This window comes from Spirosoma fluminis (genome assembly GCF_054778895.1).
On the sequence record NZ_BAAGZD010000004.1, the window covers coordinates 748187 to 805661 of the forward strand.

56 protein-coding genes (2 of these 56 cut by a window edge) are annotated in these 57475 nt (G+C 49.5%); 18 read left to right on the forward strand and 38 right to left on the reverse strand.

Going from position 1 to position 57475, the window contains the following annotated elements:
- From ACYVBJ_RS08755 to ACYVBJ_RS08770, 4 genes are all read right to left on the reverse strand, one after another.
- Nucleotides 1-130: the 5' end (the start) of an ABC transporter permease gene (locus ACYVBJ_RS08755; RefSeq protein WP_460981908.1), read on the reverse strand. It extends 2300 nt beyond the left edge of the window; only the first 130 of its 2430 coding nucleotides appear in the window; it begins with the start codon at nucleotides 128-130; its stop codon lies beyond the left edge, outside the window.
- A 498-nt stretch (nucleotides 131-628) separates the two neighbouring features.
- Complete coding sequence (locus ACYVBJ_RS08760) at nucleotides 629-1180, reverse strand: KdsC family phosphatase (RefSeq protein ID WP_460981909.1); 552 nt, start codon at nucleotides 1178-1180, stop codon at nucleotides 629-631.
- A 57-nt stretch (nucleotides 1181-1237) separates the two neighbouring features.
- A complete protein-coding gene (gene porQ, locus ACYVBJ_RS08765; RefSeq protein ID WP_460981910.1) occupies nucleotides 1238-2302 on the reverse strand; it encodes a type IX secretion system protein PorQ in 1065 nt (354 codons plus the stop codon).
- Nucleotides 2303-2387: 85 nt separating this feature from the next.
- Nucleotides 2388-3116, reverse strand: coding sequence for a hypothetical protein (locus tag ACYVBJ_RS08770; protein WP_460981911.1), 729 nt, complete (start codon nucleotides 3114-3116; stop codon nucleotides 2388-2390).
- Nucleotides 3117-3226: 110 nt separating this feature from the next.
- Here ACYVBJ_RS08770 and ACYVBJ_RS08775 point away from each other — a divergent pair, with 110 nt between their 5' ends.
- On the forward strand, nucleotides 3227-4813 hold the full coding sequence (locus ACYVBJ_RS08775; protein WP_460981912.1) for an acyl-CoA carboxylase subunit beta: 1587 nt from the start codon (nucleotides 3227-3229) through the stop codon (nucleotides 4811-4813).
- 134 nt (nucleotides 4814-4947) lie between these two features.
- Here the strand turns inward: ACYVBJ_RS08775 and ACYVBJ_RS08780 are convergent, their stop codons facing one another.
- Nucleotides 4948-6195, reverse strand: a complete 1248-nt coding sequence (locus tag ACYVBJ_RS08780) for an aspartate aminotransferase family protein (RefSeq protein ID WP_460981913.1) — start codon at nucleotides 6193-6195, stop codon at nucleotides 4948-4950.
- A 46-nt stretch (nucleotides 6196-6241) separates the two neighbouring features.
- Between ACYVBJ_RS08780 and ACYVBJ_RS08785 the strand changes: the two genes are divergently transcribed.
- The 5 genes from ACYVBJ_RS08785 (at nucleotide 6242) to ACYVBJ_RS08805 (ending at nucleotide 11791) form a co-directional block, all read left to right on the forward strand.
- Nucleotides 6242-7441, forward strand: coding sequence for a hypothetical protein (locus tag ACYVBJ_RS08785; RefSeq protein ID WP_460981914.1), 1200 nt, complete (start codon nucleotides 6242-6244; stop codon nucleotides 7439-7441).
- Nucleotides 7442-7455: 14 nt separating this feature from the next.
- Nucleotides 7456-8343, forward strand: coding sequence for a hypothetical protein (locus tag ACYVBJ_RS08790; RefSeq protein WP_460981915.1), 888 nt, complete (start codon nucleotides 7456-7458; stop codon nucleotides 8341-8343).
- Between the two features lie 78 nt (nucleotides 8344-8421).
- Nucleotides 8422-8547, forward strand: a complete 126-nt coding sequence (locus tag ACYVBJ_RS08795; RefSeq protein WP_460981916.1) for a hypothetical protein — start codon at nucleotides 8422-8424, stop codon at nucleotides 8545-8547.
- Nucleotides 8544-10226, forward strand: coding sequence for a sodium:solute symporter family protein (locus ACYVBJ_RS08800; protein ID WP_460981917.1), 1683 nt, complete (start codon nucleotides 8544-8546; stop codon nucleotides 10224-10226). Before ACYVBJ_RS08795 ends, ACYVBJ_RS08800 begins: the two co-directional genes overlap by 4 nt.
- 290 nt (nucleotides 10227-10516) lie before the next feature.
- Nucleotides 10517-11791: a hypothetical protein gene (locus ACYVBJ_RS08805; RefSeq protein WP_460981918.1), complete on the forward strand. Its 1275-nt coding sequence runs from the start codon at nucleotides 10517-10519 to the stop codon at nucleotides 11789-11791.
- 95 nt (nucleotides 11792-11886) lie between these two features.
- On the opposite strand, the gene ACYVBJ_RS08810 is transcribed toward ACYVBJ_RS08805, so the two are convergent.
- Nucleotides 11887-12789: a DUF2911 domain-containing protein gene (locus ACYVBJ_RS08810; protein WP_460981919.1), complete on the reverse strand. Its 903-nt coding sequence runs from the start codon at nucleotides 12787-12789 to the stop codon at nucleotides 11887-11889.
- A 62-nt stretch (nucleotides 12790-12851) separates the two neighbouring features.
- Between ACYVBJ_RS08810 and ACYVBJ_RS08815 the strand changes: the two genes are divergently transcribed.
- The 3 genes from ACYVBJ_RS08815 (at nucleotide 12852) to ACYVBJ_RS08825 (ending at nucleotide 14901) form a co-directional block, all read left to right on the forward strand.
- Nucleotides 12852-13400: an NUDIX hydrolase gene (locus tag ACYVBJ_RS08815; protein ID WP_460981920.1), complete on the forward strand. Its 549-nt coding sequence runs from the start codon at nucleotides 12852-12854 to the stop codon at nucleotides 13398-13400.
- An 84-nt stretch (nucleotides 13401-13484) separates the two neighbouring features.
- Nucleotides 13485-13910: a hypothetical protein gene (locus tag ACYVBJ_RS08820; RefSeq protein ID WP_460981921.1), complete on the forward strand. Its 426-nt coding sequence runs from the start codon at nucleotides 13485-13487 to the stop codon at nucleotides 13908-13910.
- Nucleotides 13911-14124: 214 nt separating this feature from the next.
- Nucleotides 14125-14901 carry a tyrosine-protein phosphatase gene (locus tag ACYVBJ_RS08825; protein WP_460981922.1) on the forward strand — a complete coding sequence of 259 codons (777 nt, stop codon included), beginning with the start codon at nucleotides 14125-14127 and terminating at the stop codon, nucleotides 14899-14901.
- Between the two features lie 35 nt (nucleotides 14902-14936).
- Here the strand turns inward: ACYVBJ_RS08825 and ACYVBJ_RS08830 are convergent, their stop codons facing one another.
- The 26 genes from ACYVBJ_RS08830 to ACYVBJ_RS08955 all read right to left on the reverse strand — a co-directional run bounded on the left by ACYVBJ_RS08830 (nucleotide 14937) and on the right by ACYVBJ_RS08955 (nucleotide 42773).
- A complete protein-coding gene (locus tag ACYVBJ_RS08830) occupies nucleotides 14937-16205 on the reverse strand; it encodes a WcaI family glycosyltransferase (RefSeq protein WP_460981923.1) in 1269 nt (422 codons plus the stop codon).
- A gap of 67 nt (nucleotides 16206-16272) precedes the next feature.
- Nucleotides 16273-16500: a VanZ family protein gene (locus ACYVBJ_RS08835; protein ID WP_460981924.1), complete on the reverse strand. Its 228-nt coding sequence runs from the start codon at nucleotides 16498-16500 to the stop codon at nucleotides 16273-16275.
- 152 nt (nucleotides 16501-16652) lie between these two features.
- Nucleotides 16653-17504 carry a glycosyltransferase family 2 protein gene (locus ACYVBJ_RS08840; protein ID WP_460981925.1) on the reverse strand — a complete coding sequence of 284 codons (852 nt, stop codon included), beginning with the start codon at nucleotides 17502-17504 and terminating at the stop codon, nucleotides 16653-16655.
- Nucleotides 17505-17516: 12 nt separating this feature from the next.
- Nucleotides 17517-18095, reverse strand: coding sequence for an LbetaH domain-containing protein (locus tag ACYVBJ_RS08845; protein ID WP_460981926.1), 579 nt, complete (start codon nucleotides 18093-18095; stop codon nucleotides 17517-17519).
- Between the two features lie 45 nt (nucleotides 18096-18140).
- Nucleotides 18141-18686, reverse strand: a complete 546-nt coding sequence (locus tag ACYVBJ_RS08850) for a glycosyltransferase family 4 protein (protein WP_460981927.1) — start codon at nucleotides 18684-18686, stop codon at nucleotides 18141-18143.
- A gap of 654 nt (nucleotides 18687-19340) precedes the next feature.
- On the reverse strand, nucleotides 19341-20495 hold the full coding sequence (locus ACYVBJ_RS08855; protein ID WP_460981928.1) for a glycosyltransferase: 1155 nt from the start codon (nucleotides 20493-20495) through the stop codon (nucleotides 19341-19343).
- A 65-nt stretch (nucleotides 20496-20560) separates the two neighbouring features.
- Nucleotides 20561-21721: a glycosyltransferase family 4 protein gene (locus tag ACYVBJ_RS08860; protein WP_460981929.1), complete on the reverse strand. Its 1161-nt coding sequence runs from the start codon at nucleotides 21719-21721 to the stop codon at nucleotides 20561-20563.
- Nucleotides 21718-23181, reverse strand: a complete 1464-nt coding sequence (locus ACYVBJ_RS08865) for an O-antigen polymerase (protein WP_460981930.1) — start codon at nucleotides 23179-23181, stop codon at nucleotides 21718-21720. The genes ACYVBJ_RS08860 and ACYVBJ_RS08865 overlap by 4 nt, the downstream gene beginning before the upstream one ends.
- Nucleotides 23182-23202: 21 nt before the next feature.
- A complete protein-coding gene (locus ACYVBJ_RS08870; protein ID WP_460981931.1) occupies nucleotides 23203-24594 on the reverse strand; it encodes a lipopolysaccharide biosynthesis protein in 1392 nt (463 codons plus the stop codon).
- A gap of 115 nt (nucleotides 24595-24709) precedes the next feature.
- Entirely contained in the window at nucleotides 24710-25378 is a 669-nt protein-coding gene (locus ACYVBJ_RS08875) for a sugar transferase (protein ID WP_460981932.1), read from the reverse strand.
- 65 nt (nucleotides 25379-25443) lie between these two features.
- Nucleotides 25444-27774, reverse strand: coding sequence for a GumC family protein (locus ACYVBJ_RS08880; protein ID WP_460981933.1), 2331 nt, complete (start codon nucleotides 27772-27774; stop codon nucleotides 25444-25446).
- Nucleotides 27775-27785: 11 nt separating this feature from the next.
- Complete coding sequence (locus tag ACYVBJ_RS08885; protein ID WP_460981934.1) at nucleotides 27786-28586, reverse strand: polysaccharide biosynthesis/export family protein; 801 nt, start codon at nucleotides 28584-28586, stop codon at nucleotides 27786-27788.
- 671 nt (nucleotides 28587-29257) lie between these two features.
- Complete coding sequence (locus ACYVBJ_RS08890) at nucleotides 29258-29860, reverse strand: IS630 family transposase (protein ID WP_460981935.1); 603 nt, start codon at nucleotides 29858-29860, stop codon at nucleotides 29258-29260.
- A gap of 29 nt (nucleotides 29861-29889) precedes the next feature.
- Nucleotides 29890-30357, reverse strand: a complete 468-nt coding sequence (locus tag ACYVBJ_RS08895) for a helix-turn-helix domain-containing protein (RefSeq protein WP_460981936.1) — start codon at nucleotides 30355-30357, stop codon at nucleotides 29890-29892.
- A 79-nt stretch (nucleotides 30358-30436) separates the two neighbouring features.
- Nucleotides 30437-31123 carry a transposase gene (locus tag ACYVBJ_RS08900; RefSeq protein WP_460982131.1) on the reverse strand — a complete coding sequence of 229 codons (687 nt, stop codon included), beginning with the start codon at nucleotides 31121-31123 and terminating at the stop codon, nucleotides 30437-30439.
- Nucleotides 31111-31575, reverse strand: coding sequence for a helix-turn-helix domain-containing protein (locus ACYVBJ_RS08905; protein WP_460981937.1), 465 nt, complete (start codon nucleotides 31573-31575; stop codon nucleotides 31111-31113). Before ACYVBJ_RS08905 ends, ACYVBJ_RS08900 begins: the two co-directional genes overlap by 13 nt.
- Before the next feature lie 675 nt (nucleotides 31576-32250).
- Nucleotides 32251-35487, reverse strand: coding sequence for a histidine kinase dimerization/phosphoacceptor domain -containing protein (locus ACYVBJ_RS08910; RefSeq protein ID WP_460981938.1), 3237 nt, complete (start codon nucleotides 35485-35487; stop codon nucleotides 32251-32253).
- A gap of 28 nt (nucleotides 35488-35515) precedes the next feature.
- Nucleotides 35516-36028, reverse strand: a complete 513-nt coding sequence (locus tag ACYVBJ_RS08915; protein WP_460981939.1) for a YybH family protein — start codon at nucleotides 36026-36028, stop codon at nucleotides 35516-35518.
- 18 nt (nucleotides 36029-36046) lie between these two features.
- The gene (locus tag ACYVBJ_RS08920) at nucleotides 36047-36451 is read right to left on the reverse strand and encodes a hypothetical protein (protein ID WP_460981940.1); all 405 of its coding nucleotides are present in this window, start codon (nucleotides 36449-36451) and stop codon (nucleotides 36047-36049) included.
- Nucleotides 36452-36534: 83 nt separating this feature from the next.
- Nucleotides 36535-37071, reverse strand: a complete 537-nt coding sequence (locus ACYVBJ_RS08925) for a GNAT family N-acetyltransferase (protein ID WP_460981941.1) — start codon at nucleotides 37069-37071, stop codon at nucleotides 36535-36537.
- A gap of 29 nt (nucleotides 37072-37100) precedes the next feature.
- Nucleotides 37101-38345 (reverse strand): DUF1624 domain-containing protein, encoded by a 1245-nt coding sequence (locus ACYVBJ_RS08930; RefSeq protein WP_460981942.1) that lies wholly within the window; start codon nucleotides 38343-38345, stop codon nucleotides 37101-37103.
- A gap of 109 nt (nucleotides 38346-38454) precedes the next feature.
- Nucleotides 38455-38958 (reverse strand): RidA family protein, encoded by a 504-nt coding sequence (locus ACYVBJ_RS08935; protein WP_460981943.1) that lies wholly within the window; start codon nucleotides 38956-38958, stop codon nucleotides 38455-38457.
- Between the two features lie 99 nt (nucleotides 38959-39057).
- Complete coding sequence (locus tag ACYVBJ_RS08940) at nucleotides 39058-40152, reverse strand: DUF4440 domain-containing protein (RefSeq protein ID WP_460981944.1); 1095 nt, start codon at nucleotides 40150-40152, stop codon at nucleotides 39058-39060.
- Nucleotides 40153-40238: 86 nt separating this feature from the next.
- On the reverse strand, nucleotides 40239-40781 hold the full coding sequence (locus ACYVBJ_RS08945) for a nuclear transport factor 2 family protein (RefSeq protein WP_460981945.1): 543 nt from the start codon (nucleotides 40779-40781) through the stop codon (nucleotides 40239-40241).
- A 74-nt stretch (nucleotides 40782-40855) separates the two neighbouring features.
- On the reverse strand, nucleotides 40856-41797 hold the full coding sequence (locus ACYVBJ_RS08950; RefSeq protein ID WP_460981946.1) for an NAD-dependent epimerase/dehydratase family protein: 942 nt from the start codon (nucleotides 41795-41797) through the stop codon (nucleotides 40856-40858).
- Between the two features lie 238 nt (nucleotides 41798-42035).
- Nucleotides 42036-42773 (reverse strand): LytR/AlgR family response regulator transcription factor, encoded by a 738-nt coding sequence (locus ACYVBJ_RS08955; protein ID WP_460981947.1) that lies wholly within the window; start codon nucleotides 42771-42773, stop codon nucleotides 42036-42038.
- 394 nt (nucleotides 42774-43167) lie between these two features.
- On the opposite strand from ACYVBJ_RS08955, the gene ACYVBJ_RS08960 reads away from it, so the two are divergent.
- Entirely contained in the window at nucleotides 43168-43407 is a 240-nt protein-coding gene (locus ACYVBJ_RS08960; RefSeq protein WP_460981948.1) for a transposase, read from the forward strand.
- A 24-nt stretch (nucleotides 43408-43431) separates the two neighbouring features.
- Nucleotides 43432-43920, forward strand: coding sequence for an IS5 family transposase (locus ACYVBJ_RS08965; RefSeq protein WP_460982132.1), 489 nt, complete (start codon nucleotides 43432-43434; stop codon nucleotides 43918-43920).
- Between the two features lie 335 nt (nucleotides 43921-44255).
- Here ACYVBJ_RS08965 and ACYVBJ_RS08970 read toward each other — a convergent pair whose 3' ends face one another.
- The 4 genes from ACYVBJ_RS08970 to ACYVBJ_RS08985 form a co-directional block, all read right to left on the reverse strand.
- Entirely contained in the window at nucleotides 44256-45137 is an 882-nt protein-coding gene (locus ACYVBJ_RS08970) for a bifunctional 5,10-methylenetetrahydrofolate dehydrogenase/5,10-methenyltetrahydrofolate cyclohydrolase (RefSeq protein ID WP_460981949.1), read from the reverse strand.
- A gap of 94 nt (nucleotides 45138-45231) precedes the next feature.
- A complete protein-coding gene (locus ACYVBJ_RS08975) occupies nucleotides 45232-46362 on the reverse strand; it encodes an AAA family ATPase (protein WP_460981950.1) in 1131 nt (376 codons plus the stop codon).
- 99 nt (nucleotides 46363-46461) lie between these two features.
- Nucleotides 46462-47148 carry an RNA ligase family protein gene (locus ACYVBJ_RS08980; RefSeq protein ID WP_460981951.1) on the reverse strand — a complete coding sequence of 229 codons (687 nt, stop codon included), beginning with the start codon at nucleotides 47146-47148 and terminating at the stop codon, nucleotides 46462-46464.
- 159 nt (nucleotides 47149-47307) lie between these two features.
- A complete protein-coding gene (locus ACYVBJ_RS08985) occupies nucleotides 47308-47823 on the reverse strand; it encodes a DUF4385 domain-containing protein (protein ID WP_460981952.1) in 516 nt (171 codons plus the stop codon).
- A 184-nt stretch (nucleotides 47824-48007) separates the two neighbouring features.
- Between ACYVBJ_RS08985 and ACYVBJ_RS08990 the strand changes: the two genes are divergently transcribed.
- Nucleotides 48008-48721, forward strand: coding sequence for a hypothetical protein (locus ACYVBJ_RS08990; protein WP_460981953.1), 714 nt, complete (start codon nucleotides 48008-48010; stop codon nucleotides 48719-48721).
- 47 nt (nucleotides 48722-48768) lie between these two features.
- On the opposite strand, the gene ACYVBJ_RS08995 is transcribed toward ACYVBJ_RS08990, so the two are convergent.
- The gene (locus ACYVBJ_RS08995; protein ID WP_460981954.1) at nucleotides 48769-49398 is read right to left on the reverse strand and encodes a pyridoxamine 5'-phosphate oxidase family protein; all 630 of its coding nucleotides are present in this window, start codon (nucleotides 49396-49398) and stop codon (nucleotides 48769-48771) included.
- Between the two features lie 107 nt (nucleotides 49399-49505).
- Between ACYVBJ_RS08995 and ACYVBJ_RS09000 the strand changes: the two genes are divergently transcribed.
- From ACYVBJ_RS09000 to ACYVBJ_RS09015, 4 genes are all read left to right on the forward strand, one after another.
- Nucleotides 49506-50264 carry an SOS response-associated peptidase gene (locus ACYVBJ_RS09000; protein ID WP_460981955.1) on the forward strand — a complete coding sequence of 253 codons (759 nt, stop codon included), beginning with the start codon at nucleotides 49506-49508 and terminating at the stop codon, nucleotides 50262-50264.
- Between the two features lie 152 nt (nucleotides 50265-50416).
- On the forward strand, nucleotides 50417-53086 hold the full coding sequence (locus tag ACYVBJ_RS09005; RefSeq protein WP_460981956.1) for a TonB-dependent receptor: 2670 nt from the start codon (nucleotides 50417-50419) through the stop codon (nucleotides 53084-53086).
- 575 nt (nucleotides 53087-53661) lie between these two features.
- The gene (locus ACYVBJ_RS09010; protein WP_460981957.1) at nucleotides 53662-54816 is read left to right on the forward strand and encodes a zinc-dependent alcohol dehydrogenase; all 1155 of its coding nucleotides are present in this window, start codon (nucleotides 53662-53664) and stop codon (nucleotides 54814-54816) included.
- A 12-nt stretch (nucleotides 54817-54828) separates the two neighbouring features.
- Nucleotides 54829-55398, forward strand: coding sequence for a hypothetical protein (locus ACYVBJ_RS09015; RefSeq protein ID WP_460981958.1), 570 nt, complete (start codon nucleotides 54829-54831; stop codon nucleotides 55396-55398).
- 86 nt (nucleotides 55399-55484) lie between these two features.
- Here ACYVBJ_RS09015 and ACYVBJ_RS09020 read toward each other — a convergent pair whose 3' ends face one another.
- Nucleotides 55485-56405: an ROK family protein gene (locus tag ACYVBJ_RS09020; RefSeq protein ID WP_460981959.1), complete on the reverse strand. Its 921-nt coding sequence runs from the start codon at nucleotides 56403-56405 to the stop codon at nucleotides 55485-55487.
- A gap of 126 nt (nucleotides 56406-56531) precedes the next feature.
- On the opposite strand from ACYVBJ_RS09020, the gene ACYVBJ_RS09025 reads away from it, so the two are divergent.
- Together ACYVBJ_RS09025 and ACYVBJ_RS09030 are read left to right on the forward strand one after the other, a co-directional pair.
- The gene (locus ACYVBJ_RS09025; RefSeq protein ID WP_460981960.1) at nucleotides 56532-57014 is read left to right on the forward strand and encodes a redoxin domain-containing protein; all 483 of its coding nucleotides are present in this window, start codon (nucleotides 56532-56534) and stop codon (nucleotides 57012-57014) included.
- A 53-nt stretch (nucleotides 57015-57067) separates the two neighbouring features.
- Nucleotides 57068-57475, forward strand: partial view of an SAM-dependent methyltransferase gene (locus ACYVBJ_RS09030; protein WP_460981961.1) — the 5' portion only. 345 nt of this gene lie beyond the right edge of the window; the window shows 408 of its 753 coding nt (coding positions 1-408); it begins with the start codon at nucleotides 57068-57070; the stop codon falls past the right edge of the window.

The window sequence follows — 57475 nt, forward strand, 5'->3', positions numbered from 1 at the left end:
CAGAAATAACGTACTGAATAATAATCAGATAAGCCGCCATGCTGGATGCCAGTCCAAAAATCATGATGAATGAAATGCTTTTATGTTTGAGCAGGTTTCGCCAGGCGATTTTGACGTAATTACTTATCATGATTGCCACGAGTCAGGGACAGGAACTGACGACAAACAAATCTATAACTTATTTTTTAGTTGAAAAACTAATTGATTAGTTAATTGGCAGCGTCAAATATTTTCAGACGTGGGCTGTGATGGGTCGTATGCGTTACGTTTCAACGCATGTTGAGATGAAATCCAGGTCAGGCCCGAAGCTGAACAATGTTGAGCCATATCTAAACAACCAGACAATACGTCGGTCGTACGTTGAGGCAGGGGTTGAGAAATCAGCGGAACCAGCCGCTGACGTTATTTGATGCGGCTGCAGTCAGTAATGAGATCTTCTACTGCGTTTTAACCCCGTTGAGAAACCTAAAGATGCGCTTCTCTTTGAGCGACCTGACGCGATCCGGAGGTTATGAAAACGGTCAGTAGAGCGGGGGGCAATTGTTAGGACTGTAGCAAACTTACCCTTATGTGCTGACGAACAATAAGGGCCTTATCGTTCGTCAGCGGCTGCTGCCCAGCGTATTCTTTACCCCGGATGGCCTTCGTTCGGTGGGGTGGACGTAACGGGCTGATCGGTTAGTGCCTGTTTCGCGTCGATGATAAATTCAGCCAGTTCCCGGAAGCATCCCTGCCCGCCATTGGCCTCGCAGCAGTAATCGACCACCGCTTTGTTGTAGCGCGTTGCGTCGGCGGGACAGGCCGAAAAGCCGACCGCCTGTAAAATCTCCAGGTCGTTTACGTCGTCGCCAATAAATGCCACCTCAGAAGCGTCCAGCCCTTTACGGGTCAGGATTCCCTTCAGCAGTGAAAGTTTATCACTGGCACCCAGGTGCAGTTCCGTGATCTTCAGTTTCGCGGCTCTCGTCACCACCGAAGGCGATGTTTCGCCCGTAACGATCCCGGTTTCAATGCCGAACATCTCGCGCAGCCGGACTACGCCCATACCATCCCGGATGTTGAAACGCTTGAAAATTTCCCCTGATTCGCCGTAATACACACCCGCGTCGGTCAGAACGCCGTCGCAATCGGTTAAGACTAATTTTATGCGGGCGGCCTTTGCCCGAAGAACTGGATTCATAGTCAGATAATTAAGCTGCGAACGTAACGGGTCCGCAAACGATTTCGAACCACAAAGCTAGTGGATCAACTTGTCTAAATCGATGCGCAGCGACAACTGACTGGTTCCCGCGGTTGGAACAGCCGAGAATCGACCATACGTTAACTGGAATCCTTTTGCCTGCACCGACGCCCCGAATGAAATACCGGCGGCCCCGCCAAACGTCGTCAGTCGACCTTCCTGCCGCTTCTGATGATTATAGCCGACCAGCAGATGCACATTACGGCTGATGAGCAACTCCGCGCCAACGTTGATATGCCGGGCTATCTTCTCGGCGATGCCCACCGACTGCGGTACGGGATTGCCGTTGAGGTCATACCGGACGTTAAGACTGGGATCGTTGTAACTTATATCGAAGCGTTGCAGGTGATGGGCGGTCAGGGTGAGTCGAATGGGTGCGTGCTGTGGTTTCAACGTAACGCCAGCCTGCAAGTCGAAGGGAAGGTCAGCATCAGCCGGTCCATAATTTTTGAACAGGTAGCCCACATTTTTAGCGACCAGGCCGAACGTCAGACCATGTTTGGGGTGCCGCCAGACACCACCAAAATCGGCCAGCAGCCCAAAGGCCGAATACGTTTCAATCGCTGACCCAACGGCTTTCACCGTAACGCCGAGCGTAAAATTGCCTTCCGTGCGGGCGTGGGTCAGACTTAAGGCGTAATCATTGGCGGTGAACGTACCGAGCGAAATACCGGCTGGGTCGGTCAGCGTAAACTGCCCGTAGCTGAGGTACTGCAGCCCCACAGCCCATTTGTCGCCCGATTGAATCGGTAATCCGTATTGGAGAGTGTAATATTTGGCCGCTGCCAGATAAGGCATCAGGCTGATGGCCAACTGATTGTTACGAATTGAATCCGCCAGGGCGGGGTTGTTCAGATGATACGCACCATCCGGCTGAATGGCAGTGGCGACCTGTCCGCCCAGGGCGGCTACCCGGGCGTGCGTAGGAAGGTCCAGAAACGAAAATACCCGCTGCCCGCCCAGCGGTTGAGCCATAACTGCCGTGGCAGACAGCAGTGCGAAGAGCAATAAAAGGGAACGGACTATCAAGCGGAATGGGCGCAGTTCAACGCAAAGAAACACCAATTTTACGTGGCACCGACACACCGGCCTCACAAACCTCAAAGAGCGAAGCAGATCCAAAGGAAATCGGAACGAATACCGTTGGTTACAGCGCAAACCCCAGTTTAACCCCGGCTGATACGTTGGGAGCTACCCGCAATCCATTCGCATTAAAGCGATTGAACATACCGGTAAAGCTTTCCGTATAACCCGGTTCGGACCAGTTGCCACTGTTGTCCTGGTTAACCAATCGAACACCAAGACCCGCGTATACGTCCCATAAGACCCGCGCCCGACCTTGCTGTGGCGTGGTCGTCCAGCCAAATTGCCGCCCAAATTTGATACTGAGACTTAAGCTGTTTCGTCGAATAAGCGTCTGGTATTGAGGGCGTACCTCAGCGGGCAGTGTCGGGTTTCGACCCGGTAAATCACTCCAGTTGTGCCAGACGTTGAGCAGTTTGGTATACGCTTCGAACGCGAAATAATTGCCCAGCGGGTAGGTGGTATAAATTCGAATGTTCTTTGAGAGGTTTGTACGGTACCGACCCGTGTAGACACGCCATTCGGCTTTGATGCGCCAGGTGCCCGCATGCTGGAACGAAAAGCCTGGGTTGTTCCAGCTGGGACGTCCGTATCCAAACTCCGCCTGAACCGACGTGCGCTGACCCGTTCGTATCTCTGCTGCACCAGACCAGGTTGGGTCAGCATCCAGCAAAGCCAATGGAACTACTTTCAGAATAAGGCGGGCTGGTCGTTGGTAGGTTAGGGTGGAATCCTGCGCCAGTACAGACGTAGCAGACAGACAAAGGCAGAAAAGAAAGAATAAACGCATCATAACGGCGCTTCGGTAAATGTTAGTCCGAAACAATATACAAACCAGTCGAACCCGTTTGAATCATAAAGAAAAATTAACTTTGCCAGCACTGGTCTCAACAAACGAATCTTATGCAACCGGAAACCCGTCCCGATACGTCCCATACAAACTTAGACAAACCGTCGAAACCCGAACTACTGGCCCAAAAAAATGCCGAAGCTGAACTGGGAGGTGGCCAGAAACGCATCGATGCGCAACATGCCAAAGGTAAGCTTACCGCCCGCGAACGCATCGCCTTGCTGGTCGATGAGGAATCGTTTGAAGAAATTGGCAAGTTTGTCATGCACCGCACCCGCGATTTTGGCTTGGACAAAGAACATTACCTGGGGGATGGTGTAGTAACCGGGTATGGTACGGTTGAGGGACGGCTGGTGTACGTATTTGCTCAGGATTTCACCGTTTTTGGCGGGGCCTTATCCGAAACTCATGCCGAGAAAATCTGCAAGGTGATGGATCTGGCCATGCAGAACGGCGCACCAATCATCGGCCTGAATGACTCGGGCGGGGCCCGAATACAGGAGGGGGTCTTGTCGCTGGCGGGCTATGCCGATATTTTTTACCGCAACACCCGGGCGTCGGGCGTTATTCCGCAGTTGTCGGCCATCATGGGCCCCTGTGCGGGGGGCGCCGTTTACAGCCCGGCTATCACTGACTTTATTTTTATGGTCGAGAACACGAGCTATATGTTCGTGACCGGACCGAACGTAGTGAAAACCGTTACGCACGAAACCGTTACGGCCGAAGAACTGGGCGGAGCCAGTACACACAGCACGAAGTCGGGCGTAACGCACTTTGCCTGCGAGAACGAACTGGCCTGTATTCAGCACCTCAAGCAGTTGTTGAGTTATATCCCGCAGAACTGCGAAGAGGATGCGCCGATGCTGCCATACGAGCCGACGGATGAGGCCCGCCCAGCGTTAAACAACCTTATTCCCGACAACCCGAACCAGCCGTACGACATGCGGGAGGTGATCGAAGAACTCGTGGATGCAAACTCGTTTCTGGAGGTACACAAGAACTTCGCCGAGAACATCGTCGTTGGTTTCGCCCGGATTGGCGGACGTAGCGTCGGGGTGGTGGGCAACCAGCCAGCGGTGCTGGCGGGGGTACTCGACATCCACGCGAGTACGAAAGCCGCCCGGTTTGTGCGTTTCTGCGACAGTTTTAACGTACCGTTGTTAGTGCTGGAAGACGTACCGGGTTTCTTACCGGGGACTGATCAGGAGTGGAACGGCATCATTACGAATGGGGCCAAGCTGCTGTACGCCTTCTGTGAGGCCACCGTTCCCCGCGTTACGGTCATCACCCGCAAAGCCTACGGTGGGGCTTACGACGTAATGAACTCCAAGCACATTGGCGCTGATATGAACTACGCCTGGCCGTCGGCCGAGATTGCCGTGATGGGCGCGAGCGGAGCTGCCGAAATTATTTTCAAACGGGAAATAGCGGAAGCCGAAGATCCGCAGGCGAAACTACAGGAAAAGGTGCAGGAGTATACCGAGAAGTTTGCGAACCCGTACCGGGCGGCCCATCGGGGCTATATCGACGAAGTAATCAGGCCCGACCAGACCCGGAAGAAGCTGATCCGGGCCTTTACGATGCTGGAGAACAAAGTAGCCACTATGCCCCGCAAAAAACACGGCAATATTCCCCTATAACGTACACGATGACAAACCAGACTCCCAAAAGGCCAGGCAGTTTGCTGAAAACCGTAGTGATCGGCTTGCTGATCATCTTCGGCATAGCCGTGCTTGTTGGCTTAGCCTCAACGCTGTTCGCGTAAATAAATGACCTAAACCTCTTGGCCGTTAACCACGCGCTCAATGGCCTCCAGGATTACGGCGCAGGCTTCATGGATCTGCTCGTCCGTAATGATCAGTGGTGGGGCTATGCGCATGGAGTTGTTACAAAACAGGAACCAGTCGGTAATGACGCCCGGTCTGGATAGACCGGCCGGGCTGTTCTCGATGGCTCGGTCGATAATGGGTTTCAGGACGTCGAACGATTCGAATTCTACCGCCAGCATTAATCCTTTGCCGCGTACTTCGTTAATGGCTGGGTGGTGCAGCAGTTGTTTGAACAACTGCCCTTTGGCTTCTGCTTTTTCGTGCAGTTTCTCGTTCTGTATGACCTGTAGGGTTGCCAGCGAAGCCGCACACGATACCGGATGCCCGCCGAACGTAGTGATATGACCCAGAACCGGGTTGTTCCGAAATACGCTCATTATAGCGGCCGAACTGATAAAGGCCCCAATCGGCATGCCTCCACCCATGCCTTTTGCGCACAGTACTACGTCGGGAACAACGCCGAAACCTTCGAACGCCCAGAACGTTCCCGTCCGGCCAAATCCGGTTTGGATCTCGTCAAAAATCAAGAGGGCTCCAACGTCCGTACAGCGCTGCCGAACGGCTTGTAAATAGGCCGCATCCGGCACCCGAACCCCTGCTTCGCCACCAATCACCTCCATCACGACGGCGGCCGTCTGGCTGGTGATCTGGCGAATGTCATCCTCGTTCTGAAAGCGAATCTGGCGGACACCCGGTAGGAGGGGACGGTAGTTCCGTTTGAAATTCTCATCGCCGGAGAGCGATAGAGCGCCCTGCGTTGAGCCATGGTAGGCGTTGACACAACTGACAATTTCGGTGCGGCCCGTATAGCGTTTCGCCAGTTTCATGGCTCCCTCAACGGCTTCAGTACCCGAGTTGGTAAAATATACTGTATTCAGACGGTCCGGCAGCGTTTGCGCCAGGGCGTGGGCCAGTTGCGTCTGGGGTGTCTGCACGTATTCACCGTATACCATCAGGTGCAGGTATTTGTCGAGCTGGTTCTGGATGGCTTCAAGAACTTTGGGATGCCGGTGGCCGACATTGCTGACCCCAATGCCCGAAATCAGGTCCATATACTGCCTGGGCGAGTCTGTCGAATCGACCGTCGAATAAATATACACGCCTTCGGCCCGGTCGATTTCCAACGCTAACGGGAAATCAGAGGTCTGGGCTACGTGCTGAAAAAATAACTGCCGGTGGGTCACCGTTTGCATAATGAAAAAATCAATATTGCTCCTTGAATTCCTTACCCTTTCAACCATGAAAACACTTCTTTTCGTTCTCTTACTTGGCCCAGTGTTTGCATGGGCACAGTTCGTGAAAATTACTCCAGAAGATACCCAACGCCGACAGTCGTATCTGCTGATGCGCGACGGTACGGTGGTTCGGGGGCAGATCCTGCGTCAGGACAGTACCCTTATCAGCGTCAGAAAACGGGGTGGCAACATGTCGTTCGTTGAAGCGGATCAGGTTGTCAGGATTTCGGCGGATCGGCCCGCACTACCCTCCAACGCCGTTGAGGCCCGATCGACCGCTCCCTACAAGGTGTTCGTGTTTCGGGATGGTTCGCAGGTGGAGGGAACGTTCGTGAAGCGCGATAGTACTATGATCACGGTGCGGAAGCGGAACGGTCAGTTCACGTATTTCGAGCCGGAACTGTTAGTACGTACCGATTCGGTATTGGTTGAAACACAAAGAGACACTAGCAGGCGGTTTCCAACCCAGTTCTCGCCCTGGCTGCTGACCGGAGTTACCGCTTACAATCCGGAGAAGGGGCGGTTTTATTACCGAAATACCTGGTTGCTGCTCAACGAGTTTAATTATGGGATTACAAGGCACTGGAGTGTAGGGGCTAGTTTTGTGTCGCCTGTTCCGGGTGTTCTGTTCAATGAACTATATTCGTCAGCAGCTGAGTACCTGATCAATACCTCACGTTTGTTTTCAAAAATAAGCGTACCTATTAGCGAACAGTTCCAGCTGGGGGTTAACGTGACTTACCAGGCCCGTGGGGCTCTCAATGTATTTGGAACAAGCGATCTCTGGACGTTGCAGGGACTCGCTTCGATTGGGACCAGTCAGCACCAGGTAACGGTGGGTTATGGGCAGACGCTGCCATCAAAGCAGACGTACACCTACTCGACGCCCCTCTGGTCATCTTCCGTGCCTCAGGTGTACACGTACACCCTTCCAACGTATCACTTTCTGACGATCGGGCTGATTCAGAAAGTGTCGCCGGGGCTAACGCTGGTTAGTGATAATAAAATTGCGCTCGGGCGACGGTACTATGCCTACGATGATGCGCGGGTGACGGTCTCGTTTGCCTGTCGCATTGACCGACGGCGGCATGCGTTTGATTTAGGCCTGTATTCGCTGGTTTACGAGAAACCGTACTTCAACGGCAGCAGGCCCATACGGATGTTTCCGTACGTGGGTTATAATCTGCTCATCGGACGTAACTAACTGCCCCTGCATTCATGAAATACCTGTTTCTGGGGCTTACCCTTTTGCTTGTGCCGTTACGTACGCTGGCGCAGGACGAGTATTATCCAAAAAACAAGACATCTGAATCCGTAAAGCCTACCTACGTAATAACCCTGAAAGACGGTACCCAGCTCCGGGGCGAACTGATACGACAGGATAGTTCGGAAGCCATTATCCGGACCCGTAATCTGGGCGAAATCCGGCTGAAGGCGGATCAGATTGTCCGGCTCGAGCAGATCGGTGCCCGCGCAGAAGGGGAGAGTTTCCCGAATCTGTTTCCGCAAACGATGCGGATCGCCCCAACGGCGTATTCGGCCGAAAAAGGAAAATTGTATTACCGAAACTACTTTCTTTATGTCAGCCAGTTGGAATATGGTATCAGCGACAATTGGAGCGTCGGCACTACGTTCTATTCATTCCTGCCCGCCAATCTGTTTAGCCTGAATACGAAAGTGTCGCTGCCTGTGGGCAACCGGGTCCGATTGGGGGTGAACGCTCAGTATGCCGCTGTTCGATTCAATGGCTTTCTGGAAGGGATTGGCTATCTTCAGGGGATTGTAACAGCTGGCGACCGGCAAAACAATACGACCTATGGCTTAGGCTGGAGCATCTCGAACGGTGAGGTCTCCCGCAATTTTGTGGGTACGTTCGGGCTGGTTCGTAAGGTCGGCCCAAAGCTGACGTTCATATCCGAAAACTTCGTGCTCTTTGGCAATGGTCAGGTAAACTTCGCGGGCCTATTGTCGGGAGGCATTCGCTTCGATCGCCGACGCCACGCGTTTGATCTGGCCGCTTACATTCCCATTATTATTGAGTCTGGGATAGAAACGCCCATTTTTTTTATGCCTTTTGCCAGTTATCACCTGCGTATCTCAAACTAGTACGTTCTGTCGTTAAGACAGAGGGATACCTGAATTTCCCGTATTTTCGCCGGTAGATACCTGACAACCCACTCTTTCATGCCCGAAGATCCAACTGATTTGCCTCCGTTTGCCCGTTCCTGGAACCAGTTATATGCCATCGTCCTTGGCAGCTTAGTGGCCGAGATCGTGTTGTTTTACGCTCTAATGCGCTGGTTGTCATGAGCAGTCTGGATTGGGGCGTGTTGGCCATTACGTTGCTGGGCGTAGTTGTCTACGGCATTGTGAAAAGCCGGGGCAATCGGAGTATGGACGACTACCTGCTGGCCGGGCAGTCGCTGCCGTGGTATCACGTCGGCCTGTCCGTAATGGCTACGCAGGCCAGTGCCGTTACGTTTCTGTCGGCACCAGGACAGGGATTTGCCGATGGGATGCGGTTCGTTCAGTTTTATTTTGGCCTGCCGCTGGCGATGGTTGTGCTGTCGGTGACCTTCGTGCCTATTTTTCATAAGCTCAAAGTATTTACTGCCTACGAATTTCTCGAAAACCGGTTTGATGCCCGCGTGCGAACGCTCACCGCCGGGCTGTTTCTGCTCCAGCGGGGCTTGTCGACGGGCTTGTCCATCTACGCGCCGGCCATTATTCTGTCGACGATACTGGGCTGGAATATATACTGGACGAATCTGATCATGGGCGGAATCGTGCTGATCTATACAGTTACGGGGGGCGCCAAAGCCATATCGTACACGCACCTCCAGCAGATGGCCATTGTTACGTTCGCCATGGCCCTGGCGGGGTATCTTACGGTCCGGCTGCTGCCCGAGGATGTGGGCTTTGTCGACGCCCTGCATGTAGCCGGTAAAGCCGGTCGGATGAACCTGATCGACCTTAAATTCGACCCCGACAGCCGCTACAACCTGTGGTCGGGACTAATCGGCGGATTTTTTCTGCAACTGTCGTATTTCGGTACCGATCAATCGCAGGTAGGGCGGTACCTGACCGGCGAGTCGATCGGGCAGAGCCGGCTGGGGCTGCTGATGAACGGGTTGCTGAAAGTGCCCATGCAGTTCCTGATTCTGCTGGTGGGCGTACTGGTATTCGTATTTTATCAGTTTAATCCGTCGCCAACCTTCTTCAATAAACAGGAAACCGACCGACTGAAACAAAGTCCCTACGCGGGGGCCTATCAGCTGGCGGAGATCAAGCACCAGAATCTGACAACGCAGCGCCAGCGCGCCGTTGCCGATATGCAGGTAGCGCTGAACCGGGACGATGAAGCCGGGCAGGAGTCAGCGGCTACGGTGCTTCGCGAAACCGACACGGCCCTGAAAGCCGTAAAAGCGGATGTAACGCAACTGATCAAGCAGAATAACCCGGCTGCCGACACCAACGATGTGAATTACGTATTCCTGCGGTTCGTACTCGATTACCTGCCGCACGGACTGGTCGGGCTACTGATCGCCGTGATCTTCAGCGCTTCGATGGGTTCGATTGCTGCGGCCTACAACTCCCTGGCCTCAACCACAGTCGTGGATGTGTACAAGCGCCTGGGCGATGGCAATGCCGACGACGCACACTACCTCAAAGCCTCCCGCTGGGCCACAATCGGGTGGGGGATATTCTGCATTGTCGTGGCTCAGTTCGCCAATCAGCTGGGTAGTATGATCGAAGCGGTGAACATCCTGGGCTCGTTGTTTTATGGCGTCATTCTGGGCGTATTTGTGATTGCGTTTTACATCAAATCCATCGGCGGACGGGCCACATTCTGGGCCACGATTATCGGGGAAGCTTTCGTGGTGCTCAGCTGGTACCTGGACCTGACCGCTTTTTTATGGCTGAACGTAATCGGCTGCCTGCTCGTAGTGGGTATTGCCTGGGCCCTGCAACGGTTTTTAGGCAGATAAACTACTGGTAATTAGTTGATTATTGTTGGAGGGTTATTAATTGCCAGGCAGCGCTTCTTTCCAGCAATTAAAAACATAAAAAACTAGATTAATCGCATAAATAATTGCAACTAAAGCGCTTAAAGAATCTGTTATATCACAAGAAATCCCCTCTTTATTTTCGTATTTTTACAGCGATCGACTTCGTTCGAATTCTTTCGTGTATCGAACGTAACCAGGGCGACTCGTACCACTCCACTTCCTTCAATATAGTTTAGTAATTCGGCCTTTTATACGCGTAACCTGTACCCATGAACGAAATGATTCGGAATCTCCTGACTGGAGAACGGATTGCAGAGGAATTATTTGTCCCAACTAACTACACACAAGAACAGGCCGAAGCAGCGAACGACGCTTTCGACAGCGCGGTGAAGCAATTTCTCCGCGATTGGATAGAAAACGGAACAACGGTTGATCCCAGCCGAAGTTTCGATACGGGCAGCTGCACGGAAACCTTCATTGAGCAGGGTGCGCTGCGTAGCTTCTTCAAGCATTACGAAGATGCCTTTGAGCAATTGCTCCGGGAGGAAGCCATTGCGCGGCACCTTCTTCGCCCGATCGAACAGGTTTATTTCCTGAATGATGCTTATGAGCCCATGCTGGCTAGGTTTGAGCAGCGGATTTATAATCTGGCTGCCCACCGGGAGCATCGCGAAGTCCCGTTCCGGTATACATCCGCCAGTCGGCAGGGTGATCACGGCGACACGATCGTATTTACCGAACATCCGGACTGGCAGGGCCGGGAAGACATCGGTATGTATTTTGGTACGCGCCGGTCTGACACCACGGCCTTAAATATTCTGGCCGACCAGTTGCATCAGGAAGCAGCCTACGCAGGCAGCCTGCCCATTCATGTTATGGTGGACGGGTACATGGAAGATGCCTTACGGGCCGTTCGGACGAGCGCCGAACGGTTGCAGCAGGAAGGTCATGAATTACCGCATTGTTTTATCATTCAGCGACGGCATGCCGCTGACGATCGCCATCTGGGGGGCGCTTTGCTGATCATGAATCCGCAGCAACCTGCCTTACCCCAGCGGGTTATATTCTGCGATACACTGAACCCATCGGGTCAGCCGCCCTGGTGGGAGCGGTTCCAGCATAAACTGGACGCTGTTTTTCCGCAGCCTGAGGGCCAGCAGCCCGCGTCGGCGATGCTGGAAGATGGAAGCGTAAAGCTTCAGCGTCTTCACGACGGGGTACCGGTACGTCATCAGGATATTGATTGTGCGTTTTACACCGCTTCTATTGGGCGGGCGTTGATTCAACTGGCCAAAGTCGATCCGGATCTGCTCATCTATGGTCCTATTGAGGAGATTGTCGGGCAAATGACGAGCCGTATGGTCGACTACTACGAATGTGCTCATCAGCCTAAAGCGCCGACGCTGGTTCGGGAGGTCAACGTAACCCGGCGCTGGAATACGGGCCGACAAGCCATCCGGAACATCCGGCAGCGGATCGCCCATGAGCAGGCCGTCGACGGTTTACTTGTTGAGATACATCTCGACCAGCGACTGGCAGGGTAAACTGTCTCAATCGGTTAAAGTCGTTTTAAATTAACAAAGCCCGGTTTTTCATTGAGAAACCGGGCTTTGCTGTTATAGGTAGTCTGAATAAGCTTTTAAGCCTTCTTCTTGCCTTTGCCAGCTTTCATCGCCGGAAGAGCAGGAGCTTTTGCCGTGTAATCGGCAATGCTTTTCTCAATGCCATCTTTGAAAAACGCGAAGGAAGGGTCGTTGGACGATTGGCCCATCGTCAGGGCTTTCTGCGCGATCGGCAAAGCATCGGTAAACTTACCCATCTGACCCAGGATCTGCGATTTTACGTATAGATTCCGGAACGTTTCTTTCATCGTAATTGACTTCTCAATCCAGCTCAAAGCCTGATCGAGGTTACGTCCTTTCGACAGATTGTAGCTGGCGGCTGCCTGCAGAACGGCCGGATCTTCGGGCTTCTCGGCAACGGCTTTATCAACGCTGGCGGCTGCAATCGCGCTGGTATTCACCCGCAGATCCGCGCTTGCCTTTGCGTTCGCCCACATAATATTCAGTTTGGCAGTGCTGTCGGTCAGGTCACTGAACCCAATCGTAAAGGTTTCGATCTTTTCGTTGCCCGACATCGATTTGATCTTCACCCGCAGTGCATCCTCTTCCTGTTTGTACGACTGCTCCGTAACGGCCTTGTTCTTGCTGAAAATCAATGTCCACTCATCCTGGGCAGGAATGGAAAGAATGGCATACGTACCAGCCGGTAACGACTGACCGTTCACCATCAGGTCGGTCGAGCTGGTGAAGGCCGTTGCCGAGTTCGCGCCGGTGCGCCATACTTTACCGTTGGGTACAAACGCATCGGTGAACGGTGAACGACCTTTCAGACTTGGCCGCGAATAAGTTACGGTGAAATCAGTGCTGCCCACCGTTTGTATGATTGTAGCACCAGGGCTAGGGGAGGGGAGTTTAATCTGTGCGGTAGCTAGTTGGGCGGTTAAGCACAACGTAGCAACACTCAGTGATAACTTACGCATAATTGTCTATAGAGTTTTTAAAACGTGACGAAATTGCGGCTTTTTACGCACAAACCCAAGTTATGCACCGTGAACCTTTGCTCGCTTTACTGCGGGAACACTTAGTCAACAGCCGATATGTTGTCGATGCCCACGAACAGGACATGACCAGAGCTACCCTTAATTTTGTGGTCCAGCATCCTGATTGTTTCGAGCGATCACTGCTGATCGGACACGTAACGGGCTCAGCCTGGATTGTAAGCCCCGACCGACAGCGGGTCGTTTTAATTCATCACCGCAAGCTCGATCGATGGTTTCAGCCGGGAGGCCATGCCGATGGTGACCCGGACGTAGCAGCTGTTGCCCTTCGCGAAGCGCAGGAAGAAACGGGGCTGACGTCAATACGCCTGGTGTCTCCTCAAATTTTCGATGTCGACATCCATCCGATTCCTGCTCGTGCTGATGTTCCCGGGCACTTGCACTATGACATCCGGTTTCTGTTTGAGGCAGACGAAACGGAGGCATTTGGTGAATCCGAAGAAATCAGGAATATTCAATGGGTAACGATATTAAATGCCAATCAGATTACTAGTTCTGAGTCAATTTATCGTATGATACGTAAAATTTTGTAAAAACTATAAATATAGTAGCTTCTTGACTAGTTTTTAATGTAGGACAAAGCTCTATTTTTGTCAGACAACAAAACCACAGAAGCTATGAAAATCCATGTCATAGTAGTAGCTGGTCTGAGCCTTCTGACGATGGCTGGTTCAGCTTTTGCGCAGGATACTCCCAATCCCGAAGAAACAAAACTGCGGAACGATCCGACGTATTCGACGAGCAACTATAAGCACCCAAATAAAGCTGCAACAGCCCGTCGCTGGCAAGGCAGTTCAGGAGTAACCGTCGGTCGGCCCGTGCCCAGCACTGAGCCCCTGGCAAACTACAAGCGGCAAGTGCCCGGCCAGCCAACAGGGAATGGTATTGTGGTGAATCACACGCCCTCGACAGATGTAGCGGATCGTAACTACAAAATGCAGCGCCCACTTCGGCCCGCTGCTACGTCGACAAACCCTGATATTGAAACCAAGCGTCGGGAGCAGCGTTCTATCAAAGACAAATCGAGTGTAGCGGCTGATTGATAGCAATTGCGGAGTTGACAGGGAAAGCCATCTGGTAATCGGGTAGCTTTTTTTGTTTGCCAGGTTTTATTAGTCGATATAGAAAAACAGTCTGCTTTGTAGACTTTACTGGCGGGAAACAGTCTGAATTCATCGTCTTTACGAACTGAGCTTAATGTTGGCCGCTGGACAAATTCACCGGCTGGTAACGACTAACTTCGTATCTTTGTCATAGATGCTTACGAAAAGCTTTTGGCAACGTTTTCTTCCACAACGTAAGGCGCACGAAATCAGTCAGGATGTTTGTTTCTGGCAGGTTGATATACACTCTCACCTGATTCCTGACTTAGATGATGGGGTTAAAAATCTGGATGAAACCCTAACGTGTCTGCAACAACTAGCAGATTGGGGTATTCGTAAAGTGATTACCACCCCCCACGTCAGCCGTGACTGGTATCCCAATTCGAGTACTGTCATGCGGGAGGGAATTCTGGCTGTGCAGAACCTCATCACCGAACACCAACTTCCACTTACCATTGAGGTAGCTGCTGAATACCTGCTCGATGACTTTTTCATGGAGTCGCTGGAGCAGGGAGATGTCCTGTCGTTTGGCGATCAGCGTTACCTGCTTGTTGAAACGGGCTGGTCATCCCCGCCCATGCGCCTGAGCGACATGCTCTTTCGCATCCAGACGCGTGGTTATACGCCCGTGCTGGCTCATCCGGAGCGTTACAAGTATTATCATACGGATAAAGCCGCGCTATTGCAGCTTCGTGAAGCCGGCTGCCTGTTCCAACTCAACTGGATGTCGCTTTGTGGGCGGTATGGTTCGCAGGTAGAGAAGCAGGCCCGTTATTTATTGCAACAGCAGTGTATAGACTTTATCGGTAGCGACTTACACCGTCCGGGTGATTTGAAGACAATGGCCCGATTATTTAATGATAAGGATTTGAAGCTGTTGAACGACCAACCGTTACTGAATTCCTCGTTAGTTGAAGCGTCCAAATTATAGACTAAGCACGACGCTTCGGCGCAGACGCGACCGTATCACACTGCACTCTTTTCGTGCAACGCGCTAGCAAGAGGTTGGCCCGTAAGTCGATATAGTTCGTTCACGAATTTGCGTAAGGTTGTTTCTTTATCCAGATTCCGCTCGGCGTAGTTTCGGGCATTCCGTTGATACGTCGACAAGTCTAAAGAAAGAGCGTCTTGAATTGCCCACTCTAACGCTTCCACAGACTCTGGCTCAATCAGAATACCCATTTGGTGTTTATGTACTACATCGTATAACGTAGTGCCTGGAATAGCTGAAACTAAGGCACAACCTCCGGCCGCCAGAATTCCCGTTAGTTTGGAAGGAAGAACCAGGTCTGACGCTGACTTCTTTTGTAAAACGAGATGGATATCCGCCGTAGCCAATAAGGCAGACAACTTTTCGTAAGGTTGCAACGGATGAAATGTTACGTTGTTGAGGCCATACTCCCGCACTAGTGCTTCCAATTTTGGCTTGCCGCCACCCGATCCAAAAATCATGAATTTGATTTCTGGCCGCGAGATGAATGATCGGGCCGCTTCAATGATTATTTCCAGCCCTTGTTTTTCGCCTAAACTACCCGAGTACAAAATAACCTGATCTGACTTTTGTAAACCTAGTTCCTGCCGTAACGACTTCGACTTCGGTTGCGGCCTAACGTACTGCCCATCGACCCAGTTTGGGAATAGCACACATTCCGATTGGATCACCTTTTTCTGCGCTACCTTCCGAACCATACCCTCACTGATGGTCGATACCACCGTACACCGCTTCAGAATGAAAGCTTCCACCTTAAACATGATGTCCAGAAACCGCTTGTTTTTCAACATACCCAGTTCTTTTGCCATGTCGATCTGTAAATCCTGGATATGACACCAGAGCGGCACTTTGCGGATTGTGCTGTACAAAACAGGCAGCAGACCCAAATGAAATGGGGGAGACAGACAGATGACAACATCGTAACGGACACCAAGGAAGACGGGTAACCAATAAAACAGACTGCTGAGTACAAACGAAAACTCATGCAATATACGCTTGCTCGAAGTAACCTGGCCAGGTACGTAAAATGGGCACCGATGCACTTGAACCCCCTCAATTGTTTCGGTATGCCACCACTTTCCTTTGTAAGATGTGTGAATTTCCCATTCCGGATAATATGGCATTGTCGTGATTACGTCCACTTCCTGCGCCTGTTGAGCCAACCAGGCACCCATTTCGCCGGTATATTTGCCAATACCTGTAAGCTCTGGCGAATAATTTATGCCGTAGATCAATATTCTCATACTCAATGCTTCTGAGCCTCTACAAAAATTTGTAAAGTACTGTTTTGCTTATAATCCGTTTAGTCAATCACACCAAAACCATACCACTACCGGCACCTAGGGCGCCCCAACATACATCACCCCAGTCAAAATGCCGAAGTGGTAGAATAAGTTGGCCTAATTCGGCAACAAGCGCAATGAGAACAGAAAATGCCCAAACTATTAGCCACCAATACCACTCAGGTGATTTACGTAATAGTGCGATACCACCGAGTATACCAAGCAATGCAAAAGGGACCGCTGTACGGGTGTTCATATTAGCCCTGCTATCTGTTCAATAGCCTAACCAGTTCGGTAAATAACCATATTTACTTAATTCGGGCTGAGGTAGCCAACTGAAAAAAAAAACAGCGGCTATTACAACCGCTATACAGAGGCTAAGTAATATTAACCGCACATCCCTTCGATTTAGATTGAAGCAACTGAGTTCCTATCTTTTTCACGTTGAGATGTCAGTAACTCTCTTGTTTTTATCACAATAAAGTACTCATACACTGCCTGAAGAGTAGCATTAGTCAGTCCGGCGTAGCCATCTAGGAAAGATCGGCGCCAAAGAACCAGATACAGCCATTTAATTATCGGACGGCCCGGAATCTTATAAAAAAGCCCTTTCTGATGGTACCGGCGCTCACTAAAATCTGAGCTGAACAAAGCCTTCTTCAACGAAAAATGGATGTCATTTTTATGCTCTTCAATCCACCGTTGAGCCTCCATGGTCGAATACGTATTATGCTTGCTTAACCAGTGATGGAGACCTTTGGAAAAAGGATAGTGTTCAAAATAGCCGTCTACGTCTTCAACAATGCCATCAACTTCGAGTACTTCATTAACCTCACGGTGGTAATGGGCTTTACCCCGGCGAACGAGACGAATATAAAATGGTGTCATCTGCGAATGTTGTAGCCAGGTATCGCCAAAATAGTCTCTGCGTCGTATCCGAAAGCCGTTTACTGAGTCGGGAACCTGACCTATCTTTCGCTTCAACTCTACAACAAGCTGCTGGGGCACCCGTTCATCAGCATCCAGAATCAATACCCAGGGATATAAAAAATGTAATGTATTTAAAGCCGCATTACGTTGTGAGGCATACCCATCAAAACGACGTAACGTAACAGTGGCTCCTACGCTTTTAGCAAGCACGACGGTCTGATCGTCGCTAAACGAATCAAACACATGGATGTCATCACACCAAGACACTGATTCCAGACAACCTGGTAAATCTCCCTCCTCATTCTTTGTTAATATTAATACTGAAATCATATTGAATGGGCTTCATGGGTGAGATGCTAGTAAAGGAGTATCGTAAGCTCTCCTTTTTAATGGCTTACAGGGGTGACCAGCACACACCATCCAGGCAGGCATATCTTTAGTCACTACAGATCGAGCCCCAATTACGCAGCCATTATCGATTGTCACGCCCGGATGAACAAAAGCTTCGGCGGCAACCCAGGCAAGATCACCAATATGGATCGGTTTTGTAATCAACGGAAAACCAGATTTTGTATAATCATGAGTACCGGCGCACAGATGTGCTCCCTGCGAAACTACCGCCCTATACCCAATTGTTATTACTGCCTGAGAATATAAGATAACGCCATTTGCCACGCCACATTCATCACCCAATACAAGGTTCCATGGAGCCCATATTTTAACGTTTGGATAAACATGCGTACTCCGCCCGACCTTAGCCCCAAAACAACGTAAAACAAGCGCGCGCCACGCATGAAATGGCTTTGGTGTGAAACGAAACATTAACGTATATACAACGCTCCAGAACACTCTGAGAAAACGGTTCCTTAGTGAAAAGGATGGACCTATATACGTATTCTGGTTATATACTGGACTTACCATATTGCTTAAAATTTATGAATCACCATTTATTTTAAATAAGTCGTGTTACCTGACTACCGCATTTATAGCAGATAAAGCGCCTTGGGCAAAATGGCTTAAACCCCATTTTTTAATGTGCTCCTGGCCATTATTTCCTAAAGTTCTAGAAAGCGCAGGATTAGTTAAAAACTTTTTTAGTAACTGATACAACTGACAAAAATATGTCGAATTAAACATATTGCCGTTTATATCGTGTAAAGTCAAATCAGGCAGGCTACCAACATGTTCAAATACGATAATGGGAGTTCCACAAGCCATTGCTTCATTAACGACTAGTCCCCTCTCTTCGCAAAGACTTAGAAGTATAAAAGCCTCACAGCGAGAAAGAAACAAAGGGGTTTGGTCGATTTGTTGGAAAGGATAAAATACAATATGAGGTCCTGTAAGCTGCTGATCGACCGTAGCAAGTTCATCAATAACCAATAGCCCCGTTGACATAGCTATGTTACGTAACTTCTCTTCGTAAGGACCTTCGCCTACTATTACTAAACCGACATCAAGGTTGGAGACAGTGCTCGCTAATTTTGCGTATGCTTCAATCAATACAGACAAGTTCTTTTAGGAACAAATCTTCCTAAATTAAGAAAGTATCGCTCAGATAAAATTTTACTAGGTAATTGGCTGGCAAAGTTGATCCAGTAAGCATCAAGATAGGCTACATCTATAGCATAATACTCACTATATACATTGAAGGATTTTTGACCATAGGCTTGTACGTATTCAACCTGAGGTATTCTACTAATTGAAGAAGTGTTGAAAAAGCGTACGAGAATGCACTTTAATAGTTTACCACCAACGTTCGCTTTCTCAGTTCCACGACAGGATTCATTCATTAAAATTGTTTTGCAATCGGTGAACTTCGCTCTAAGCAAATAGAACAGATTAAGCATAGGAGAATAGCTGGGTAGAAAAGAAACATTGAGGGTGTCAACCTTCGAAACTTCTACAACCTTAAAAGCAACTTCACAAGGTTGCAAGAACTCTACAAAAAAATTCTTATATAAAAGAATTATCTCAATACCGCTAATAGTCACTACATCGAAATTGTCATTACTATTTATTAATAAAAAACAAATAGTAATAACTTGTTATTTTTAGGTGTTAGCTCATCTCTTCGCAATCGAATTCTCACAATATGATAAGGACAAATTCTAAAAAAGGAACACATACTTTCATTTTTAAATATTCTTCAGACTTTCTCAAAAATTACTCTACTAATAAATTATAATCTTTAATATGCGAAGAAATGATATTCATGTACAATTTCCGAGAAGCATCTGGATTGAATTTGTCGAGTATATACTGCTTTGCATTATTTGACATCTCTAAAAGATTCGTATGATTAAGTAAAAACCATTCAATGGAATCAACGATGTCTTCTATACTTAAATTTATTATTATACCGGCTCCATAATTAGCTAATTCTGACATATTACATTCTTTAGTCAATATAACAGGTAGCCCGCAAGCCATAGCTTCTAATGCAGCATTAGGTAATCCTTCACTTTGTGATGGTAAAATAAACATATCAGCAGCAGCAAAGTGTTTATCTTTGTCATGACCAGTTACTAATCCGGAAAATTTTACTATAGTTTGTAATTGATTATTATAAATAATATTTTCTATTTTTGTTTTGTAATTGTTATCAGAAAATTCACCAGCTACAACAAGTATAAAATTTCTTTTATTATTAGGTAAATGTAAGATAGCCTCTAGTAATAAGTGCAAACCTTTTTTAGGGTGGATTCGTCCTAAATATAGTAAAGTTGGCATACTCAAAGAAAGGCCTAGATGTTGTTTGGCTAACACTTTATTATATAATGTAGCTTGTATCTCTACCCCATTAGGAATTACTCTTATTTTTGCCTCTTCATTTACATATAATTTAACATGTTGAGCCTCATCTTCGCTGTTTACGATTACGCCGGTAGCTTTATTTAAATTAGACTTCAAGTAGGCGTTGAAGCCAAACCACTTTTTTAATACGTTTCTTTTAACAATATATGGCTCAAGCATTCCGCATATTCTCAGATATACAGGTTTACCTGTAATCCATGCTAGTCTCAGAGCTAATCCATCGACTGGCCCCCAAATGCCAGTGGAGAAAATTACATCACTCTCTTTTATTAATAAATGTAACTCTTTAACAACACGAAAAAAATTTAACAACAGATTAGTAACATTAAAGTAATAATAGTTTACCTTTTCGTTTAATAAAACATTGTCTGATTCATTTCGTAAGCATGCTACGGTTATTTCCAAACATGGATTGCTTGTTAATAAATCTGTTATCCTAGCAATTTCGTTTGTGGGTCCACCAGATCTTGAAGACATGCTCTCTACTAGAAATAAAATTTTCATTTTGTATATTTCAATTCAGATGGATTGTTAATTAAAATATGAATATGCCTAAATTGGAATATGTCTTATCTTTTCATTTTTTCGGACAATTGAAATACTAAATTTTTTGCAGCAACGTCCCAACTGCCTATATTTTGAGCAGTTTTATGAGCTTCATATGCCATTGATTTTAATAATAAGGGATTATCCGCTAAAATTTGTAACTTTTCTAGTATCACATCTGAATTAAGTGGTTCAACAATGTACCCTTCTACACCATCTTTAATTAAATCATCACCTCCTGAATGAGTTGTAGTTATTAAAGGAACCCCATGCACTAATGCTTCTCCCTGCACTAAAGCGAGACCTTCTTCTATAGTTGGTAGAACAAAAACACTAGCACGCTTGTATTGATACTCTAGAGAGTCATCTTTAAGAGGTCCTGTGAAAACCACATTTGGAGGTATATTTATATTCTCCAAACCAGTAACTCGTGTCTTAGGGCCAACTATTATGAATTCTTTTTTGGGATGTTTGAGATTGCGAAATGCTTCAATAGCGTATCTTAAACCTTTTCTATAATGTAGTTGTCCTACGTATAACACTCGAAACGTAGAATCATTATTCTCATTGTGGAAATCAAATCCTTTAATATTCGGAAATCCAAAATTCACTTTTATTAACTTGTCAGGAGCAAACCCTTTCTGTATGAAAGAATCTCTCACAAACGTAGAGGGACAAAGAATAAAATCAGCTTGTTCATAAGCTAATAGTCGTAATTCATGATCGGGAATAACATCGTCAACAATACCTGATCTAAGTCGTTCATGTTCTTCTTTCATTAAATAATAATGATTATCTACATGGCTATTAACTTCTTCTAATACACAAAGCGTAGGTAATGACCTCTGCTTTAGTAAATTAGCTGTCCTATATCCCTGTGTTCTAAAATATAAAAATACATCAGACTCTTTTGCCCACTTATAAGAAGCTTTGTCTAAGCTATAATTAGATAATTTATTAACATGTGAATTGATTATGTCTGGTAGGCCAAGCATTAGGCCTGCTACATACAAGGTTTGAAAAAAATCATGCCTTTTAAGCTTGTCGCCTATACTTGGAATTGGAGAACGTGGACTTAGCCTACTAAAGCCTGAAACAAAAGCATGTAGGTTCCCTGCTCTGTTTAATGCTTCTGCATAAGGATAATGATGAGCTCTATTCGGAGCCGTGTAAGTAATTTTCATCTTTTGATAAAATTGACAAGTCTAGCTATGGAGATAAATAATAATATGGGATAAAAGAATGTTACTAAAGCAAAAAAGGAACGATATCCCCAAAACATTAAAAAAACGCCTACTCCTAATACGCCAATAGTTAATGGGATTTGTTTAGTTGAGTGAAGAATAATTCCATCGAAATATAAAAGGAATAATACGTATGTAAAGGCATAAATTATAATGCCAAAAATCCCAGCTGATAAGAAAGCTTCACCAACCACTGAATAAGTTAAACTTGTAGTGCCCATTGTCAATGGGCCATCTGAAATAAATGCTGACATCGAAGAAATGTCTTTGGCTCCATCTAATAAGGGCTTTTCAGGCCAGAAATAACGTGGAATAGGATTTAAAATTATTGCAAAATAATCATTAAACCCTTCAAAAGGATATTTATCCGGATGACTAGTAGTTATTAAACAAAAGAGATACATATTATTATCTCTATGAGTCTTAGTAGGGTCAAAAGAAGTTGCGGATTCAAGACCTTGAGACTTTGCTGCTTTAGTTGGGTCTGAAATAACATCTAAAAGTCCCCCTCTAAAGCGCACCTGTACTTCCATAATACCAATCACTATAAAAAATAATAATATTGCTATACCCCAGAATTTTAAGCCTTTATCATAATTATAATAGAAAAGAAAAAAAATCATTGGAGAAGCAACAAAGATCATTATACCCCTTGAGCCACTTAAAAAAAAGCTAAATATAACCAGTATACCACAGATAAGACAAAGTAGTTTTAACGCATAAGCTCTTTTACTTAATGTAATAAATGCCACAGTTGAAAATAATGGCGTTAGCTGCCACAACCACTCAAACGGCAACATTAAAGAGCTAATCCCACCAGCTGATTCACGTGCAACAAGACCAGTACCTGCATTCTCTGTGCGGCCAGCAATTATCGATTTCCATAAAGCTTCTGACGAGCCATGAAAAAGATAAAATATAAAAAGAGGTAACAAAAAAGAGATCATAGTTAACCATACATAGTCTGATGGTCTGATGTCTATTTTTTTTAGAAAGGTTAAATCTCTTGCAAATGTTGGTGTAAACTTATACCAGCATATATAGTAAAAAAAATTTAAAAATATCTGAAAAACACTGATCCAATAAAAAGCATGTAGTTTACTGGCAGCCGTGCTATATACGTATGCGTCATATCCTGGTAACACAGCCTCTAGATATAGAAACCATATAGGCGCTACATTTATGGCACATATGCAACTGAATATTAATGGAAACTGACGAATTGCTATTACGTAGGCTATTGGAAATAAAGAAATAATAATAGCAGCACTACCACAAATTATTACAGCTTGTTCTGATTCAGGGAAGAATACAAAGCAAAATAAATAGAAAGTTGATGCCAATAACTGTAATAAAGTATTGTATTTAGCTAGTTCTCTTAAATATAATATATTAACCATTTTTATGAATTAATTTTATATCTACTTACTAAGAGCTTTATTAGTTGTGTTGCTCAATAGCTTCGCCTTGAGCAGTGTATATGCTAATTTTGTGTCAACGTATATGCCATTCGTAAAGCTCTTCCAATTATCGTTAGTGAGTTGAAATGATTTATTTAATACATAAGGTATCATGAAAAGATCTACAATAAGTGTAGAAATCGCAGCGCCATACAAGCCGATACTTGATGATAGAATACTGCAAGTAACTACGGATAGTAGACAAGCACCTAGATAAAGACTTGCCAGTCCTTCATGGCGATTGCAGGCCATGTGTACAACACTACTAGTATACCAAAGTGCATTAAATGGGATCGGTAACAAAAATACTAGTAATAAAGCTTGTGGTAGTTCAATGGCTGCGCCGGTCCATAAATTGTATATGGTTTGTCCGAATATGGCTAGTATAAGAACTCCAATGTAAGACAAGACAATTGATGCGAAAACGCCCGTTCGATGTAATCGTGCTGCTTTCGAGAGGTTACCTTCACCGATGAGAATATTTATCTCTGGCCAGATAACTTGGTTAATCAATTCAAGCATCTGGTTAGCTGATCTTACAAGTGTTCTGACCGTACTAAATGTAGCTACTGCAACAGGGCCAAGAATGCCTTGCACTACGAACAGGTTTCCCTGAAATATTAAGGCATGACCAAGGGGGATAGCCTGAAATGCCATTCCTTTTCTAAACAAAAACCTCGCACTCGTAAAATCAGTGTCTTTGCTTGAAAACTTAATACTGGGTAAAGCTCTTACGCTAATTATCTGTAAGGCAAAACTATGTACTATAGTTGAAGCCAGTATTCCCAATGCGAGTATGTCAAACCTGGTTGTGAGCCTTAGGATAATAAACGTTACTAGCAATTCGAGCCAGGGCCTGAAGCTTGAGAGCGCTATGTAATAATGAGCCTTTCTACCGGCACGCAGCCTTCCGCCGAACAGTTCGTTTGAGAAGGATATGAATACGGATATTGTTAAGTAGATAACTGTAAGCGATAACTCGTTACGTCTTGACTGAGCAATGTCTAGATAGGCGCTAATGGGAACAATGTATACAGTTACGCCTATCAGTACGGTCCCAATCAGGCTGATGATAGCAGTTAATAACAGACTAGTAGAAAAAACTTCTCGTGCCTTCTTTAGTTCGCCAGAGGCATGGGCCATGGCTAATTCGTTGGCACCGACGCTGCCGAAACCTAAGCTTGCCAGTTGGAGCCAGGCGGGCAACGAATAGATAACCATCCATCGACCAAATTCTTCAACGGATAAGCTATGCAGGAACAAGGGTATTTGTAGTACCCGGAATATAACAACAGATAGTTTCCCCCAGGCGCTCGCAAACGTGTTTCTCAGCAATATTTTCTTGAGCTCCATGGCTTATGGCGTTACTGGGATTGACAAAGTCAATGCGCTTGTTATGTAGTTTTAGACAGGTTTCGGGTAAGGTCAGGCTGCATTACCAATCGATTCGGCTAGGTGACTGTACTTTTTACCAGACATTCATATTTCCCTTAACCATAGATTTGATGGTTAACCAGCAGATCCACAAATCCAGCATCAGATTTTTTTTTCGATTATAGAAGCGATCGTACTTAACCCGATGCTGCATTTTCATCAGACCCGATGTTTCGCCCCGGCAGCCCCGTACCTGAGCCAGACCTGTAATGCCCGGTTTAACCCGGTAGCGCTTTCGGTAGTCAGGCATTACATTCCAAAACTGGGCACTGTGCTGAAGGGCATGGGGACGTGGCCCGACAACGCTCATATCACCAATCAGGACGTTGAGGAATTGTGGCATTTCGTCAAGATTGGTCCGGCGTAAGAAACGGCCAATCGGCGTTACGCGATTGTCGTTTTGAGTAGCTTGTCTAAACTTTGCTCTGGGATCGTGGACCATAGTTCGAAATTTCAAACAATGAAAACTACTACCCCGGTAACCGGTACGTTTTTGAATGTAAAAAATGGGTCCTGGTGAGCCTATCCGAATCAATAGCCCAACTACTGGTATCAGCCAGGGCAATACAAGGAGCGTGATCACCAGGGCAAAACTGATATCAAACAGCCTTTTACCGATGTTTCTATAAGCGGAATTAGAGTGCCGGGTCCGTGGCTCTGCGTAGACATACAAGGGTTTGTAGTGCGAGTCAAGACTTAGCATAGAAAAATGAAATTCACGTTTAGATAGAAGGCTGTGAATAGTTGTGACACGGCTGAAACAGTACGTTAGGCCTTACCGCTCCCCAGGCGACGTTTTCTGGTCGGTTCTTCGTAGTAATCGCTATAGCTATAGTAGTATGATTCGCCTTCACCAACTCCGTTTAAAATAATACTTAATTTCTGGAAGCGCTGCTCTTTGTATAGCGTGTCGACCATTTTAATGTAAGTCTTCGGTGTGTGGTCGTGACGTACCATATACATCGTTGCATCCGCAAAAGGCGCTATCAATTGCGAATCTGTTACCAGCCCGACGGGAGGTGAGTCAACCAAAACGTAGTCGAAGCGGGCTTTGAGCTCCTCGAATAACTGCGCTAACCGGTCAGAACTTAACAGTTCAGAGGGGTTAGGGGGCAGAGGCCCGGCGGTAATGATAAAGTAATTTTCAGTACCCAGAACTGGCTGTATCAATTCGTCGATGGTCGACTCGCCAATAAGGTAGTTACTTATACCCACCCGGTTTTCTATATGCAGGCTCTTATGCAGTTTGGGCTTGCGCAAATCCATTTCCAGAATCACCGTTCTGCGGCCGACCAGCGCTAAACTGGCTCCCAAGTTCAAGGAAATAAACGATTTTCCTTCGCCACTGATACTGGACGTGAACAGGAGTACCTGACTTTTGTGCGGATCACTTCGTAAGAATTGCAGGTTGGTGCGTAACGCCCGGATCTGTTCGCCTATAACGGAATGCATTCGTGACTTGAATATTAAGCTCTCGCCAGCATCTTTTTTATTTTCAACCACTTCGCCTATAATCGGTATTTGTGTGACGGCTTCTACATCTTTCCGGCGTAAGATTCGGTTGTTGAGCGAATCCTTCACCATAATCAATCCAGCCGGAACAAGCATACCAATCATTCCAAACAGCAGAAAAATCGTGCTTTTCACGGGCCGGATCGGCAAATTGTCGGTGAAGGCAGCATCAATGACACGACTGTCTGAAATAGTTGAGGCAGCAGACAGCGCGGTTTCTTCCCGTTTTTGCAGCAGATACGTATATAACCCGTTTTTAATGGACTGCTGGCGGGTAATGTTCAGTAAGGCGCGTTCCTTACCCGGAACCGTACGTATCATACCTTCCATTCGCTTGTTGTTGGCGACTAGGTGGTTCCGGCTGCTGGTGAGCTGCTGGCGTATGGTCTGTATATTCTCGTTGATGCCTTCCTTAATCGTTTTGATCTGGCTATCCAGCGATTGAAGCAGTGGACTATTAACCGCCATCGTCCGTGAGGCTTCTTCCCGCTTCAACTCAAGCTCCGACACCTTGGTGAGCAAACCCGTAAGAACCGGATCACTCAATCCTAATGTAGCAGGGGTAATACTTTTCTCGTTCGATTGATTCTGTATGTAGCGCTCAATTTCGCCTAATCCACCCAGACGCATGTTAATCTCGTTTAACTGAGTGTCATTTCCCTGAACAGAAGCCAAAAACGTTTCGGCCTGGATGCTCAGGTCGGTTATACCCTGTGTCGATTTGTAAAGCTCTACTTCCTTTTCAACGGTCGAAAGTTCGCCGGATATTAACCCCAGCCGTTCTTCAATAAAACTAAGCGTGTTGTTCGCTTCCTTATTCTTATCGACAATCGCTTCCCGGTTATATTCGTTCACAAGCTGGTTCAGCACTAATTCACCTTTATCCGGAACCGCTTCTTCTAGGCTTAACGTAAGAACAGTGGCCTGCTTGGTGACTGGCTCGACCTTTAATCGCTTCAGATAATCTTTCACCGCGAGAGACCTCGGAAATACTTCCGCCAGCATATGAGGCATACCAGCATTGAGTGGCTTTCGCACAAAAATCCGGAGTCGACCGTATGGGGTTTGAATGCTTTGGTTTACGGGGTAATCTTTGCCATTCAACTGTATTGTCTTAGTATCTACAAAAGCAAGCTCAAGTTTATCCGTGTATAGTTGTGAGTTGGCCTTTTCGACGAGTATACGAATCGGCGACTCACTAAAGATTTCTTTATCGTACGTAGCAGTTGGCTGGTAGTAGCGGACATCGAGTCCCAAACTAGTAACCACTCGGGTCATCAAGGTATGGGACTTCAATATCTCGATTTCATTCTCAATGATCTTGCTGGTACTGAATAGATTAAGCTCCTTTAGTATACTTGCTTCAGGTGAGGCCCCTTCTTTTTTATCATCTTTAATCAAAAGGGAAGTCTGCACTCTATAAACAGGCACCTGGTATAATATGTATACGTAGGCAGCCCCTACGGCTAGTATCATTGACAGCACAAACCAGGGCCAGCTTCGGACATACCGCATCAAGGTAGCCCTAAAATTGAGCTGTTGATTTCCATCGTAGAGTTGATATGGGATATATGTATTTGGGACCATGAGATTTTGCCTTACTGGCGGACCAAAATTATAGTTAATATAGATAAAGCGCTGAGCATAATCGGCAGGATTTGATACGTACGGTCGGCGTTGGCAATACGTGCCTTGCCAGGCTCGACGTAGACAACATCGTTTGGGTGAAGATAATAATACGGCGACCTAAATACATCCCGTTTAGTCAGATCCACCCGGTTAAATGTACGTTGCCCGTTTTCTTCACGTATGATTAATATATTATTACGTTTTCCCTGGATGGTAATGTCCCCAGCCAGGCCCAGGGCCGCTGGAAGAGTAATCTGTTCGGTTGGAATCAAAAACAGGGACGGGCGGGCGACTTCGCCCTGTACCGCAATATGAAAACTTAAGTTTCGGACGTTTACGGTCGGCTCTTTCAGGTAATTGAGTAGCTTCTGCTTGATGGCGGCCGATGCCTGACTGCTCGTTAAACCTTGTACCGGTTGTTTGCCGACTAACGGCAACTCGATTTGACCATCCTCGCTGACCAGATAACCTGGCAGATACGGTATGGGCGTTGTTGGACTTTGAACGCCTGATGGTCCCGATGCGGCCGAAATCACGGCATACGGGTTAAAGAACGACGTAGCTTCCGGGCTCAGGCTACTTACCTGCACCGACAATACGTCTCCCACTTTAATAGTAGGAACGTAACGGGCAGCTAATGCTATGGTATCGTTATTAGAGCCGTTTTTCTGATAAAGAGTAAGCTCTCTACTGGATATACAGCCCGACAGGCACACGCATAACCCGATAAAGTAAAGCCCTGCTTGAGTATATAATCTTAGTAAATTCATAAACGTGTTTTCAATAGAATAACAGGGCTGGCTTTGTCAGTAAATTTAACTATGTTGGTGGGGTAGATAATTGACAAGAAATGCCTTAGATATCACGGAGGGATGCCAAGCGGCTCCCTAGGCCTGACTTCTCTTGCCGAGTTGATTTATCGTCTCAGTTACCCTGAACCAAACACACAGCAAGTCAGGCTAACTGAGCAGCTTTAACAGTAAATCAACGTTAGAATCACTCCATCAACCTGCCAGTATACTTTTAGCGAAGTACAGATGGAGAGCTATCTGTCTGAGTTTATAGTAAACAAAATGGCATAGATTGTCGGGTTAATTTGGTTTCTGACATTTTGGCGATTCAAACTTAGTGAAAAATCCCTAAGAAATAGGCAGATGGGCGAAGTCTAGCCGGCTGAAGTTTATAGAAAGTTACTAGCATACGGCGCACGCTCACCTCAGCGAATAGACGTTGATTCAGGTATTGCCATGCAAAGCCGTTACGCAGCTTCACCGCGGTTGACTGATGAGTTTTACTTGAAGACTACTTTCGGTTCCCGAAAGATAGGAATACTCCGCTAGTGTTTAATTAAGAACGCTGCATGCTACTTAAAACGTAAAGACTAGTGGTCTGTAACCTTAATGGGTAGAATCAATTGTTGTACTATTCTCCGGATTGATCTTCACGAAATGCCGCTTGAGTTTCCTCCGAGCCTGTGGCGTGTCAAACAGCCAGTTGATTTTACCACTTGTCGATTCCGTTCGTCGACCCAAGCCAGTACCTCTTTTTCCAACGTTGCCAAGTCCCCAATGCGCCGGTCGAGACACTGTTTGGCGAGAGCGGCAAACTCGATCTCAGCCATGTTGAGCCACGACGCGTGGGTAGGCGTATAATGAAAAACGAACCGATTGGCTAGCTCCCGAGCCGTCACTGCATCAAAGCGTTCGTAAAAACTGCCCGCCTGGTGGGTATTCAGGTTATCTTGCAGCACATGAATCTGTTGTGCATGCAGGTAATACTGGGCGCGTAGATGGTGCATAAATTCGGCATAATCCCGCTTAGTGCGTTGCTGGCGCACCTGGACATAACCTTGACCCGAATCTAAATCATAAGCTAAGAGCACCACCGCTGTTCCCTTTCTCACATATTCATTATCCTGTTTAGCGATTTGACTCGGCTGAGGAGGCAGAGGAGCTAACACGTCGGCCAGTAACTGGCAAGGTCGTTCATCGAAGCACAGGCGCGGATTTTGTAGATCAGCGGGTTGAGCATAAAAGTCCAGCACCGCTTCCATCTTGGCCAACTATTGACTGTCTACTTTGGCGATACACCACTGCTGCTTGAGCCAAGGCTTAAGGGCGTTTTTTTAAGTTGCTCACCCACGGCCTGGTGGGAAATCGACTCCACCAGACGCAGTTCCACTAAGCGGTCGGCCAGCAACCGTAGTATCCACCGACTCCGACCTTGTGGGGCTTCACTACAGGCTAAGGCGGTCAGATGAGCTTGAGTGGCTTTATCGAACTTACTGGGCTGACCGGGGCGGGGTTTTTCATTCAGAGCCACCGTCAAGCCTTCGTCCAAATAACGGTTGCGAATGTTGTAGACCATCGCTGGGCTGAGGGAGACGAGTTGGGCCAATGCCGAGGGCGTGTTGCCCTGGTGCAGAGCCAGTAAGACTTGAACCCGTTTGAGGGCGCTTACAGAGTGTTTTCCTTTAAGCAGTTGTTGAAGTTGAGTCACCTCCTCATTATGTGGGCGAAACGAACAAGCGGGACGAGCCATGATAGAAATTGAAGAATAGTATTATTCCGTAAACATAACTCTACCCACTAAGGTTACAGACCACTAGTACTCTTCCAATTTAATGCTTACAGGAATCTGACCTGTTAGCTGGGTTGACTCGCTCATACCACCGTTTGAGTTTGTCGACGGCCCTTGTTACCGTAAAACTCCAATGCACTTTGACGGCGCGTTGATTACAGGCAGTAGCCCATAAAGCCGTCTGTCGACTTAACTCTTTTAAACTGCCAATGCGCCGATTCAGACACTGACGAGCCAGCGCGGAAAACTCAATCTTAGCCATGTTCAACCACGAACCATGCTCAAGGGTAAAGTGAAACGCCAGTCTGCGACTCAACGCCCGGGCTTGAGTAGCCGGTAAGTGTTCGTAGAAGGAGCCGTACTTGTGAGTGTTCAAGTTATCTTGTACTACTTCGATCAACTCGGCATCAGCGTACTGGGTATGAACTAACTTCTGAATGAACTGGGTGTAATCTGCTTTGGTACGCCGTTCTCGTACCTGAACGTAGCGTTGCCCGCTGTCTAAATCATAGGCCAGTAAGACCACGGCGGTTCCCTTTCTGATATACTCCTTATCTTCTTTGACTACCTGACCTGGTTTAGCGGGTAGGCAGGCCACCATATCATCCAGCAGTTGGCAAGGCCGCTCATCGAAACACAACCCTACCCGCCCCGCTTGAGGAACCTGCTCATAAACGGCCAGCACATCTTCCATTTTGGCCAAATACTCCCCATCTATTTGCCCAATGCACCACTGCTTTTTGAGCCACGGCTTGAGCCTGCTTTTTTTAAGGCTAACCGCACCGACTCATCGTCAATATGAACGTCGAGTCTCACTAATCGCTCATTAATCAAAGCGGCTGTCCATCGGGTGCGCCCATCAGGAGCCTGACTACAGGCGATTTGGGTAATCTGAGCTTCCACCTGTTGAGTTACTTTGCGGGGTTGACCAGGGCGGACCTTTTCAGCAATGGCTCGTTGAAGCCCTTCTTGTCGGTAACGTTTCTTCAGGTTAAAGATAGTCGCTACACTGATGTCGAGCGATTCGCTGATTTGATCAGGATGTTTGCCCTGATGCAGAAACTGCAAAGCTCGGGCTCGGGTTAGTTTGCGGGCGGAGTCTTTTCCAGTCCAGACTAACTGCTTCAAAATGGTTAAATCCCTGTCTGTTAAGACGAATGGTGTTGCGATACGGCTCATACCGCAAACTAACCATTTAGCTAAGTACTAAGTTGGAAGAGTACTAAGGTCTGCTGTAAAACAGCCAGTCCTAAGTCCTGATTACGTTTTGCTGAAGAGCCGTCCATGCCTGTGACTAATCGCAATAAGTCATAAGTAAGTCCTAATTTTAAAGAGAATAAGCTGAAAAACAGCAGGTCGGTGCAAGTTCTTAAACAAAATGGTTCAGGGCAATCGTCTTGCCGTTGTTGGATAAATTGACTAAATAAACCCAGATAGGCTTTTCAAATAAGAGACGTAGTTTGTCGAATCGTTTTGATCTAATCTCGTCGCCGAGCGCCATTGTCGCTCAATCTTTAAATCGATAATCAACAGTTTCATACATCAAATTAACCAACTGCAACAAGTCTACTATTAAATTTTCAACCGACTGCATCTTAGCCTGAAAACATTCGGAGGGCTTCGTGAACGATTTTTATAGCTTCTTTTTATAGCATAATTTATTCACAATGAGTAAATTATGTGCCCGATTTGGCCATTTAAATGGTTCTTTTATTGATTAAAAATGGCCAAAAGGAGGAAACGGTACGGTAATCAACAGGTTCGTTGCATAGTAAAAACGACCTCTATCGAAAGCCGGAAATTAGTTGTCAGATAAGCAAACGGTGAAAGATGAGGTTCTGATTTCGAATGGACTTAGACAATGGCTGGCCGTTTGAAGAGGAGTTTAACCAATGTCCCATTTTGGTTTTCGTAGGTCAGCATACCATCGAGCTGGCGGGTAAGTAGTTCTACCAACTGAGTGCCGAAGCCTGTTTCATTGACTGCTTCCACAGGCTGCTTACCTATACCATTGTCGGCTACCATCAACAGCAATGAATCGTCGCCCATCCGCGTCAGACTGATTCGAATGGTGCCGTTGTCCTTACCGATAAAGGCATATTTAAGCGAGTTAGTTATTAACTCATTCGTGATTAGTCCAATGGAAACCGCCGTGTCAATATCCAGTACCAGCTCGGGCATCGCACAGACGATGATGATACGCCCGGCCGCATCGAACGAATCGAGGATGCTTTCGCCCAGATTGTTAAAATAATCGCGCATTTCGATAGCCCCCAACTGCTTGCCCTGGTACAGTTTCTGGTGAATGATGCCCATACTCTGCACCCGGTTCTGACTGGCCTGTATGGCTTCCTGTACATTGGGGTCAGTAACTTTAGCCGATTGCAAGGCCAGTAAACTTGACACCACTTCCAAGTTATTCTTGACCCGGTGATGAATCTCTTTCAAAAGGAGCTCGTTCTGGGCGTTTTTCTGAGCAATCTCGTCGCGCTGTTGTTTAATGACTATGGCTTCCCGCAGGGCCAGCTCACGGGCTTGTTCACGCAGACGGACCTTCAATACGTACCAAAAGCCCAGTAGCAGCAGCAGCCCATAAGCCGCATAGGCCCATAGGGTTTGCCACCAAGGTGGGCTAATATGTATGCGGAGGGGGGCCAAATTTGTCCACATTCCATCGCTATTGCGGGCTCTCAGGTGGAACAGGTACGTTCCCGGCTTCATCTGGGCAAAATTAACGGTGTTTTTCGGGCCGATGCTTACCCATTGTGGCTTGTCATTAGGTCCAGTCAGGGAATAGGTATAAGCACGACTGCTGGTGTTGCGGTAATCCAGCAACGCAAATTTTAGTTCTACCGTGTTTTCCCGGTGCGACAAGGCCAGCTCGTTGGCTCGCCAGCGATCCGGGGGCATGGGCTGCATGGTTTGCGTGCCGTCGGTGTCGAAGCAGGAAACACCCACCAACCGCAGCGGTGATGCGGCTTTAGGAATATTATGGATGGTATCATTTGGCCCAAACCGCCGTAAGTAGTTCTGGCAACCGAAATAAATCTCGCCGGTAGTAGCCAGTGCTGTAATGGGCGTAGAATAAACCGAGTTGCCGACAAACTGCGGAAACGTGGTTACGCGCTCCGTAAGGGGGTCGATGCAGGATACCACCTGATTCTGGTTGAACCAGATTTTGCCGGTCCGGTCGAGGATAGCGTGGGCAAAATAATCATCCGTAAACCCGTTGGTAATGCCATATTTTTTGAATCGCCCCGTTTTGACCGACAGCTTCTGTAAAGGAGCCGAATACCCACTCGTTATCCATACATCACCCTGTTTATCAACCACGGGTGCAAAGGTGTAGTTGCTGGCCAGTCCGTAGGGGTCTCCTTGTCGGAGTACAAACCGCTGCACTTGCCGGGTTCGTTTGTTTACCCGACTAAGGCCGTGAGCGGCTCCGCATACCCACACCGTGTTCTGCGCATCAACTGCAATTTTCTGGAGCGTGTTCGACAATAGGCTGTTGGCATTGGTGGGTTCGTTTTTCCACTGTTCATAGGTACTCACCAGCCCCGTCTGGACTGATAAGCCGCCCTTTGGAATGCGGAAAAGTCCCTGCCCCCAGGTCGAAATCCAGAGGTCGCCATCCCGGTCAATAACCGAAGCGATGGCATTCGGGATCGTCTTACTCCCGGCCTTGTCTAAACGGACGGGTGTGAGTCGGCTCGTTTTTTTGTTGTAAACGAACAGGCCAGCTTCCGCACCGACCAGCAGATATGGATCGTAGCTGGTTCCTGCCACGCCTGGCAGCGTGAGGGTGAAATAAGTGAGGGGTTGTTTCAGGACAACCTTCATCTCATTCTGAACCGGATTATAGCGAATCAGACCCAGATCGGTACTGATCCAAAGGAAGCCTTCCGAGTCGGGCATGAGGGACTCTGTTACGGGTCGGGTCGGTATCGCCCCGGCGGTGTTCGTAAATTTTGGCAGTGGAATGTTGGGGTGGCGTTCCTGACGGGGGTCGAAAAAAAGCGGATTTTTGTCGCTCGCCCTTTCCAGCCAGATTAACCCCTGTCTATCTTCGTAGAGGGTTACAAATTCTTTGAGTTGCTCCCCATTGCTGATGGCTACGAGTGTGCATTGCTCCACGACGGTCCGGTCGGCTGAAATGCGGAAGATGTCGTTATCGCAGCAAAGCCAAAGCCGCCCCGCCCGATCTTCCAGAATTACGTTTGGAAACGGAATGGGTTTGCCATCGGCCGTTCGCTTATCGAACCAATTGATTTGCCCGGTCTTAGGATTAAAAACCCGCAGCCCGGTTTGATCCGGAACACCCATCCAGATCAGGCCCCGACGATCTTTGCAGAGACCGTTAATTACATTGAGACCATCATTGGCGTTGATGACGGGCACCCCTGATTTAGTTACCCTAGGAAAGCACCGCCAACGGTTGCTGGTTTGGTCAAACTGCTCGAACCCAGCCGTTGTGTAAACGTACACATAGCCCGGCCGGGCCACGCCCGGCGATTCAATTAGAATAGGCGACAGTGGGTTGCCCTGCAACTGCCCTGACTCGCCTGGTTTGGGCAAAAAACGGACCGTTCGACCCGTTTTGGGGTCGAACCGATTCATGCCCCAATCGCTCCCGATCCAGAGCTGACCGGATTCATCGCGTTGAAGAAATCGGAGCTTATCCGATGATAAACTGGTTTTGTTGGTAGGCTGGTGCTGAAAATGGGCCACGTTGCCCGTTTGCTGGTTGTAGGCATTAAGGCCCCCGTCGCGGGTGGTTATCCAGAACGTGCCTCGCTCGTCCTGAATCATATCCGCCACCCGCGCCGAGGAGAGGGAGTTCAAATCCGCCGGATCAGAGCGTACCGTTACGATCTCATGGCCGTCGTACCTGCTCAGGCCACTGCCGGTGATGAACCAGAGAAAATCGTCGCGGTCGGTAAAGAATTGATTGATGGTTAATTGATTTCGGTTGCGGCCCAGCGTCTCTTTGGGGGGTTCGTCGAAGTAAAGCACCGTGGATTGTGCCTGCCCGTCTGGTGCGGACAGGCACATTAGCAGGAGGAGCCACCCAAAAACAACGTATCCATTCATGTTGACCTGTTTGTTAGCCCAAGCTACTTCACTTGTCTTGCTGATCCTCGTTGTTAATATCGCGGATGCAGATAAATTTTCCGTCGCGTTTTTCAAAAATGCCCATGTATTTGCCGGCACTCACTACGTTGCCAGCCGCGTCTTTAATCGTTGTCTTTCCGACTTCGGTCACTACGTTGCCATCGCCGTACACGTCCATCGTTTCGTAAGAAACCGTCGTCCCGGCCTTTCGTGCGTTCATACTGTTGAGCAGCACCTGCCGGATAGCCGCCTTTCCCACGGACATGGGTTCGTCGTCGGCCATTTCTACGGCATCGTCTGCATAAAGAGCCATTACCTTGTCGATGTCTCTCGCTGTTGTGGCATTGGCCCACTCGGTTTCGATGGCTTGTATTTCCGTTTTGATGGCGGCCATATCGGGTTTAGCAGCTACCTGATCAGTAGTAGCTTCTGCTTTTTGGGCGGGGGCGTTGCATCCGGTAACGCAGACAGACGTAAGGACAACAACGGCCAGAATCAGGGTAAATGGCTTGGTTTTCATAGCTTTGGTTTAAACGATTTAGGGTACTCTCACTAAGCGACGGTAGAGCTCGACGGCTTTTATTTTCTCGTAAACCATACCTAATTTTTTGTCCGCGTCCTGAAACGATTTGTCGTCGTGAATTTTCTGATACGCTTCGGTATTGGGCCAATTGCCCTCGAAGTAGTAGCGGTATTTGTCGGCTCCTTCACCGGCTACTTTGTAGAGTGTGTATCCGGCGTTACTGTACCCCAGACGTGTAATGACCGTGTTTAACTCGCCAATCACCGCCGACAACTGGGCCTCTGTTACACCGGCTGGCATATCGAAAAGGTGAATACTTTTGAGTTGAGTCGTTGACGTTTGCTGAGCCTGTGCAGTGGCCGACAGGCCGAGGCTAACCAGCAGCCAAAGAGAAGATAGCGAAATCAGGAGTTGTTTCATGGACTTGATTGGATTAGTTTAACTGTTTTAAGATCGGTCCCCGGCAGTATAGGCTGGGCTTGTCTGTGCTTATCATTTCGGATTTATTCAGTGTCGTCCGTTAAATCCAATTCCATGAATAACAAATAGTCTTTAAATTCTGCGGGGATTTCCATTTCTGGATACGCGTCAATGTCACGAAATCCAAAACGTCTATATAAGGAATGAGCCGCTTCCATAAATTTGGGACTGTCAAGTCGAATTTTTTTATAACCGACTTTTTTCGCTTCAAGTAAAAGTCGGTTAAGGATTGCTCGCCCAGCCCCAATTCGTCTACTGGCTGGATCAACAAACATCCGTTTTAGTTCACCGATATCGGAGTTGATACGTTTTAGACTTCCAAGCCCACATACTTTACCTTCATAACTAGCCAGGATTAGCTGTCCGTAAGGGGGTTGAAACTTACCAATCTGTTGGATATCCTGTTCAACAGTTTCTTCGGGATTATGAGGATGAACGCCGTAGAGTTCCTGCATTTTGTCGTTACCCCAGACTAAATAGTCGAACCATAATTTTTTAACGGCTTCCAGGTCGACAGGAATAACAACCGTTCTTGTTTTTACTTTTTCACTTTCGTTCATTTCTTGACTGGGGTTTGGTTGTTTACTTTCTACAGATAGCTCAGCCACCACTGCCCTTTGTGCGTTGTCTTGTAGGCATCATACCAGCGACATAGGGGATACAACGACGCGACAACGGCTATCCAGATCAGGTAAACCACCCCAAGAGTGTAGCCTCCCTCACCGGGCAGCACAAATCGCATCGGTATGGTTTTAAATGATTCATCGGCCTCGGCTATGGCATGACCAGCGGCAAAAAAGACAATCATGCGCAGGGTATGCAGCACATAAAAATGGATCGTGTAGTAAAAAAAGGCCGTTCGTCCGTAGGTGCGCAGCACGTCCGTAAGGCGATTGTGTACATTCTCCAGCAACGCCAGTCCCAGCAGTCCCGGCCCTACCGTAATGCACATGTACAGCAGCGATGGGGGGTATTTATGTACCTTCAGGAACGAGAACAACGTAGTGAGGCCATCTCTCTGGACGCTCCAGGGGAAGGGGTCGCCGTATCCATTCAGTAAACGCAGCCCTACGAATAACCCAATGGCTCCGGCACCGAGATAAAACAGCCATTGTTGACGCTTCCAGGCGGCAACCGCTGGGGCAAACAAACGGCCTAGGCAGTAGCCCAGCATCATGAGCCCCAGCCAGGGAAGAAACGGGTACAGCACCATAATGACCCGACCAGGCGCGTATTCAAACACACGGTGACTGCCGCCGTGAAACAGCGCCCACCAAAAACCCGACGTAAATCCCGGTGCCTGTTCCACCGCATCCAGCAAATTATGGCCTAAAACGATCGCTAAACCAATGCTCAGTATGACCCGGAACGGCAGCCACGTCAGCCCGGCCATGAACACCATGCTGATGCCCAGCGACCAGAAAACGACCAGCGTGATGGGATTAAACAGGGTAAACGTATCCGCTGGCGCAATCAGGAGCACCTCGGCTACAATGAGCCATAGCCCCCGTTTCAGCAGGAACAGACTCAACTCCCTATGCGATTTTCGTAACCCCTGCAGGTAGATGGATGTACCCGATAGCAAGGCAAACGTAGGGGCGCAGAAGTGGGTAATCCAGCGCGTAGCGAACAGGACCGGCGTAGTGGTATCGAGATTGAGCGGGTCATCGGTATAGGCCTGGGCGTGAAAGAAATCCCGCGTATGGTCCAGCGCCATAATGACCATAATCAGGCCCCGCAGCACGTCGATGGACTCGATGCGGCTTTTGAGTAATGAAGGCGCTGGATTGAGGGAGCCTGCGGTTGCAGATGTAGAGGGTATCGGAAAGGTCATTTCGATATAGCGGCCAACACTCGTTTATGTGTTCTGGATAGTTTGGATAACCTCAGACAGGGATCTGTAAAAAGACGATGAGCCACATCATCGAATCCGCTGAACTGAATCAGCGCACTTTATAGGCTTCTAACTCAATCTCAATCAACTGGCCGGGCAGTGCTAACTCCTTTACGCCAAACCACGACCCAGTCGGGAATTGCTTTTTGTAGATCGTATTCCGGTAAGCCGACTGGTTCACAAATTCGGGCATGTTCGTGGTCAGAATATTCTCCACCACAACGTCGTCCCAGGTGTAGCCATAGTGCTTCAGAATTTTGTCCAGATCGGCGTAGCAGTTTTTCATTTGTTGGCCCAGATCACCTTTAGCCGTCAGGTTTCCTTTCTCGTCCATACTGACCGCACCCGATATTTTCAGTTCATTGCCAATCCGAACGGCATGGGAATAGCCATAGGCTTTTTCGACGTCGGGCCGTAACATAAAATACTCCGGTGCATCGGATTGAGCCGCTGGTTTCTCATCTGCTTTTTGAGGAGCGGTATTGCACCCGGCGGCAAACAAAAACAGAGCGGTAAAAGCAGCCAGTATCAGGGCGGATTGGTTAGTTTTCATTGGCGATAGTGAGGCTTGAATTGGATTGATTTGAATTTGTGACACGCCGGGCAACCCGTGCCACTCGGCAGGTGTAGACATAGACGGAAAGGCCGCGACTTATTTTTTGCTCAGAACCATGACGGTTGGTTTGCCCTGAACGCCGTCTTTCTGCATAGTGGCGGCCAGGTCAGGGCGGGCAAAAAAAGCCTGAGCCGCTTCAGCCGAGGCCCACTCTGCAATGATGCACACCATGTTGGGGTCGTCCTGCAACGTACTGACTTCGGCGCTCAGCTCGCCCGCAAACCGCCGTTCGTTGGCGAAGGTGTTGAACCCCTTCTTCCAGGCGGCATAGTCGGCTACCTTGTGGTAGGTGACGGTTTTAACGACGGGCGTAGTCTTTATCTCGCTGAGTTTCCACTGCCCGTTTTCCTTGACCACCCGGTTGCTATAGGCTCCGTCGTAGTGAATAGACTGGCCTTTGGTTGTGCGCCCATTCTGACGAAAGATGCCCGTCAGGATCACGCTGCCATCAAACTGCGGTACGCCGTTCGAGATGCCGATCACCGTATTCACATCCCCATCGGCAAAGGCTTGGGTCAGACCGGCAACCTCCTTATCGAGTCCGGTTTGGGTAGTACCATCGGGTGCGGTCCTGACGATACCACTGGTCATCAAGGTTTTGAGCGTGGCGATGTCTTCGCGGTTGTAGGCATTCTGAAATTTCTTTACCACCTCTTCCATCTCAACGGCGAGGCTCGAAATACCCAAGAGCAGCTTTTCCTGCTGTATTTTCCACTGACCGCCTTCCCTGCCAATAATCAGGTCCATCGAACCCGGCGCGGGCTGTACTTTGGCGTTTGTTTTTCGGTCAAAATCGTAGCCCGTGAACGTAGTGGCGATGGCCATTTTCCCACCGGGCAGGACTTTGGTGCTTTTCACCGTGAAGTCCTGGTAGGTACCTATCGTTTCGCCGAAATCGCGAACGTAATCGTCGTTCCAATACGATTTGGGCAACATTTTAGCACTACCGTCGCGGTTGACCCGGCCAACGCTATCGCTGAACAGGGTCATCAGGGTGGTGCGGTCGCCTTTGTTGTAGGCATCCTGGTAGGTTTTCACGAAGGCCACGGCCTCTGGGTTCAGCGACTGTGCATGAAGCGAGAAAGTGCCCAACAGCAGGGCAACGAGTATGAGTAAATGGCTGGTTTTCATTGAGATTTGGTTTGCTTATTAGTTTTGTTCGACAGGGCTAATTCGGATGCGGGGCAACCCTTCGATTCGCCCCGCATACCGACGATCTACTTGACGGCTACCGGTGCCGATGCCGACTCCTGGTAAAAGGTCGCTTTCCACGCGCCATTTATTTTGGTGAAGAGCATCGTTCCCGCTACGTGTTCATACTTTATTTTCTGGCCGGTTTTAAGCGTTGCATTCTGCTCCATCGAGAACGTATACAGCACCAGCGAGTCAGTCAAAACCCGAATCGCTTCCTTATTTGGTACGACACTCAACGTCTTCATCTGGCTGAACCCGTCTGCGTTCAGTTTTTTTAGCGCGTTGTAATCGCCGAAGGTACCATCGGGGTTGACAGCCTGGAAATCAGGCGTATTTTCAAAGTAGGTCATGCAGGTTTCGATGTCCAGTTTTTCGACTTGCTGGAAGAATTCTTTGATAAGGCCAGAGATTTCCTGTTCAATCGCTTGCTTGTTTTCGGTTGTCATGGTCGACACGTCGGTCGTCTGGGTAGGCGTTTCTTTGGCGGGGGCGTTGCAACTGGTGGCAAACAAAAGAAGGGCGGCAAAAATGGCCAGGATGGGCGAAGTAGATTGGTTAGTTTTCATGGGAAATCGGAGGGTTGAACTGGTTTTCACCGGGAAAATTGGATTGGGGGTAAAAGAGAAAAGCAATGGCCTGATTAGCCGGCGTATTCGCTCAGCGGGACGTGGACGGACTGGAACTGCATACCGAGGTCCTGCGTCGCGGCTGCATTGCTGTACACGGTGCGGGCCGCGCCGACGGGTTCCTGCCCGTTGAGCATCAGCGTGATGTCTGATACGGTGTGGCTTCCGTTGGCGAGCAGGTAGTTCCGGCCGTGCAGCCCGGTGGTGGTCGCGGCCCGGAAAATGCCCTCGGCCACATCAGCAACCGACACCATGGCAAACTCGACGTTTTTCGCAAACATCATCTCCACGAAGGGATTGGGTGCAAGCCTGTTTTTGAACAGATACTGCATTCCCATTGACGACGAATCGTCCCGGCCCGACAACGACTGCCCCGTCACGAAGGTGGGGTACACGCTCACGACTTCAAAACCCAGGTCAGGATGGGTTTTTACAAACTGGCGCACGACCTGATCGGCGTAGTACTTGGCCTGAGCGTAGGGGTGATCGTCGGCGTCGTGATGTGGTTCGTCTGCTTCGGTATAGATATGGTCGGCAGGGCGGTTGGGGACGGGCAACGGGTAAGCCGTGTTGAGCGACGCGACCGAGCCGACGAACACCACTTTTTTGAGCGAAGGAATCTCACCCGCCAGTTTTAGGAAATTCTCGGTTCCCCGGATGGTCGGATTGAGCAGATCGCGCTGCGGGTCTTCCACGGCAAGTTGAAACGGCGTACCGCTGTGAATCACGATGTCACAACCGGACAGAAAATCCCGCAGAGCGGTTTCGTCCTGCACGTCCATCTCCACGATGTCGAGGTGATACACGGCATTTTCTAACTGGTCGAGATGATCGTACCGTTCTTTTTTGGCGAGGTCGCGGACGGAAACCCGCACGTCATAGCCTTCGGACAGAAATTTTTGGGTAACATAGCTGCCAATGAAGCCGGCTCCACCAATAATACCTACGGTTTGCATGGTGTTTTTAAGTTTGATTTGATAAATGATAATCAGGTAATTACCTCACAGGCGAATACGCCAGGTCAGGCCGGACACGGACGACTTCCGGCCTGACAAAAGTGTACGAATCAGCAACCGACACCAAACGGGTCGGGACGAACGTGGGGTAATACTGTCCGAAGGAGGTTGTTTTCTTACCGGATGTGTAAACGGCAAGGGCGGGTTGTCGGTCTTGCCGAACGGCTGACCGCGAGTTTCAAATGGTCTGGATTCGTTTCAGTAGTGCCTCGCGCAGGAGGTGGCTGAGCGGAATCGTTTTACTCCCGATTCCGATATGCCCGTCTCCCACCTCATCGACCTGCGTCAGATTTACCAGGTAGGAGCGGTGTACCCGTAAAAAATAGGCCGCCGGGAGTTTGTCTTCCATCACCTTCAGGGTCGTTGTCAGCAGGTATTCTTTGTCGGCCGTATAGAGGTGGCAATAGTTTCGGTCGGCTTCCACGTAGAGAATATCGGCGATGAAAATCTTGACGATCTTTTCGCGGTGCCGCACAAAAATCCGGTCACTGAGCACAAAGGGCGCGTCGGGCGCAGGGTGGGCAGAGGTGGGCGGCTCGTCGGCCAGGCGGCTCATGGCGAGCTCGATAGCCCGTTGTAGCTCCATTGCCCGGATCGGCTTGGCGATGTAAGCGTAGGGATGCGTTTTTATAGCCCGGGCAAAAGTAGCTTCGTCGGTATTGGCCGTGACATAGATAATTGGGATGTTCCACTGCCGGTGGATAGCATGGGCTGTGTCGATACCGTCGAGTGAGCCTTTAAGACTAATATCGAGCAGAATTAAATCCGGTCGGTTGGTTTCAGCATGTAGGATGGCCTCTTCGCCCCTGGGCACAACCCCGCTCACCTCATAACCCAGTTTAGTGAGTTGCAGGGCGATGTTGGCGGCAATGATCATGTCGTCCTCCACGACGAGCAACTTCAACGGGGTGCCCATTCTATATGTTGATCATTCGTCAAATAATCATTACGCGCGTAACGAAGGTTGAATTCGGTACCGCGTATCCTCGGTAGCGCTGGCCCTGTGATCAGTATTGTATATCCGCTACGAAGTAAACTCAAATTTTATCGTTATGAAAATCAATGACTTGATTAAGCAAAGCCATTAGGATAAGAAGGATTTAGGACAAGTCATTGTAAAACTTATCAAAAAGATTAAGTTTTACAATGACTTGTCCTGATCGGAATTGGACGTTTTTCTGAACGGTTTAGCTAGCAGATTACGACAAGTTCAGTTAATGATGAGAAGTAACCTTTTTGTGAACGATACTGACTGAACTAGAGCGTGTTGACAATTAGGTAAAGGTAGTCTTGGTTTGCAACTTTGTCCCATGCGCCGTTATGAAATTACCGATCAACAATGGGAGCGAATCGCTCCTCGCTTACCCGGCAAAATCACTGACGTAGGTCGATCAGCCGCTGACAATCGTCTGTTCATCAATGCGGTGCTATGGATCGCCCGCTCTGGTGCCCCTTGGCGCGACTTGCCCGACCGGTTTGGCTTATGGAATTCAGTTTATCAACGCTTCCGAGGCTGGGCCAAAGCCGGTGTTTGGCAAAGGGTTTTTTGAGGAGTTGCAAGAGCCGGACTTAGACTGGCTGATGATCGACTCAACGGTCGTGCGGGCCCATCAGCATGCAGCCGGTCAAAAAAAAGCGACCCCGCCAGCGCGTGCTTAGGCCAATCGGTCGGTGGCTGGAGTACTACGATTCACGTTGCTGTGGATGCTTTGGGTAACCCGTTGCGGCTTATTATCACGGTTGGGCAGCGGGCTGACATCACCCAAGCGGAGAGTTTACTGGCTGATTATAAGACGGGCGCGGTATCAGCTGATCGCGGTTATGATGCGGATTCGCTGATTGGCTTACTGCAAAAAGCGGCAGTTGAGGTAGTTCTTCCGTCTAAGAAGAACCGCTTAGAAGAGCGCCTGATTGATGAGAATTTATACAGGGATCGGAATAAAGTCGAGCGATTTTTTAACAAGCTCAAGCAGTACCGCCGAGTAGCGACCTGTTATGAAAAGACCGCTACCAGCTTTATTAGACTCATTTATTTGGCTTCGGCCATGATTTTACTCCATTGATTGTCAACACGCCCTAATTTAAACGAATTAGTCAAAATAAGTTACATCTTAAATTCAATTGATAATCTGGCTATTGACGCAATAAATTGAAGAGGGCAACATAAATAAACAGCGTTTCTTTCCACTTCTTTTCGGCTCGAAGCAGGTTATATTCGTCGTAAGTCATGCTGATGCTATAGCGTAATTGATGTGAGTTCTGAATGATAAGTGCCACGCACCTCCCGACGGCGTACCGTCACCGATAAGATGCATGAGTCTGCAGCAACCCATATTCCCATTAATTTTCTGATCTTCTCCGTTCCTACCGCCAGATTGCTTACATCCACATCGGCGATTCAGGCATATACCTCTTTGCGGGCGGCCTTCACGGTGTTCTGCATCAGCGAACAGATGGTCATCAGTCCGACGCCACCGGGTACGGGCGTAATGAAGCTGGTTTTGGGAGCTACTTTATCGAATTTTACGTCGCCTTTTAGGGCAAAGCCGCTTTTCTTGGTCGCATCCGGAACGCGCTCCAGACCAACGTCGATGACTACGGCTCCTTCCTTTACCATATCGGCGGTAATAAACTCGGGACGGCCCAAGGCGGCAATTAGGATGTCGGCCGATCGGCAGATTTCTGCCAGGTTCTGCGTTTTCGAGTGGGTTAACGTAACGGTGCAGTTGCCGGGATACGTATTACGCTGCATCAGAATACTCATCGGAAGTCCGACGATCTGGCTCCGGCCAACGACAACGCAATGCTTGCCGACCGTTTCGATTTCGTACCGTTTCAGCATCTCCAGAATCCCCTGCGGAGTCGCCGATACGTAAGCGGGTAGCCCCTTTGCCATCCGGCCAATGTTGATGGGGTGAAAGCCGTCTACGTCCTTTGCCGGATCGATGGTTTCCATCACTTTATCGGCCGAAATATGATCGGGGAGAGGCAACTGAACGATCAGCCCGTCCATGTCGGGGTTTTCGTTGACTTCCCGCACCTTATCCAGCAGCTCTTCTTCCGAAACCGATGGGTCGAAACGGATAAGGGTGGAGTGCATCCCAACTTCTTCGCAGCTTTTCATTTTGCTCGCTACGTAGGTTTCGCTTCGGCCGAGGGTACCCACCAGGATGGCAACCAGATGCGGAATTTTGCCGCCCTGCTCGTTTATTTGTGCGACTTCGGCCGCGATTTCCTGCTTGATCTGCGTAGAAAGAAGTTTACCGTCTAAAAGCTGCATACCTGTTTTTAAAGTCTTTGTGCCTTGTCCAGTAACCGGAGGCACCTATAAACAAGGCACAAAGCTACACAAAGAATCCGCTTTACCGGTTTGTTTACGTCAACCGCTCCGGCACGAAATACTGCACATCATGCGCTTCCCACAGCGCCGGAATCTCCAGGCGCTCAAACATCCGGTGCAGTACGTCGGCAGGCACCGCATACTCGCGGGTTTCGTTCTGCTGGACCAGTTGCCGATACGGTACTTCAATGTACACCAGCCGGACCTGGGCTTTATAAGTTGTAAACAGGCCAACTAGCTGCTGGCGAAGCTGATACGTCAGGTTGGTGGCATTCCAGACAAACGACGTTTTGCTGCGCAGCATGGATTTAGCATCTTCCCTGGCCATTTGCAGAACGCGGCTGGTCCCTTGTTTGTCGGTCGGGCTGATCTTAAACTTCCGGCGATAGTTATCCAGGCTGATCACCGGCCAGTCGGCCAAGTGCTGACTCACGAACGTATCTTTTCCAGCCCCCGGTAAGCCGGCCAGCAAAATAACCTCCGAACCGGTTTCGGGAAAGGGTTCGTAGCTAGGGTAGTCCGTGTCGTGCGTGAAATAATAATACCGGGCCTCTTCGCTCACGAACGGATATGGCTGCCCCCAACACCCGTTTTCTTTGCACAACTCCTCGAACAAATCGATTCGGTACAGCAGATCGGCCTGGTCGGCGCAGATCCGTCCCCGTACGTCCGCCCGGGCCAACAGGGAAAGCCATTCGGTATTTACCTCCAGACTCGTTCGCAGCAACGTTTTCAGCGGATCGGGTTTCTCGAAAATCCAGAGGGGCAGGCCGTGATGCCGGACTAGTTTGCAAATCTGCTCGCGCTCGGCGAAGGGCGGTGGCGACGCTATCCGGTAGTTGGTGTACAGCAATTCCCGTACGGTACGTTCCCCTTTACGGGCGTGGCCGCGTGCCGTGATGCTGCCGTCGGCTTCAACCACCGTAGTCGAGCGTTTCTCAACGTCGTGTAAAAGAGCCGCCGTCCAGAGCAACTCCCGCTGCCCTGATTGTAAAGTTTGATACCGAACGTCGGCTTCGAGGGCCGCCAGAACCAGTTGGGTATGCGTGGCAACGTCGCCTTCGCCATGATGACGTGGGTCCTGCCTCACGCCGGTCATATCCCGGACTTCCGGAAAACGACGCGTAAGTGCTGACCACTGTTTATCGGATGTGAATGTCCACATATCAAGTTGGATTGGTGTTGTCAGGTAAGCTTACCTGACAAACAATGACTAAAAAGTAAAAGGCTGATGTTAAACTCGCTAGTATTACTCAGCTATGCGTCATTGTTCGTACTGCAATCGGGCACGCTGCCAGTTGCGCGTCCAGTGCTCGTCGGTTTTCACATGGCCTTTCCGCACGTATTTAAATACGCGATGCGGGTGATCGGCTACCGAAAAACTGGCGGCATCGCGGGTGACAACACCTTCGCGGGTGCAGGCTTCGCCCGTCTGTACGTCGTACGAATCAAAAACGCTGGGCGCTGACGCCAATCGATTTACCGCGTTCTCTACTTCGATCGGGCGGAACGGTTGCGATTGCACAGACAGCACCGGCACCGTCGGGAAATCGAGCAACTGCGCGTAAAACAGGGTCTCTTCCCACGATAACCACTGATCATGGTCGCGAACGGCGAAAACAAAAAAATAAGCCTCAAGCTGACGGTAGCTGATGGAATGCACAGCGTATAGATTCTCGCCAAATAGCTCCAGGTCGCCGAGGTCGTGTTTAATGTATTCCCATCGGTCGCGCAAATGGCGCGTCCAGGGCGTTTGCGTTGGGGCCGCGTGTGAGCGGGCAAACACACCGTAGCGGTTGAGACAGTTGTTTTCGCCGTCCAGTTTCTCGGTATGCACAAGCGTCTGGATATAGGAACTATCGGTCTGATACTGCTGATTGATGCGGTCGTCGCTGGTGGTACCCGGAGAAAAGGGGTAATGATACGTCCGGCCGTATTTACGGGAAATCATGATGATCGCGTTTGGAATGAACACTAGAAATACAGGCACTTTACCGGGTGATAAAGGCTAACCAAATAGCGGAACCTGTACGCGATTACATGACATTCAGTGAGTTGAGCGTTATTGATACGTTTGCCGGGCAAAGATAAGCAGACTACGGACTGAAAATCAACCGTATTTTTCCTGCCAGGCTTTTTTAAGCCGTTTATATTCCGGGTCTTCCCGCGCCTGAAGGTATTTGCCGTAGAAAATTCGGGCCGACTCCGCCTTCACCGGATCCTCCTCGCGGGGGAGCTGGTCGCGGCCGTGGGCACCCGACCGGCCTTTCTGATCGTCGGGAACCGGGCCATCATATTTCTGACCCGTTTTGTGGTTGGCGTAGCGTCGGGACCGGGTGTAGCCCATTTGCAGAAACTTGCGGGCCATATCCATGCCAATGAAATCGCCTTTGCGCTTGTATTCAAGAAACAACTGGTAGATTTTTTCGGACGATTCGCGGGCAATTTCCGGCGATTTGAATTTCCAGTAGGGGAGTATCTCCGATTTATAGGGCTGGACGAGTAAAACCCCCTGTTCTCCTTTGCCAACCCGATATAGGTCGGGATGTTCGCGGAGGTTCAGGGTACGGTAATCCAGGTCGTAGTTAAAGGCACGGTCAGGTTGCTTTGCGTCATTCTCGGTCATACGTCAAACAGTTGATGAGTGGTAATGACTCCTATAACCACAAAAACGGCGGAATGGCTTTGGCTCCCGCCTGGCATGTATTCGGTTCGCTAGCGGGTTTAGCCAGATACCTACGCTACAACACTGGACCAAGTTTGGGGGTTATTGAACGTAGGGCTTTGTCTGCCAGAGCAGCTTATGCATCATGATGATTTATGTACGTCTCTCCGTTTTTCTGTGGTTGTTAACCGGTCAGTGGCTTCGGGCACAGCCGCCCGATGCGGCCGATTCCCTGGGTCGTAACCGGAACGAGCGCCCGGATAAGCCTAAATTCATTTTTGAACTCGATCAGCGCTTCTTCTATTTTAAAGACGCGACTCCTCCGCTGCTGAGTAATCCGACCAATGTCTGGGGAGCGCGGGTGGGCTTTCTGCTGCCGATTAATGTCAAAGCAGGCGTAGGCTATTACTTCACCAACCAGCATCTGAACGAGTCGTGGGAAGGGTTTCATGTGCAGAACCGGCGATTGCAGTACGCAACGGTATACGTCGAGCCGTATTATTTTCGTCGTAAATTTTGGGAGCTAAGTTCGCCGATCGAGGTGGGGCTCGGATCGGCCCGGTACGAGATCACCAACACGGATACGCAGCAGCCCGATCTCCGGCGAAGTATAGCCGTTCCGTTGAGTGTGGGGATTTCGGCTTCGATTAAGTTTCCGGCGCTGCGGGGACTGCGGCCGCTGCGGTGGTTTGGCGTTAACCTGATGACGGGCTACCGCTACACGCTGCAACGGAACGTACCGCTTAGCCCGTCTACCTTAAATGGCGTGTATTACTCCATCAGTCCGGCCGTTTTTCTGGATCGGTTCTACGAAGACTTTTCGGCCTGGCGAAAGAGCCGACAGCGACGCCGGGAGTAGCCTAAGTTGGTTCGTTACGTACGGGAGGAACAGGGGCGCTCGATACTTCAGGGCGCTAACCAAACCATTTTTTCGGCCGGCTCATACTGGAACTGCGCCCGCGTCTGACCACTGCGGCTCAGGTGCAGGTATTCCATCAGCAGAACGCGGCATTCGATAACGGCGAAGTTCTGACGGCCGCTTTCGCTTTCCTCCGGCGTAGGTAAGTTCTCGCCCAGGTGTTCCGGAAAGCCGGGGTAAGGCGCGGTCTGTTCGCTGCCGGGCGTCCGTTCGGATAAATAATTCTTGCGGCCACCAACCCACAGCTTAGCCCAGTGTTCGTCGGCAACGTAATCGTCGGTATGCAGCCGGGTTTCAATGTTTGCCCGAAGCTGCACCTGCCGATCTTCGTCCCAGAACAGCAACGCGGCCACCGGATGCGCTTCGAGCTGCATAACTTTTTCGGCCCGTGCGTCCGTATGAAACCAAAGGTATTTATGAATCTCATCGACTTGACGTAACACCACCATTCGGGCGTCGGCACCGGTAGCCGTACTGGTGGCAAGCGTCATTGTCTTGAACCCATCGGCTTTTGCCTGAGCAGCTTGGCTTAATTGCTGCCACGTATCGCGTTCGATATTGGCAAGGGATCGCGTTGGTTCGTCGATAGTGACGGTTGGTTCTGGAGATTGATTCATGAATAAGAAGCAGGCATTCGGCACCCGATGTGATTGGCATAACCGGAGGGCTAATTTATTTGTTTATCAGATAGCCCGATAAGAACGTCTGGCTCCCTAAAAAACCGATGTGTTACCATAAATCACTCAATGCAACCGCTGCCGAGCTTGAAGCCCGTTACAAGGCTCCCATGCCCCCGGACGCTAACTACCAGCCGGTATACCACGCTAATGCCTACCAGTTCCCAGCCTGGCCCATCCTGGCCCGGTCGGATGCGGACAAGTCTAAGCCAGAACGCTTTCAACTGATGAACTGGGGACTGATTCCGCGCTGGGCCAGGAGCCGCGAGGATGCCGCCGACATTCGCGCCCGGACGATCAATGCCCGGTCGGAGACGATTTACGAGAAGCCCTCCTATCGGTCAGCCGCGCAGGCGGGTAAGCGGTGTCTGATTCCCATAACCGGCTTTTACGAGTGGCACACGATCGGCAGCAAGAAGTTTCCATTTTACATCAGCATGAAAGACCAGCCGATTGCATCGGTTGCGGGATTATGGGATGAATGGCCGGACCCCGAAACCGGCGAGCTTATTCCAACGTACACCTTGCTGACCACCGAGGCCAACCCGCTCCTGGCGGCTATTCATAACACGAAAAAACGCATGCCCTGCCTGTTGACGCCGGAGCTGGAACGAGCCTGGCTGCACGACACCCTAACGGAACAGGATGTGCTGGCCATCCTGAACGAACAGTACCCCGCCAAACAGATGCACAGCTACAGCATCAGCAAACGAATTACATCGCGAAGCGAGCCCAGCGACGTACCCGAAGTGCTGGAGCCCTCGACCTACGCGGAACTACAAAGTCACTCATCACTTTTTACTTAAGTAATCGATCCCGCTCGTCTACGGCCAATACCGCTCGTGTAGTATTCTCGGAGAAAAGGTTGCACGAACGGAAATTTTGTCAACTCAGTTGTCTTTTCTTTAGAAACTGAATCAACTTTGTCTTTTGATTTTATAGCATTACAACCTGACAGATGAAAAAAGCATTACCAGTTTTAGCGGTTGGCTTAACGACGCTGCTCTCCGCAGGAACGGCTTTGGCGCAGTTCCCGACGATGCCCGGCGGAGGAGGTCAACGGCCCGCTACGGCCATCCCCGGCACCGCATCGGACGATAGCCCTCGGGGAAACGCTAAACTTACCGGTACCATTGTCGATTCAACGAGTAATAAACCGGTTGAGTTTGCCAGTATCGCGCTGATCAATCCCCAAACAAAGAAACCGATTGACGGAACCGTTGCCGATGACCAGGGACGGTTTACACTCAGCAAACTGCCGCAGGGTGATTTTCAGGTTTTGATCTCGTTCGTAGGGTACCGGAACAAGACCATTTCGAGCGTTAAGCTCGACCGGCGGGGTGACGTAAACCTGGGGGCGGTTCGGCTATCGGCCGACGTTCGCACGCTTAACGAAGTAAACGTAGTGGGGCAGGCTGCGCTGGTTGAAGAAAAGGTAGACCGGCTCGTGTATAACGCCGAGAAAGACGTAACATCGAAAGGCGGTGATGCCACCGACGTCATGCGGAAAGTGCCCTTGTTGTCGGTTGACCTCGACGGTAACGTCAGTTTGCGGGGCAGCAGCAACGTTCGCGTGCTGATCAACAACAAACCCTCGACCATTGTAGCCAGCAGCGTGGCCGATGCCCTGAAGCAGATTCCCGCTGACATGATCAAGACGGTGGAAGTGATTACTTCGCCCTCGGCCAAATACGACGCCGAAGGCTCGGCCGGTATCATCAATATTATCACCAAGAAAGCAACCCTACAGGGATTCACGCTCAACCTCGATTCAGGCGTGGGCAACCGGGGCAGTAACCTGGGCCTGAACGGTAACCTCCGTACGGGCAAAATGGGCTTTAGTCTGAGTGGCTTCGGCCGGGCGAACTACAACGTAATTGGCCGGTTCGCGAACACCCAGCGGACGTTTGGGAACGGAGGAACGACCACCACAACTGAGCAGACAGCCAATACACGTAACGAAGGTATATTTGGTCAGTACACGCTGGGTTGGGATTATGACATCAGTAAAAACAGCGCCATTACGGCCAGCCTGCGCTACGGTGCCCGGAACAACATTCAGTACCAGGACAACTTCATCACCAAAACGACGGGTCCGTATTTTCCGGTTTACAACGCCCGGAACGTACAGACGAAAGACCTTTCCGGAACGGTCGATGCTAATATTGATTACACCCGCACCTACAAACCGCAGCAGGAGTTCAGTGTATCGGCGCAGTACAGCCGCAACAACCGCAATAACGATTTCACGGCCGACATCCTGAACTCGGCCGATTTCGCTACGGTGGCGGCCCGCCAGCAAAACCTGAACGACAGCTACAACCAGGAGACTACCCTCCGGGCCGATTATCAGACGCCCATCAGCACCAATCAACTGCTCGAATTCGGCGGGAAAGGCATCTTCCGGCAGGTGGAGAGCAGCTTCAGCTATAACTTCGCCAATGGCAACGGTCCGTTTCAGCTTGATCAGAGCCGCCCGGCCAATACGTTAAACTACGACCAGAACATTGCCGCTGGCTACGTATCGTACACGCTGACCACCAAGACGAAATATACGCTGAAAGCCGGTGCCCGCTACGAGCATACGACGATCAATGCCAACTACAGCCGGACGCAGCCTGGCGATCAGGGCGGTCAGGCTGGTCAGGATTTAGGCATTCCTGCCTACGGCAATCTGGTGCCGAGCGTAAACATTTCGAAGGCGCTGAAAGGTGGAAAAACGATTAAACTGGCCTATAACCGGCGCTTGCAGCGACCCGGTATTCAGTTCCTGAACCCGAACGTAAATGCGGCCAACCCTACCAACATCACGCAGGGGAACCCGCTGCTGTCGCCCGAGTTGACCGACAATCTGGAATTCAGTTCGAGTGCCTACATCAAATCGGTGTACATCAACGCGACTTTGTTTGCCCGGTTAACCAACAACTCAATCACCAGCGTACGGGATACCGTCAGAACGAGCGTTGGCGAAGTGCTGAACCCGACACTGCCGATTCCCATTCGGACAACGTACCTGAATATTGGTCGCGAATCAGCCTATGGCGTAAACCTGTTCGGCAATGCGACCTTGTTTTCGAAATGGCAGATTGGGGGCGGAGTCGATGCCTACTACGCCTATCTGACCAACAACAGCTCTACGTTCATCTACCGGGCTACGAACTCAGGCTGGGTAGTAACGGGCCGTTTCTTCTCAAGTCTGACTCTGAAAAATGGCTGGGGCCTCCAGGGCTTCGGATTCATTCGGGGTAAGCAGATTCAGCTTCAGGGGTATCAGGGAGGGTTTGCCTTCTATAGCATAGGGTTGAAGAAAGACCTGAAAGACAAGCGCGGAAGCTTCGGTATTGCCGGTGAAAACTTCTTTAATCATCCGTTCACGGTCCGGTCCGAATCCAGTTCGCCGATCTTCTCGCAGAATAGCCTGACCAGCCTTTACAACGCTGGCATCCGGGTGAACTTCAGCTACAAACTGGGGAAACTTAGCTTCGACCAGCCCCAGCGCCGTCGCGGACAGGGTGGCAACGACGACCTGAAAGACGAAGGAAGCGACAACGGCGGTGGACAGCCAGCCGCACCCCCGGGCGGAGCTGCCCCGGCGGGTGGGAACCGTGGTGGCGGACGGCCGAGATAAGCAAGGCTAAAATCTGTATAGCTACTACGTATAGAACCGCTTATAAACTAATAAAGCGGTATCGGGCCATCCCGGTACCGCTTTATTAGTTTATAAGCGGTTTGGGCTCAGTGCGTGTTACGATAGATCAGCGCATAGGCATTGACGTGGATCTGGGGGAATAGGCTGACGCTAAGCTCCACCACGACCTACCGTCTTGAATCCACTACACCGAGGTCGGTTAAAACACCAGCTTCGGTGTAGAACAAACGTCAACTGGCGAACCCGTACAAGACAATAGGTGTAAGTTCAATAGGCGTTGCTTGACGCTATAAAAGCCAGTTTGCCTGCCTAATCAGTTTTGTTTATCGATATCGGGTATAACTAAGCCTTTGGATAGATAACCTATAGATATACTAACCTTGGTAGTTGAGATTAGTTACGTATCGTATAAAGTGGAGCAGAACAGGTCCCGGTTGTTCGTAAGGAGCCCGTCAGGTGGGCAGCTCGAAAACTGTCTACAGGCCCTCAATTCGACCGGGCGCTGGGCTGACTTTCCACATCGTTCAATTATTAGACGGTATAAACGGTTTTGTATGCTAGCTATGAATTACCGCGGAACCCAGCGGGTCCGCATTGACCACAAACCGATGCCCGAAATTTTGCATCCCGAGGATGCCATTGTTCGGGTTACCCGATCCTGCATCTGCGGGTCGGACCTTCACCTGTACAACGGCAATGTGCCGGACACCCGTGTGGGTACCACGTTCGGGCATGAGTTCACCGGCATTGTCGAAGAAATTGGGTCAGAGGTGAACAAACTTAAAGTTGGTGATCATGTTCTGGTGCCGTTCAACATTGCCTGTGGTAAATGCAGCTTCTGCCAGCAGGGGCTCTACGGCAACTGCCACGAGTCGAACCCAATGGCTACGGCCGTAGGCGGTATCTTTGGGTACTCGCACACGGCGGGCGGTTTCGACGGCGGGCAGGCTGAATACGTCCGGGTTCCCTACGCCAATTTCGGCCCAACGGTAATTCCGGAAGGTATGGACCCCGACGATGCCGTGATGCTGTGCGATGTAGTACCGACGGGCTATCAGGCCGCTGAAATGGGAGGCATTCAGCCCGGCGATACAGTCGTAGTGTTTGGAGCTGGTCCGATAGGCATCATGGCCGCACGCTGCTCCTGGCTCTTCGGGGCCGGGCGGGTTATCGTCATCGACAACGTTGATTACCGGCTTGAATTCGCTAAAAACTACGCGCCCGCCGAGGTCTATAACTTCGAAGAGATTGGCGACGTAGTGTTGTTCCTCAAAAAAGCCACCGACTGGCTGGGGGCCGACGTCTGCATTGACGCCGTGGGTGCCGAGGCTACGGGCAGTAAACTCCAGTCGCTGACGGGCCGCAAACTGCTGATGCAGAGTGGTTCGGCCACGGCGCTGCACTGGGCTATCAACTCGGTGAAGAAAGGCGGCATTCTGTCCATCGTGGGCGTATATGGTCCAACCGGCAATATGGTCCCCATCGGCAACGTCGTCAACAAAGGCATCACCATCCGCGCCAATCAGGCTTCGGTAAAACGGCTGCTGCCCCGCCTGATCGAACACGTACAGAACGGGGTCATCAATCCCAAAGCCATGATTACGCACCGCCTGCCGCTGGAAGAAGTGGCTGAGGGCTACCACATTTTCTCGGAGAAATTAGATAACTGCATCAAGCCGGTGCTCATTCCACCTAAAGCCGGTTTATAACCCTGAACACTAATGGAAAATTTAGAAACACAGGATACATCAGCCGCCAAATCCCAACTGCCTACGCGGGACGAGCTGGCGGCCAAATTCGCACATATCAAAGGATGGGGCGTTGATATTGACCCAAAAAACGACCCGACCTATCCCATAAAGAACCCGCGTACGGATGTCGAGCAGCTGGGTTATACCTGGGAGCGGCCCACCCAGCAGCCTACTACCGTAGAAATACTGCACTCGAACGAACGTCCGAACGTGAGCGCCGTTTTCGGGACAACCTCGCCCCCGACGGGCCTGAGCGGAGCGATACGCCGGTATGCCTTCACGCACAGTGAATCGCGGCTGATGCACTGGATTCCGCTGGTTGTAGCCGACCGGGTTAACGAAATTGAAGGCCTTATTGAAGACTTCAGCCACGGTAAGGTGCCTAATATCTTTGCTGAAAAAGGCTGGAAAGCGGAATGGAAGCACAATCCCAAAGGGCTTATACAAACCGTGGTGATCAGCGCCGTGGTAACAACCGCTCTTGTGGCTTTATTTTCCCGAGATTCGAAAAGCTCGCGGAAACAGTTAGCCACCCGGTAATTCCAATATATAGGTCTGAACGGAACAGGCCCCCGAGTCGATTAACAATTAATCGACTCGGGGGCCTGTTCCGTTCGGGAAGCTGATTACAACATAGCTGCGCCGAATACACCCGCACTGTCGCCGAGCTTAGGCTTCAGGAAGCGCGTATTGATCTCGCCCGAATTAAACACGTATTTTTTTGCCCGCTCAATGCCTTCGGTATATAGGAGATCAACGTTACCCACACCGCCCCCCAATACAATCACATCGGGGTCGAGTACGTTGATGATGGTTGAAATGGCTCTTCCGAAATATTCCAGCAGCCGGTTTACGGTCTGGCTGGCGAACAGGTCAGTACCCGAATGATAACGCTCCATAATGTCGGGCATGGTTCGCTCTTCCCCGCTTAATTGTTGGTAATACAGCTGCAAAGCAGGTCCTGAAATTACCTGCTCAGTGCAGCCACGTTTGCCGCAGTAGCAGGGATAGCCGTTTTCTTCCAGAATATTGTGCCCCCATTCACCGCCGATTCCCTGGAGGCCGTTCAGCACGAATGGCTGGCCATCGCGCCCCCGAACAACAAAGCCACCCCCGACCCCCGTCCCCATAATAACGCCAAACACCGATTGATAAGCAGGCGCTACGTCGGGGACAATGCCCAGCGTGGCTTCGGCCAGGGCAAAGCAGTTGGCATCGTTGGCAACTTCAATGGGTAGATTAAGCAGGCGGGTCAGGTCCTGTTTCATCGGCTTTCCGTTCAGCACCGTGGTGTTGCAGTTTTTCATGGTTTGCCGGGCCGGATCGAAGGTGCCGGGGGTGCCAAAGCCAATCCGTTCCGGAACCTGGTCGGTCTCGGCTTTCAGCATGTCAATAAGTTTGACAATCTGCTGCAGGATGTGATCGTAGCCCTGGTGAGCCTCCGTATCAATACGTTTTCGGATGAGAACAGCGTCGGGTGAGGGCGCGCTCAAGACGACTCCCTCGATTTTAGTACCCCCTAGGTCGATACCCCAATACGTTTGCATTCTTAAAATTGCGAAGTCTGATGGAATGGAATAAAGCTTGCATTGAACGGGCTTTTTCGGAATTTCGCCCTCGCAACACAATTCGTCGTCAAAACAACACTCATAAATCCGAAATCAAAAACAGAAATGTTAACTCCCGGACAGAAGGCCCCAGATTTTACCTTGTACAATACTGAGAAGCACGAAGTTTCGCTTCATAGCTTTAACGGCAGAAACGTGATCATTCTGTTTTTCCCAATGGCTTTTTCGAGCGTATGCACCGCCGAACTCTGCGAACTACGGGACAACATCAGCACCTACGCCGATTTACAGGCCGAGATTATCGCCATTTCCGTCGACTCGCCCTATACGCTGGCCAAATACAAACAAGACCAGAACCTGCCGTTTATGTTGCTCTCCGACTTCAACAAAGAGGTGTCGCAGGCGTATGATACGTATTACGAGACATTCAGCATGAACCTGAAAGGAGTAAGCAAGCGCTCGGCCTTCGTTGTTGACCGCAATGGCCTGCTTCAGTACGTCGAAGTGCTGGAGAACGCCGGTGAGGTACCTGATGTCAACGCTATTCAGGAAACACTGGCGAGACTGAACGAACCCTCGTCGAAGTAGTACAAACCGCTGGCGTCGGTTCTCTCCGCGCTGGCTATAATATGGCGCATTCAATGGCCTGGTATCACAATTTCTTTCACGGATTACCCCAGCAAGCCTGGAAGGCGGCACAGACGGAAGCTCAAACGCAGCTCGATCTCGAACTGCTCGTGGAAACCCTGGAGTTTGGCCCTGGCGACCGGCTGCTGGATATCTTCTGCGGCTATGGCCGTCACGCCCTGCCGCTTGCCCGCCTGGGGACGCATGTAACCGGTGTGGATATATCGACCGAATATATAGATGAGTTAAGGAAATCGGCGGCTTCCGAAAAACTTATGGTTAATTCCCTGGCTGCTGACTTCATGACTGTCCCGCTCGCTGAATTAACCGGCAATGGTCCTTTCGATGCGGCCTACTGTCTGGGAAACAGCTTTAGCTTTTTCGCCCATGCCGAGATGAGGCTATTTCTTAAACGGATCGCT

Bases quoted from the DNA above. Each gene is read 5' to 3' on its own strand.
- ACYVBJ_RS08760 (WP_460981909.1), bottom strand. From the start codon at position 1,180: ATGAATCCAGTTCTTCGGGCAAAGGCCGCCCGCATAAAATTAGTCTTA.
- ACYVBJ_RS08770 (WP_460981911.1), bottom strand. From the start codon at position 3,116: ATGATGCGTTTATTCTTTCTTTTCTGCCTTTGTCTGTCTGCTACGTCT.
- ACYVBJ_RS08775 (WP_460981912.1), top strand. From the start codon at position 3,227: ATGCAACCGGAAACCCGTCCCGATACGTCCCATACAAACTTAGACAAA.
- ACYVBJ_RS08780 (WP_460981913.1), bottom strand. From the start codon at position 6,195: ATGCAAACGGTGACCCACCGGCAGTTATTTTTTCAGCACGTAGCCCAG.
- ACYVBJ_RS08785 (WP_460981914.1), top strand. From the start codon at position 6,242: ATGAAAACACTTCTTTTCGTTCTCTTACTTGGCCCAGTGTTTGCATGG.
- ACYVBJ_RS08790 (WP_460981915.1), top strand. From the start codon at position 7,456: ATGAAATACCTGTTTCTGGGGCTTACCCTTTTGCTTGTGCCGTTACGT.
- ACYVBJ_RS08795 (WP_460981916.1), top strand. From the start codon at position 8,422: ATGCCCGAAGATCCAACTGATTTGCCTCCGTTTGCCCGTTCCTGGAAC.
- ACYVBJ_RS08800 (WP_460981917.1), top strand. From the start codon at position 8,544: ATGAGCAGTCTGGATTGGGGCGTGTTGGCCATTACGTTGCTGGGCGTA.
- ACYVBJ_RS08805 (WP_460981918.1), top strand. From the start codon at position 10,517: ATGAACGAAATGATTCGGAATCTCCTGACTGGAGAACGGATTGCAGAG.
- ACYVBJ_RS08810 (WP_460981919.1), bottom strand. From the start codon at position 12,789: ATGCGTAAGTTATCACTGAGTGTTGCTACGTTGTGCTTAACCGCCCAA.
- ACYVBJ_RS08815 (WP_460981920.1), top strand. From the start codon at position 12,852: ATGCACCGTGAACCTTTGCTCGCTTTACTGCGGGAACACTTAGTCAAC.
- ACYVBJ_RS08820 (WP_460981921.1), top strand. From the start codon at position 13,485: ATGAAAATCCATGTCATAGTAGTAGCTGGTCTGAGCCTTCTGACGATG.
- ACYVBJ_RS08825 (WP_460981922.1), top strand. From the start codon at position 14,125: ATGCTTACGAAAAGCTTTTGGCAACGTTTTCTTCCACAACGTAAGGCG.
- ACYVBJ_RS08830 (WP_460981923.1), bottom strand. From the start codon at position 16,205: ATGAGAATATTGATCTACGGCATAAATTATTCGCCAGAGCTTACAGGT.
- ACYVBJ_RS08835 (WP_460981924.1), bottom strand. From the start codon at position 16,500: ATGAACACCCGTACAGCGGTCCCTTTTGCATTGCTTGGTATACTCGGT.
- ACYVBJ_RS08840 (WP_460981925.1), bottom strand. From the start codon at position 17,504: ATGATTTCAGTATTAATATTAACAAAGAATGAGGAGGGAGATTTACCA.
- ACYVBJ_RS08845 (WP_460981926.1), bottom strand. From the start codon at position 18,095: ATGGTAAGTCCAGTATATAACCAGAATACGTATATAGGTCCATCCTTT.
- ACYVBJ_RS08855 (WP_460981928.1), bottom strand. From the start codon at position 20,495: ATGAAAATTTTATTTCTAGTAGAGAGCATGTCTTCAAGATCTGGTGGA.
- ACYVBJ_RS08860 (WP_460981929.1), bottom strand. From the start codon at position 21,721: ATGAAAATTACTTACACGGCTCCGAATAGAGCTCATCATTATCCTTAT.
- ACYVBJ_RS08865 (WP_460981930.1), bottom strand. From the start codon at position 23,181: ATGGTTAATATATTATATTTAAGAGAACTAGCTAAATACAATACTTTA.
- ACYVBJ_RS08870 (WP_460981931.1), bottom strand. From the start codon at position 24,594: ATGGAGCTCAAGAAAATATTGCTGAGAAACACGTTTGCGAGCGCCTGG.
- ACYVBJ_RS08875 (WP_460981932.1), bottom strand. From the start codon at position 25,378: ATGCTAAGTCTTGACTCGCACTACAAACCCTTGTATGTCTACGCAGAG.
- ACYVBJ_RS08880 (WP_460981933.1), bottom strand. From the start codon at position 27,774: ATGGTCCCAAATACATATATCCCATATCAACTCTACGATGGAAATCAA.
- ACYVBJ_RS08885 (WP_460981934.1), bottom strand. From the start codon at position 28,586: ATGAATTTACTAAGATTATATACTCAAGCAGGGCTTTACTTTATCGGG.
- ACYVBJ_RS08895 (WP_460981936.1), bottom strand. From the start codon at position 30,357: ATGGCTCGTCCCGCTTGTTCGTTTCGCCCACATAATGAGGAGGTGACT.
- ACYVBJ_RS08905 (WP_460981937.1), bottom strand. From the start codon at position 31,575: ATGAGCCGTATCGCAACACCATTCGTCTTAACAGACAGGGATTTAACC.
- ACYVBJ_RS08910 (WP_460981938.1), bottom strand. From the start codon at position 35,487: ATGAATGGATACGTTGTTTTTGGGTGGCTCCTCCTGCTAATGTGCCTG.
- ACYVBJ_RS08915 (WP_460981939.1), bottom strand. From the start codon at position 36,028: ATGAAAACCAAGCCATTTACCCTGATTCTGGCCGTTGTTGTCCTTACG.
- ACYVBJ_RS08920 (WP_460981940.1), bottom strand. From the start codon at position 36,451: ATGAAACAACTCCTGATTTCGCTATCTTCTCTTTGGCTGCTGGTTAGC.
- ACYVBJ_RS08925 (WP_460981941.1), bottom strand. From the start codon at position 37,071: ATGAACGAAAGTGAAAAAGTAAAAACAAGAACGGTTGTTATTCCTGTC.
- ACYVBJ_RS08930 (WP_460981942.1), bottom strand. From the start codon at position 38,345: ATGACCTTTCCGATACCCTCTACATCTGCAACCGCAGGCTCCCTCAAT.
- ACYVBJ_RS08935 (WP_460981943.1), bottom strand. From the start codon at position 38,958: ATGAAAACTAACCAATCCGCCCTGATACTGGCTGCTTTTACCGCTCTG.
- ACYVBJ_RS08940 (WP_460981944.1), bottom strand. From the start codon at position 40,152: ATGAAAACCAGCCATTTACTCATACTCGTTGCCCTGCTGTTGGGCACT.
- ACYVBJ_RS08945 (WP_460981945.1), bottom strand. From the start codon at position 40,781: ATGAAAACTAACCAATCTACTTCGCCCATCCTGGCCATTTTTGCCGCC.
- ACYVBJ_RS08950 (WP_460981946.1), bottom strand. From the start codon at position 41,797: ATGCAAACCGTAGGTATTATTGGTGGAGCCGGCTTCATTGGCAGCTAT.
- ACYVBJ_RS08955 (WP_460981947.1), bottom strand. From the start codon at position 42,773: ATGGGCACCCCGTTGAAGTTGCTCGTCGTGGAGGACGACATGATCATT.
- ACYVBJ_RS08960 (WP_460981948.1), top strand. From the start codon at position 43,168: ATGCGCCGTTATGAAATTACCGATCAACAATGGGAGCGAATCGCTCCT.
- ACYVBJ_RS08970 (WP_460981949.1), bottom strand. From the start codon at position 45,137: ATGCAGCTTTTAGACGGTAAACTTCTTTCTACGCAGATCAAGCAGGAA.
- ACYVBJ_RS08975 (WP_460981950.1), bottom strand. From the start codon at position 46,362: ATGTGGACATTCACATCCGATAAACAGTGGTCAGCACTTACGCGTCGT.
- ACYVBJ_RS08980 (WP_460981951.1), bottom strand. From the start codon at position 47,148: ATGATTTCCCGTAAATACGGCCGGACGTATCATTACCCCTTTTCTCCG.
- ACYVBJ_RS08985 (WP_460981952.1), bottom strand. From the start codon at position 47,823: ATGACCGAGAATGACGCAAAGCAACCTGACCGTGCCTTTAACTACGAC.
- ACYVBJ_RS08990 (WP_460981953.1), top strand. From the start codon at position 48,008: ATGATGATTTATGTACGTCTCTCCGTTTTTCTGTGGTTGTTAACCGGT.
- ACYVBJ_RS08995 (WP_460981954.1), bottom strand. From the start codon at position 49,398: ATGAATCAATCTCCAGAACCAACCGTCACTATCGACGAACCAACGCGA.
- ACYVBJ_RS09000 (WP_460981955.1), top strand. From the start codon at position 49,506: ATGTGTTACCATAAATCACTCAATGCAACCGCTGCCGAGCTTGAAGCC.
- ACYVBJ_RS09005 (WP_460981956.1), top strand. From the start codon at position 50,417: ATGAAAAAAGCATTACCAGTTTTAGCGGTTGGCTTAACGACGCTGCTC.
- ACYVBJ_RS09010 (WP_460981957.1), top strand. From the start codon at position 53,662: ATGCTAGCTATGAATTACCGCGGAACCCAGCGGGTCCGCATTGACCAC.
- ACYVBJ_RS09015 (WP_460981958.1), top strand. From the start codon at position 54,829: ATGGAAAATTTAGAAACACAGGATACATCAGCCGCCAAATCCCAACTG.
- ACYVBJ_RS09020 (WP_460981959.1), bottom strand. From the start codon at position 56,405: ATGCAAACGTATTGGGGTATCGACCTAGGGGGTACTAAAATCGAGGGA.
- ACYVBJ_RS09025 (WP_460981960.1), top strand. From the start codon at position 56,532: ATGTTAACTCCCGGACAGAAGGCCCCAGATTTTACCTTGTACAATACT.